Origin of the sequence: Acinetobacter sp. UBA991, assembly GCF_002292065.1 — a bacterium.
GTDB classification, from domain to species: domain Bacteria; phylum Pseudomonadota; class Gammaproteobacteria; order Pseudomonadales; family Moraxellaceae; genus Acinetobacter; species Acinetobacter higginsii.
In genome coordinates, this window is the sequence record NZ_DBBF01000009.1 from 57,672 (window position 1) to 115,342 (window position 57,671).

The 57,671-nt window shown below is 41.1% G+C and carries 60 protein-coding genes and 2 tRNA genes (2 of these 62 cut by a window edge); 36 read left to right on the forward strand and 26 right to left on the reverse strand.

Annotation, left to right across the window (positions count from 1 at the left end; all coding sequences use genetic code 11):
• The 7 genes from metF to B2727_RS02850 all read left to right on the forward strand — a co-directional run.
• Positions 1-289: the final stretch of a methylenetetrahydrofolate reductase [NAD(P)H] gene (gene metF / locus B2727_RS02820; protein WP_033133643.1), read on the forward strand. 548 nt of this gene lie to the left of the window's left edge; 289 of the gene's 837 nt are visible here — the last part of the coding sequence; the start codon falls outside the window, past its left edge; the stop codon is at positions 287-289.
• A gap of 22 nt (positions 290-311) precedes the next feature.
• Positions 312-1,025: a 16S rRNA (uracil(1498)-N(3))-methyltransferase gene (locus B2727_RS02825; protein ID WP_004805905.1), complete on the forward strand. Its 714-nt coding sequence runs from the start codon at positions 312-314 to the stop codon at positions 1,023-1,025.
• A gap of 122 nt (positions 1,026-1,147) precedes the next feature.
• Positions 1,148-4,024, forward strand: coding sequence for a bifunctional diguanylate cyclase/phosphodiesterase (locus B2727_RS02830; protein ID WP_033133642.1), 2,877 nt, complete (start codon positions 1,148-1,150; stop codon positions 4,022-4,024).
• 191 nt (positions 4,025-4,215) lie between these two features.
• Entirely contained in the window at positions 4,216-6,486 is a 2,271-nt protein-coding gene (locus B2727_RS02835; RefSeq protein ID WP_005204811.1) for an NADP-dependent malic enzyme, read from the forward strand.
• A 96-nt stretch (positions 6,487-6,582) separates the two neighbouring features.
• Positions 6,583-7,809 (forward strand): multifunctional CCA addition/repair protein, encoded by a 1,227-nt coding sequence (locus B2727_RS02840; RefSeq protein ID WP_033133641.1) that lies wholly within the window; start codon positions 6,583-6,585, stop codon positions 7,807-7,809.
• A 142-nt stretch (positions 7,810-7,951) separates the two neighbouring features.
• Positions 7,952-8,027 (forward strand) — tRNA-Asn (locus tag B2727_RS02845).
• A gap of 9 nt (positions 8,028-8,036) precedes the next feature.
• A tRNA-Asn gene (locus tag B2727_RS02850) sits at positions 8,037-8,112 on the forward strand.
• 111 nt (positions 8,113-8,223) lie between these two features.
• Here the strand turns inward: B2727_RS02850 and B2727_RS02855 are convergent.
• The 12 genes from B2727_RS02855 to B2727_RS02910 form a co-directional block, all read right to left on the reverse strand.
• Positions 8,224-8,880, reverse strand: coding sequence for a tRNA-(ms[2]io[6]A)-hydroxylase (locus B2727_RS02855; protein ID WP_033133640.1), 657 nt, complete (start codon positions 8,878-8,880; stop codon positions 8,224-8,226).
• A gap of 4 nt (positions 8,881-8,884) precedes the next feature.
• Complete coding sequence (pdxJ, locus tag B2727_RS02860; RefSeq protein ID WP_005189881.1) at positions 8,885-9,613, reverse strand: pyridoxine 5'-phosphate synthase; 729 nt, start codon at positions 9,611-9,613, stop codon at positions 8,885-8,887.
• Positions 9,614-9,667: 54 nt separating this feature from the next.
• Entirely contained in the window at positions 9,668-10,375 is a 708-nt protein-coding gene (gene recO, locus B2727_RS02865; RefSeq protein WP_005189885.1) for a DNA repair protein RecO, read from the reverse strand.
• Positions 10,376-10,384: 9 nt separating this feature from the next.
• Positions 10,385-10,582 carry an NF038104 family lipoprotein gene (locus tag B2727_RS02870; protein ID WP_005204820.1) on the reverse strand — a complete coding sequence of 66 codons (198 nt, stop codon included), beginning with the start codon at positions 10,580-10,582 and terminating at the stop codon, positions 10,385-10,387.
• Positions 10,583-10,608: 26 nt separating this feature from the next.
• Positions 10,609-11,634, reverse strand: a complete 1,026-nt coding sequence (gene era, locus B2727_RS02875; protein WP_005189893.1) for a GTPase Era — start codon at positions 11,632-11,634, stop codon at positions 10,609-10,611.
• A gap of 4 nt (positions 11,635-11,638) precedes the next feature.
• Complete coding sequence (gene rnc / locus B2727_RS02880) at positions 11,639-12,334, reverse strand: ribonuclease III (RefSeq protein WP_004805889.1); 696 nt, start codon at positions 12,332-12,334, stop codon at positions 11,639-11,641.
• Positions 12,303-12,680 carry a DUF4845 domain-containing protein gene (locus B2727_RS02885; protein WP_004654518.1) on the reverse strand — a complete coding sequence of 126 codons (378 nt, stop codon included), beginning with the start codon at positions 12,678-12,680 and terminating at the stop codon, positions 12,303-12,305. Before B2727_RS02885 ends, rnc begins: the two co-directional genes overlap by 32 nt.
• 24 nt (positions 12,681-12,704) lie before the next feature.
• Positions 12,705-13,568 carry a signal peptidase I gene (lepB, locus tag B2727_RS02890; RefSeq protein ID WP_005322098.1) on the reverse strand — a complete coding sequence of 288 codons (864 nt, stop codon included), beginning with the start codon at positions 13,566-13,568 and terminating at the stop codon, positions 12,705-12,707.
• A gap of 73 nt (positions 13,569-13,641) precedes the next feature.
• A complete protein-coding gene (gene lepA, locus B2727_RS02895) occupies positions 13,642-15,459 on the reverse strand; it encodes a translation elongation factor 4 (protein ID WP_005189899.1) in 1,818 nt (605 codons plus the stop codon).
• A 163-nt stretch (positions 15,460-15,622) separates the two neighbouring features.
• Positions 15,623-16,153, reverse strand: coding sequence for a GNAT family N-acetyltransferase (locus B2727_RS02900; RefSeq protein WP_005322095.1), 531 nt, complete (start codon positions 16,151-16,153; stop codon positions 15,623-15,625).
• Positions 16,154-16,189: 36 nt separating this feature from the next.
• Positions 16,190-16,642 carry an acyl-CoA thioesterase gene (locus B2727_RS02905; protein WP_033133639.1) on the reverse strand — a complete coding sequence of 151 codons (453 nt, stop codon included), beginning with the start codon at positions 16,640-16,642 and terminating at the stop codon, positions 16,190-16,192.
• 121 nt (positions 16,643-16,763) lie between these two features.
• A complete protein-coding gene (locus B2727_RS02910; protein ID WP_004805748.1) occupies positions 16,764-18,140 on the reverse strand; it encodes a Do family serine endopeptidase in 1,377 nt (458 codons plus the stop codon).
• A 372-nt stretch (positions 18,141-18,512) separates the two neighbouring features.
• On the opposite strand from B2727_RS02910, the gene nadB reads away from it, so the two are divergent.
• The gene (gene nadB / locus B2727_RS02915; RefSeq protein WP_171248658.1) at positions 18,513-20,150 is read left to right on the forward strand and encodes an L-aspartate oxidase; all 1,638 of its coding nucleotides are present in this window, start codon (positions 18,513-18,515) and stop codon (positions 20,148-20,150) included.
• Between the two features lie 205 nt (positions 20,151-20,355).
• On the opposite strand, the gene tmk is transcribed toward nadB, so the two are convergent.
• From tmk to pabC, 3 genes are read right to left on the reverse strand one after another with little or no spacing between them, the layout of a single operon-like run.
• Entirely contained in the window at positions 20,356-20,955 is a 600-nt protein-coding gene (gene tmk, locus B2727_RS02920; protein ID WP_033133637.1) for a dTMP kinase, read from the reverse strand.
• Positions 20,955-22,034, reverse strand: coding sequence for an endolytic transglycosylase MltG (mltG, locus tag B2727_RS02925; RefSeq protein ID WP_005322091.1), 1,080 nt, complete (start codon positions 22,032-22,034; stop codon positions 20,955-20,957). Before mltG ends, tmk begins: the two co-directional genes overlap by 1 nt.
• 1 nt (position 22,035) lies before the next feature.
• A complete protein-coding gene (gene pabC, locus B2727_RS02930; RefSeq protein ID WP_033133636.1) occupies positions 22,036-22,848 on the reverse strand; it encodes an aminodeoxychorismate lyase in 813 nt (270 codons plus the stop codon).
• Between the two features lie 251 nt (positions 22,849-23,099).
• Between pabC and B2727_RS02935 the strand changes: the two genes are divergently transcribed.
• The 6 genes from B2727_RS02935 (at position 23,100) to B2727_RS02960 (ending at position 28,709) form a co-directional block, all read left to right on the forward strand.
• Positions 23,100-24,107, forward strand: coding sequence for a sulfate ABC transporter substrate-binding protein (locus tag B2727_RS02935; protein WP_004654537.1), 1,008 nt, complete (start codon positions 23,100-23,102; stop codon positions 24,105-24,107).
• A gap of 148 nt (positions 24,108-24,255) precedes the next feature.
• Positions 24,256-24,858, forward strand: coding sequence for an RBBP9/YdeN family alpha/beta hydrolase (locus B2727_RS02940; protein WP_033133635.1), 603 nt, complete (start codon positions 24,256-24,258; stop codon positions 24,856-24,858).
• Between the two features lie 77 nt (positions 24,859-24,935).
• Positions 24,936-25,769, forward strand: coding sequence for a sulfate ABC transporter permease subunit CysT (gene cysT / locus B2727_RS02945; protein ID WP_005189928.1), 834 nt, complete (start codon positions 24,936-24,938; stop codon positions 25,767-25,769).
• Positions 25,766-26,650 (forward strand): sulfate ABC transporter permease subunit CysW, encoded by an 885-nt coding sequence (gene cysW / locus B2727_RS02950; RefSeq protein ID WP_033133634.1) that lies wholly within the window; start codon positions 25,766-25,768, stop codon positions 26,648-26,650. Before cysT ends, cysW begins: the two co-directional genes overlap by 4 nt.
• Positions 26,651-26,661: 11 nt before the next feature.
• On the forward strand, positions 26,662-27,732 hold the full coding sequence (locus tag B2727_RS02955; RefSeq protein WP_005204853.1) for a sulfate/molybdate ABC transporter ATP-binding protein: 1,071 nt from the start codon (positions 26,662-26,664) through the stop codon (positions 27,730-27,732).
• Between the two features lie 53 nt (positions 27,733-27,785).
• Positions 27,786-28,709 (forward strand): CysB family HTH-type transcriptional regulator, encoded by a 924-nt coding sequence (locus tag B2727_RS02960; protein WP_005189937.1) that lies wholly within the window; start codon positions 27,786-27,788, stop codon positions 28,707-28,709.
• Positions 28,710-28,812: 103 nt separating this feature from the next.
• On the opposite strand, the gene carO is transcribed toward B2727_RS02960, so the two are convergent.
• Entirely contained in the window at positions 28,813-29,562 is a 750-nt protein-coding gene (gene carO, locus B2727_RS02965; protein WP_033133633.1) for an ornithine uptake porin CarO, read from the reverse strand.
• 577 nt (positions 29,563-30,139) lie between these two features.
• Here carO and dapD point away from each other — a divergent pair.
• The 8 genes from dapD to B2727_RS03005 all read left to right on the forward strand — a co-directional run bounded on the left by dapD (position 30,140) and on the right by B2727_RS03005 (position 35,320).
• Positions 30,140-30,961, forward strand: coding sequence for a 2,3,4,5-tetrahydropyridine-2,6-dicarboxylate N-succinyltransferase (gene dapD, locus B2727_RS02970; RefSeq protein ID WP_005204857.1), 822 nt, complete (start codon positions 30,140-30,142; stop codon positions 30,959-30,961).
• A gap of 119 nt (positions 30,962-31,080) precedes the next feature.
• Positions 31,081-31,791, forward strand: a complete 711-nt coding sequence (queE, locus tag B2727_RS02975; protein WP_005204859.1) for a 7-carboxy-7-deazaguanine synthase QueE — start codon at positions 31,081-31,083, stop codon at positions 31,789-31,791.
• Between the two features lie 77 nt (positions 31,792-31,868).
• Positions 31,869-32,537, forward strand: coding sequence for a 7-cyano-7-deazaguanine synthase QueC (gene queC, locus B2727_RS02980; protein WP_201772399.1), 669 nt, complete (start codon positions 31,869-31,871; stop codon positions 32,535-32,537).
• A gap of 30 nt (positions 32,538-32,567) precedes the next feature.
• Positions 32,568-32,993: a hypothetical protein gene (locus tag B2727_RS02985; RefSeq protein ID WP_004805717.1), complete on the forward strand. Its 426-nt coding sequence runs from the start codon at positions 32,568-32,570 to the stop codon at positions 32,991-32,993.
• Between the two features lie 94 nt (positions 32,994-33,087).
• Positions 33,088-33,774, forward strand: a complete 687-nt coding sequence (locus tag B2727_RS02990) for a diphthine--ammonia ligase (protein WP_033133681.1) — start codon at positions 33,088-33,090, stop codon at positions 33,772-33,774.
• A 19-nt stretch (positions 33,775-33,793) separates the two neighbouring features.
• Positions 33,794-34,255: a peroxiredoxin gene (locus B2727_RS02995; RefSeq protein ID WP_033133632.1), complete on the forward strand. Its 462-nt coding sequence runs from the start codon at positions 33,794-33,796 to the stop codon at positions 34,253-34,255.
• 121 nt (positions 34,256-34,376) lie between these two features.
• Entirely contained in the window at positions 34,377-34,946 is a 570-nt protein-coding gene (locus B2727_RS03000) for a CAP domain-containing protein (RefSeq protein WP_033133631.1), read from the forward strand.
• 11 nt (positions 34,947-34,957) lie between these two features.
• A complete protein-coding gene (locus B2727_RS03005) occupies positions 34,958-35,320 on the forward strand; it encodes a glyoxalase superfamily protein (protein ID WP_033133630.1) in 363 nt (120 codons plus the stop codon).
• 48 nt (positions 35,321-35,368) lie between these two features.
• On the opposite strand, the gene B2727_RS03010 is transcribed toward B2727_RS03005, so the two are convergent.
• Genes B2727_RS03010 through gstA form a run of 3 tightly spaced genes read right to left on the reverse strand, consistent with a single transcriptional unit; the run spans position 35,369 to position 36,616 of the window.
• The gene (locus B2727_RS03010) at positions 35,369-35,743 is read right to left on the reverse strand and encodes a nuclear transport factor 2 family protein (protein ID WP_033133629.1); all 375 of its coding nucleotides are present in this window, start codon (positions 35,741-35,743) and stop codon (positions 35,369-35,371) included.
• A gap of 2 nt (positions 35,744-35,745) precedes the next feature.
• On the reverse strand, positions 35,746-35,973 hold the full coding sequence (locus B2727_RS03015; protein ID WP_005204869.1) for a tautomerase family protein: 228 nt from the start codon (positions 35,971-35,973) through the stop codon (positions 35,746-35,748).
• Between the two features lie 40 nt (positions 35,974-36,013).
• Positions 36,014-36,616 (reverse strand): glutathione transferase GstA, encoded by a 603-nt coding sequence (gstA, locus tag B2727_RS03020; protein WP_005204870.1) that lies wholly within the window; start codon positions 36,614-36,616, stop codon positions 36,014-36,016.
• 97 nt (positions 36,617-36,713) lie between these two features.
• On the opposite strand from gstA, the gene B2727_RS03025 reads away from it, so the two are divergent.
• The gene (locus B2727_RS03025; RefSeq protein ID WP_033133628.1) at positions 36,714-37,631 is read left to right on the forward strand and encodes a LysR family transcriptional regulator; all 918 of its coding nucleotides are present in this window, start codon (positions 36,714-36,716) and stop codon (positions 37,629-37,631) included.
• Position 37,632: 1 nt separating this feature from the next.
• On the opposite strand, the gene B2727_RS03030 is transcribed toward B2727_RS03025, so the two are convergent.
• Positions 37,633-38,199 (reverse strand): nicotinate-nicotinamide nucleotide adenylyltransferase, encoded by a 567-nt coding sequence (locus tag B2727_RS03030; protein WP_162180585.1) that lies wholly within the window; start codon positions 38,197-38,199, stop codon positions 37,633-37,635.
• 107 nt (positions 38,200-38,306) lie between these two features.
• Between B2727_RS03030 and B2727_RS03035 the strand changes: the two genes are divergently transcribed.
• Positions 38,307-39,107 carry an enoyl-CoA hydratase-related protein gene (locus tag B2727_RS03035; RefSeq protein ID WP_033133626.1) on the forward strand — a complete coding sequence of 267 codons (801 nt, stop codon included), beginning with the start codon at positions 38,307-38,309 and terminating at the stop codon, positions 39,105-39,107.
• 132 nt (positions 39,108-39,239) lie between these two features.
• Positions 39,240-40,385, forward strand: a complete 1,146-nt coding sequence (locus tag B2727_RS03040; RefSeq protein WP_033133625.1) for a glycerate kinase — start codon at positions 39,240-39,242, stop codon at positions 40,383-40,385.
• A 3-nt stretch (positions 40,386-40,388) separates the two neighbouring features.
• On the opposite strand, the gene B2727_RS03045 is transcribed toward B2727_RS03040, so the two are convergent.
• The gene (locus B2727_RS03045) at positions 40,389-40,703 is read right to left on the reverse strand and encodes a hypothetical protein (protein ID WP_004805695.1); all 315 of its coding nucleotides are present in this window, start codon (positions 40,701-40,703) and stop codon (positions 40,389-40,391) included.
• A 63-nt stretch (positions 40,704-40,766) separates the two neighbouring features.
• Positions 40,767-40,898, reverse strand: coding sequence for a KGW motif small protein (locus B2727_RS03050; protein ID WP_264673604.1), 132 nt, complete (start codon positions 40,896-40,898; stop codon positions 40,767-40,769).
• A gap of 162 nt (positions 40,899-41,060) precedes the next feature.
• On the opposite strand from B2727_RS03050, the gene B2727_RS03055 reads away from it, so the two are divergent.
• The gene (locus B2727_RS03055) at positions 41,061-41,654 is read left to right on the forward strand and encodes a DUF3885 domain-containing protein (protein ID WP_241345135.1); all 594 of its coding nucleotides are present in this window, start codon (positions 41,061-41,063) and stop codon (positions 41,652-41,654) included.
• Here B2727_RS03055 and B2727_RS03060 read toward each other — a convergent pair.
• Positions 41,649-42,059, reverse strand: coding sequence for an NUDIX hydrolase (locus tag B2727_RS03060; protein WP_033134583.1), 411 nt, complete (start codon positions 42,057-42,059; stop codon positions 41,649-41,651). The genes B2727_RS03055 and B2727_RS03060 overlap by 6 nt on opposite strands.
• Positions 42,060-42,121: 62 nt before the next feature.
• A complete protein-coding gene (locus B2727_RS03065) occupies positions 42,122-42,682 on the reverse strand; it encodes an SMI1/KNR4 family protein (RefSeq protein ID WP_033134582.1) in 561 nt (186 codons plus the stop codon).
• Between the two features lie 387 nt (positions 42,683-43,069).
• Here B2727_RS03065 and B2727_RS03070 point away from each other — a divergent pair, with 387 nt between their 5' ends.
• Entirely contained in the window at positions 43,070-43,618 is a 549-nt protein-coding gene (locus B2727_RS03070) for a hypothetical protein (RefSeq protein WP_033134581.1), read from the forward strand.
• A gap of 65 nt (positions 43,619-43,683) precedes the next feature.
• On the opposite strand, the gene B2727_RS03075 is transcribed toward B2727_RS03070, so the two are convergent.
• Both B2727_RS03075 and purL read right to left on the reverse strand, forming a co-directional pair.
• Positions 43,684-44,889 carry a multidrug effflux MFS transporter gene (locus B2727_RS03075; protein ID WP_033134580.1) on the reverse strand — a complete coding sequence of 402 codons (1,206 nt, stop codon included), beginning with the start codon at positions 44,887-44,889 and terminating at the stop codon, positions 43,684-43,686.
• Between the two features lie 75 nt (positions 44,890-44,964).
• Entirely contained in the window at positions 44,965-48,795 is a 3,831-nt protein-coding gene (gene purL, locus B2727_RS03080; RefSeq protein ID WP_033134579.1) for a phosphoribosylformylglycinamidine synthase, read from the reverse strand.
• Between the two features lie 464 nt (positions 48,796-49,259).
• Between purL and B2727_RS03085 the strand changes: the two genes are divergently transcribed.
• From B2727_RS03085 to tolB, 9 genes are all read left to right on the forward strand, one after another.
• Positions 49,260-50,600, forward strand: a complete 1,341-nt coding sequence (locus B2727_RS03085) for a deoxyguanosinetriphosphate triphosphohydrolase (RefSeq protein ID WP_004805678.1) — start codon at positions 49,260-49,262, stop codon at positions 50,598-50,600.
• A gap of 74 nt (positions 50,601-50,674) precedes the next feature.
• Positions 50,675-51,277, forward strand: a complete 603-nt coding sequence (gene ruvA / locus B2727_RS03090; RefSeq protein ID WP_033134578.1) for a Holliday junction branch migration protein RuvA — start codon at positions 50,675-50,677, stop codon at positions 51,275-51,277.
• A gap of 7 nt (positions 51,278-51,284) precedes the next feature.
• Complete coding sequence (gene ruvB, locus B2727_RS03095; RefSeq protein ID WP_033134577.1) at positions 51,285-52,283, forward strand: Holliday junction branch migration DNA helicase RuvB; 999 nt, start codon at positions 51,285-51,287, stop codon at positions 52,281-52,283.
• Between the two features lie 49 nt (positions 52,284-52,332).
• A complete protein-coding gene (locus B2727_RS03100) occupies positions 52,333-53,280 on the forward strand; it encodes a hypothetical protein (RefSeq protein ID WP_227505300.1) in 948 nt (315 codons plus the stop codon).
• Between the two features lie 130 nt (positions 53,281-53,410).
• Positions 53,411-53,818, forward strand: a complete 408-nt coding sequence (gene ybgC / locus B2727_RS03105) for a tol-pal system-associated acyl-CoA thioesterase (RefSeq protein WP_004805671.1) — start codon at positions 53,411-53,413, stop codon at positions 53,816-53,818.
• Between the two features lie 24 nt (positions 53,819-53,842).
• On the forward strand, positions 53,843-54,541 hold the full coding sequence (tolQ, locus tag B2727_RS03110) for a protein TolQ (protein WP_004805668.1): 699 nt from the start codon (positions 53,843-53,845) through the stop codon (positions 54,539-54,541).
• Positions 54,541-54,993: a protein TolR gene (tolR, locus tag B2727_RS03115; RefSeq protein WP_004805667.1), complete on the forward strand. Its 453-nt coding sequence runs from the start codon at positions 54,541-54,543 to the stop codon at positions 54,991-54,993. Before tolQ ends, tolR begins: the two co-directional genes overlap by 1 nt.
• Positions 54,994-54,996: 3 nt before the next feature.
• The gene (gene tolA, locus B2727_RS03120; RefSeq protein WP_291347862.1) at positions 54,997-56,418 is read left to right on the forward strand and encodes a cell envelope integrity protein TolA; all 1,422 of its coding nucleotides are present in this window, start codon (positions 54,997-54,999) and stop codon (positions 56,416-56,418) included.
• Positions 56,419-56,517: 99 nt separating this feature from the next.
• Positions 56,518-57,671, forward strand: partial view of a Tol-Pal system beta propeller repeat protein TolB gene (tolB, locus tag B2727_RS03125; RefSeq protein ID WP_005322019.1) — the 5' portion only. It continues 130 nt past the right edge of the window; 1,154 of the gene's 1,284 nt are visible here — the first part of the coding sequence; its start codon is at positions 56,518-56,520; its stop codon lies beyond the right edge, outside the window.

Consider the following 57,671-nt stretch of genomic DNA (forward strand, 5'->3'; position numbering starts at 1 on the left):
TACTAAAGCTGGCGTGAATATTCCAGTTGCACCAGGTATCATGCCAATTACCAATGCAAGCAACCTGATCCGCTTTGCTGACGGAACAGGTGCAGAAATTCCACGTTGGATCCGCAAACAACTCGCAGCTTATGGCGATGACAGTGCAAGTATCAAAGCATTCGGTCACGAAGTGATTGTGAAACTTTGTGAACGTCTGATCGCAGGTGGCGCACCAACGCTGCATTTTTATTCAATGAACCAAACTGAACCGACTCGACAACTGGTTGTCGATCTTGGTTTAAACTAATTTGTACGAGCACAACCCAAGCATGAATCGTTTTTATATCGAAACCGAATTAAATACTGGCAACACCGTTGAATTAACCGAATCGGTATTTCATCACTGGGTACGTGTGCTACGTGCAAAAGAACAAGAACAAGCCATCTTTTTCAATGGAAAAGGTGGCGAATATATCGTAACACTGACTCAAATCAATAAGAAAAATGCCTTGGTTTCTGTTGATCAATTTGATCCAGCCGATCGTACAGCACCTTTCAACGTTGTTTTAGGTCAAGTGATGAGTAAAGGTGATCGCATGGATTATGCGATTCAAAAAGCCACTGAACTTGGTGTTACAACGATTCAACTCTTGACCAGTGAACGCTGTGAAATGCGTTTAAAATACGATCGTGACCAGAAAAAATTAGACCATTGGCAATCTGTGGCAATCGCCGCCTGTGAGCAATGTGGCATGAATCGAGTTCCTCAAGTTTTGCCACCCATCAGCTTAACTGAGTGGCTAAACTCGGAGTTACCGTCATCACGCTTTGTGCTGGCTCCAAACAAAGACCAAACGAATGTCCTACTTAACAGCCTACCAGACATTGCCCTACTGATAGGTCCAGAAGGTGGCCTGAGTGAAGCAGAAATTAATACTGCCAATCAACATCAATTTAAAAATTGGTGTATCGGAGACCGTGTTCTAAGAACTGAAACAGCCCCAGTAGTTGCTTTATCTATTTTAAATTATCACTTTGCATAGAAGTAATGTCGTGACATTGCTTTCTGCTATGTTTAGCGTTAATTTAAAATAAAACGTTGCTGTGTTTACAAAAAAACAAAGACTGTGAATATAGATAAAAAATGAAAAGGATTATTCTTTGTATGTTAGGGGCTCAGGAAAAAAATTTGCCACAGTTTATCTACACAGATCAAATCGATTATCCAAATCATGTACGCTTATTTGTATTAAGTGTCTTCTGCATTTGTCTTTTAGATTACGCCCTATTTGGTATTTTTTATTCATTTGAATCAAATATTTTCACGACTTGGATGAGCATTACCCTCATCCTTTTATTTAGCTTTACCTGTATCTGTCATTTTTTACTCAAACGCTACTCTTCAGTTCGTTATAGCAACCAGACCAACATCATTTTTCAAGTGATCTGTTTTTTTACTGGTTTACTGATCGGAGTCAATACAATTGTCATTAATCATTACTTGGCTGTCGATATTCCTCATTTGATTGGGTCACATATTTTGACCCTAACTGCGTTACTACTCACTGCATCTCATATCATTGCACTGACCTTTTTAACCCAACATATTCGCTATTTCTTCTTATTTTTTATTCCAAGTATTGCACCTTTAATCGCATCTCAAATTTTACATCGAGATCATGATCACACCCTATTCTACCTTGCATATTACTCTTCATTTTTCGCAACCGTACTCTGCGCGCAAGTCACCTATAAAATTCATAAACGCTTGGCCTTAGTTTTAGATAAAAATAAACAACTGATTGATGTCGCTGAGCAGCACAACCAATGGACTGAAGAATTGTGTCAGCAATTACAGCGTGAAGTGAATAAATCCAAAGATATTGAAGCGCAACTGCAATTCAATAATCACCTATTGGAACAAAAAGTGCGTGAGCGTACATTCGACTTGACGCAAATGAATGAAAGCTTAGAAGAACATCGTCAGAACTTAAGTTTTGCCCATGAAACCGCAGGCATTCGCCCTTGGGACTGGAATCTTGAAAGCCATACCGTTGGAGTCACCAATGCACATAGTCAAGCAGTCACGCGCAATTCTGAAAACCATTACACCCTCCTGCATAAAATCATCCATCCAGATGATATCGAGCGGGTAAAAAACACCTTATATAATCATTTATGTGGCCAAACCAAGCGTTATGAAGAAACCTTCAGAATTAAACGCCATAATGGTGAATGGACCTGGATTCATGATGTTGGTCAGGTGATTTTAAGGGATCCAAAAGATGACACCCCTTTACGAATGGTCGGTATTCACCGTGATATTAATCAGGAAAAGAAAGATCAGGAACGTTTAAAGCTTGCAGCCAGCGTATTTGAGCAGGCCTCAGAAGGTATTTTCATTTTAGATGAAAACTTTAACTATGTTGAAGTGAATCCTAAATATGAACAGCTCACAGGCCTTGATAAACAAGCAATCGTGAGTAAACAGTTATTTGAAATTACCAAACAAAATAAGCAGCATCATCATAATTTTCATTTATCAATTCTTGATACACTGCGTGAAGAACAGGAATATGAGGGTGAATTTCAAGAAACTTATATTTCTGAAAAATCTTGTTTTTTGTGGATTCATATCAATGCAGTGAAAGATGAACAAGAGCGTGTCATCAACTATATCGGTATTGTTTCAGATCAGACTGAACGTAAGCATCAAGAACAACGCTTATCCTATTTGACTAATTACGATACGCTCACCGATCTCCCTAACCGCTTTTATTATCAACAGCAGTTGCATCAATATTTGATCAATGAAGCGTCGATTCAGCATCTGGCTGTCATCCGTTTAAATATCGACCGCTTCCGTGCCTTGAATGAAATCATTAGCAATCAAGCGGGTAATGAGCTCCTCAAACAAGTGGCACAACGCTTACGTATTAGTAATATTGATGCGCTACTAGTCGCCCATTTAAGTGCAGATGACTTTGCGATTATTTATGAAATTTCACCACTACATCCACCGATTCACCAATTGTGTAACAACATCGTTGAAGCCTTTAGCAAACCTTTTTATCTGGCAGAGCAAGAATACTTTGTCAGTATCTCGATCGGTGTCGCCATTTATCCAGAACATGGCCGCCAAGTCGATAATTTAAATACCCATGCAGAACAGGCATTGACCGAAGCCAAGCGCTTAGGTGGTAACACCATTCGCTACTACTCCAATGAAAGAGCCAATTTTGTAGCCAAATACACTGATCTAGAACTTGATCTCAGAAAAGCCATTCAGAATAACGAGCTGGTTGTGTACTATCAGCCAAAAATTAATGCACATAATCACCAAATTAATGGTTTTGAAGCCCTAATCCGTTGGAAGCATCCAACGAAAGGTCTAATCATGCCAAGCATTTTCATTCCTTTAGCGGAAAGTACCAGTCTGATTTCTGATATTGGACAGCTAGTTTTACATGAAGCGGCTAAGCAACTGCAAACATGGCAAAAGCTTGGTTTTAACAATATCAATATTGCAGTCAATATCGTGGCACAGCAAATTTTACGCGGCCAACTACTGCATGATATTGATGCTGTGTTAAATACGTATGAGATCTCAGGAAAAAATCTCGAACTCGAAATTACTGAATCGGCCTTTATTGAAAACACTGACAGTGTCAAAACCGTGTTGTACGCCATTAAAGAACGTCAGATTTCAATCGCACTGGATGATTTCGGTACAGGCTACTCCTCTCTTGCTTACCTCACCGAATATCCAATTGACATTTTAAAAATTGATCGAGCTTTTATCTCGAAAATTGGTAATGCCAAACAAGATGCGATCGTTAATGCCATGATCGCCATGGGCAAGACCATTGGCTTAAAAGTTGTGGCTGAAGGCGTTGAAACCGAGCAGCAGTATGGGTATTTAAAACGACAAAATTGCGACATATTACAGGGTTACTTATTTTCACAACCGCTTACTGCCGCCCATGCGACAGAATATCTGCAAAAACAAAAGCAGCTGTCAACTGCAAGATATTCCATTTAAACGTGAATTTTAACCTTTTTTGCTGTTTATTTTTCACGGAATAGCAACTGTCAATAGGTATGCAGTTCAGTGAAAATAAGCTTTTTTGACTGTGCGAAAGCATGAACTAGTGCTATATTCTTGTGCACTTATCTTAATATCGTAATTAGACAGCTATATGTCTGATTATTATCGGAACAAACGAGACTCAGATGGACGATCAATCTTTAAAACAAGCCGCTTTGTATTACCATGAATTTCCAACCCCAGGAAAAATCAGTGTGACACCTAGCAAGCAGCTCGTTAACCAACGAGATTTAGCGCTTGCCTACTCACCTGGTGTTGCTGCGCCATGTTTGGAAATCGAACGTGACCCTTCTGCCGCTGCCAAATATACAGCGCGCGGTAATCTGGTTGCCGTCGTGAGTAATGGTACAGCCGTGCTTGGTTTGGGAAATATTGGTCCGCTCGCGTCTAAACCTGTAATGGAAGGTAAAGGCGTTCTGTTCAAAAAGTTCGCTGGTGTTGATGTCTTTGATATCGAGATTGATGAAAATGATCCAGACAAGATCGTAGATATCGTTGCTGCATTAGAGCCGACTTTTGGTGGTATCAACTTAGAAGATATCAAGGCGCCAGAATGTTTCTACATCGAGAAGAAACTTCGCGAACGCATGAAAATTCCTGTATTCCATGATGACCAACATGGGACCAGTATTATTGTCGGTTCAGCATTGCTGAATGCTTTACAACTGGTAAATAAAAAAATTGACGAAATTAAAATCGTTGCATCAGGTGCCGGTGCAGCAGCACTTTCATGCTTAGACTTGCTTTGCGCTTTAGGTGTGAATAAAGCCAATATCGTTGTTGCCGATTCTCGCGGTCTGCTCACTACATCACGTGAAGGTTTAGATGAATCGAAAAAGCGTTATGTACAAGACATTCAAGCAACACAATTGCATGAAGTGATGGCTGGTGCAGACATGTTCTTGGGTCTTTCAGCAGCAGGTATCTTAACCAAAGAAATGGTTAAGGAAATGGCTGAAAATCCAATTATTTTTGCACTTGCAAACCCAGATCCTGAAATTCTACCTGAACATGCGCACGAAGTACGTCCAGATGCAATCATGGCAACGGGTCGTTCAGACTATCCTAACCAAGTGAACAACGCACTTTGCTTCCCTTATATCTTCCGTGGTGCACTCGATGTTGGTGCAACCACCATTAATGAAGAAATGAAGATTGCCTGTGTACATGCAATTGCACGCATGGCACATGTTGAAGCGGATGCTGCAACCTATGGTGAAAAATCTGCGTCATTTGGCCGCGACTATTTGATCCCTCGTCCACTCGATCAACGCTTGATTTTGGAAATCGCACCAGCTGTTGCCAAAGCAGCAATGGACTCTGGCGTTGCGACTCGTCCAATTGAAGATTTCTCTGCATACCGTCAACGTCTTTCTGAGTTTGTGTATAACTCAGCATTCTTGATGAAACCAATCTTCTCTCAAGCGAAGACTGATCCGAAGCGTATTGCGTATGCTGAAGGTGAAGATCAACGTGTATTACGTGCTGTTCAAATTGTTGTTGATGAAGGCTTAGCGAAACCAATTCTAATTGGTCGTACTGCCGTGATTGAAGACAATATTCGAAAATTAGGTTTACGCTTACAGCATGGCGTGAACATTGAGATCGTCGATCAGGAAAAGAATCCTTCGTATGATGATTTCTGGAAAGAATACCATCAAATCATGCAACGCAAAGGCGTAACAGTTGAATATGCACAACGTGAAGCACGTCGCCGCTCAACACTCATCGCAGCAATGTTGGTTAAATTTGGCAAAGCCGATGGTATGTTATGTGGTACCTACTCAAGCTATGACATTCATTTAGATTTCGTGAAAAACGTCATTGGCTTAAAAGAAGGTCGCAGCACGTTCTTTACGCTGAATGCATTGATGCTTGAAGATCGCAATTTATTTATTGCAGATACTTATGTAAATACCAATCCAACTGCGACTCAACTTGCTGAAATGACGATTTTAGCGGCCGAAGAAGTTCGTCGTTTCGGGATTACACCACGTGTTGCCCTGCTTTCTCATTCAAGCTTCGGTAGTGACCAAACCGATGCAAGCGCTCAAAAAATGCGTGAAGTCTATCGCCTACTTTCAGAGCAAGCACCTGAGTTAGAAGTTGAAGGTGAAATGCATGGTGATGCAGCATTGGATGAAAATATTCGTCATTTTGCATTCCCGAACTCACGCTTCAAAGGTTCGGCAAACTTGTTGATTATGCCTAACTTAGATTCAGCCAATATTTCATTCAACTTGTTAAAAGCAACTTCAGGTAATAATGTGACCATTGGTCCTATTTTATTAGGTGCTGCAAAACCTGTTCATATTCTGACACCTACAGCAACGACGCGTCGTTTGGTGAATATGACTGCATTAACGGTTGCCGAAATTCAGCAAAGTCAAAACTAAGTTCACTTAAGCCCTGCTTTTCTTGAAAAGCTTCGCTTAACCCTTGAGAAAACCTCTATTCTGTAGCATGATTGTGTGAAGAATAGAGGTTTTTTCATGCAAGTTTATTTAGTAGGCGGTGCTGTCCGAGATCATTTACTCGGCCATCCCTATCACGAAAAAGATTATGTGGTGGTTGGAGCAACGCCCGAGCAATTACTCGCCGAAGGCTATCAACCCGTGGGAAAAGATTTCCCGGTATTTCTACATCCAATAACAAAAGAAGAATATGCACTTGCACGTACTGAACGTAAATCTGGTGTGGGTTATCACGGGTTTCAATTTTTTACCGACACTACAGTTAAGTTAGAAGAAGATCTCATTCGTCGTGATTTAACCATTAACGCAATGGCAATGGATGATGCAGGTACCATCTATGACCCCTATGGTGGGCAGGACGATTTAGATCAAAAAATTCTACGCCATGTTTCAGATGCATTTACCGAAGATCCTCTGCGCGTACTTCGTGTAGCGCGTTTTGCTGCTCGTTATGCGAGCTATGGCTTTAAAATCGCAGATGAAACCCTAGAATTAATGCAGGAAATTGCCAAATCTGGTGAGCTTGATGCATTAACGCCTGAACGTGTCTGGAAAGAAACTTCACGTGCATTGCTGGAAGATCATGCTGATGTATATTTCCAAACACTCAAAGCGTGTGATGCCTTAAAAATCTTGTTTCCAGAGATTGATGCGTTATTTGGTGTACCACAACGTCCTGAATACCATCCTGAGATTGATTGTGGTATTCACACCCTCATGGCGCTTAAACAAGCCTGTTTAGCAAAATATGCGCTTGATGTGCGTTTTGCTGTGCTTGTGCATGATCTTGGCAAGGCACTCACCCCTGTGGACGAACTACCACGCCATATCATGCATGAAGAACGTGGTCTTCAGCCTGTAACGGATCTGTGTGATCGTTTAAGAGTACCCACCCATTTAAAAAGCTTAGCTTTAATTGTGTGTAAAGAACATTTGAAGTGCCATCAAGTCAAGAATCTGAAACCAGGCACTTTATGGCGTCTTTTACAACGCTTAGATGTATTGCGTCGACCTGAAAAAGTGGAAGCTTTTGTTCAGGCCTGTGAGTGTGATGCCAAAGGTCGTTTAGGCTTAGAGCAACGCCCGTACCCACAAGCGCAATACATGTTAGATGCGATGCAAATTGTCAGAAATATTCGTGCGCAAGATTTACCTGAACATGTGACTGGTCCAGAAATTGGTGAAATGCTGATTCAGTATCGCATTGAAGCACTAGCTAAGTTTAAAGAGTTGCACAATAACTGATTAATTTTTAAGTAAATTAAGTCTTTTTTGTACAGATTCGCTTATCTATATGCCAAAAAGATTATTAATCAAGCAAACGATTAATTTTATTTACTATTGTTGTTGACGCATCTGCTTTTCATGCCTAAAATGCGCATCAGATTCTCCAATAGCTCAGTCGGTAGAGCGACGGACTGTTAATCCGCAGGTCCCTGGTTCGAGCCCAGGTTGGAGAGCCAATCTACTAATCTCCCATAGCTCAGTCGGTAGAGCGACGGACTGTTAATCCGCAGGTCCCTGGTTCGAGCCCAGGTGGGAGAGCCAAGATTCTAAAAAGCCCTGATCATTGATCGGGGCTTTTTTTATACTATTTAAAAGAATACCCAATAAAAAAAGACCCGTGATGAACACAGGCCTTTTCACTTATAATTTAGATTAAGCGGCAACTTCTGCTGGCACACCACTATGAAAACGGAATGTATCATCTGGGCTTAAAATCAGATTTTTTTCCACTTCACGAATATGCTCGATGCGTTGCTGGATCGTCTCTTCTGGATCTTTAAGCTTCGCTGTTTTTGCAACATCCAAAGCTAAAGCCAGATAGTCCTCAAAATGACGAGATTCAGACTTAAGCAAGTAGCGGTAGTAACGCCCCAATTCATCATCCACAATCGGTGCTAGCGCATAGAAACGTTCACACGAGCGTGCTTCGACAAATGCACCAATAATCATCACATCAATTAGAGCCTCAGGCTCATAAGTACGGATTTCTTTACGTAACCCACCTGCATAGCGCCCTGCGCTTAAGCCCTTCCACTCTTGGCCACGTTTGTTCATGAATTCCAAAACCTGCTCATAATGCAGCATTTCTTCACGCACCAATTGCGCCAATTTCACTTGCAGGTCCGTAAAGAAACTATAGCGGAACATCAAGTTCATTGCTGTACTCGCTGCTTTTTTCTCACAGTTAGCATGGTCTTGCATTAAGATGTCCAGATTATTAATGGCTTCATCCAACCACGCCTGAGGAGTCGCACAACCCAAAAAAGCGATGACAGGTTGCATCAACTCATCATAATTTACACTACTCATCAACTTATCTCGCAGCAGCCTGAATCGCTGCTTTCATATCTGTTACTGCTTGAGCCAAACCAACAAATACACTATCGGCAATAATTGAATGCCCGATGTTTAATTCATGAATTTGTGGAATTGCTGCAATCGCTGCAACGTTATCCAGATTCAAACCATGCCCTGCATTCACAACCAAACCTTTTGCCGCTGCATATTCAGCACCTTTGATAATACGAGCTAATTCAGCTTGTTGTTGCTCATCCGTTTCCGCATCTGCATAAGCACCCGTATGGATCTCAATGGTTGGTGCACCACATGCGACAGCAGCATCAATTTGAGCTAAATCTGCATCAATAAACAAAGACACATCACTGCCAATAGCTTTGAGTGCTTGGGTCGCCGCTTTGACTTTTTCAAAATGACCAACCACATCCAAGCCACCTTCGGTTGTCACTTCTTGACGACGTTCAGGTACAAAGCACACATGTTGCGGCTGAATCTCTTTGGCAAATGCAACCATTTCATCAGTCACAGCCAATTCAAGATTCATACGTGTTTTTAACAATGGACGCATGCGACGTACATCATCATCTTGTATATGGCGGCGATCTTCACGCAAGTGCAAAGTAATCCCCTCAGCACCTGCCTGTTCACAGACCAAAGCCGCCTGAACTGGATCAGGGTAAGTTGTACCACGTGCTTGCCTTAATGTCGCAACATGATCAATGTTTACACCCAAGATTGCAGCCATAAAAATATCCTATCGGTTTAGCCCTGAATCATTATTTTCAATACATCAGGAATATCAATTTTGTGTACTTTGAATCCAAAGTTGCCTGCTTTTCAGCGGCCGATCACCCAGCAAAGAGCTAATCATTTGACGGTATAGTTTACCCAATAATTGCAGCTGTTCGTGAGAAAAATCCTGCCCATCTTCGTAACTTTGCATGGAGGTAATCAATGCACCATCAAGTGTTGAACGCGAAGCTTGTGAAACTGGTAAAAAGCCATCATTGAGCTGAAATTGATAGTGCTGAGTGACCTGAATGTCTTTTTGGCTCGCATCTACTGAGAAATCAATGGCATAACCAAGTTCAGGTAATAATACATGCTCAAATTGACGTAAAATTTGTCGAAGAAACAAAGCCGCTTGCTCATGTGTAGCCAATTGCTGTAACAGCGCGAGAATCAACTGATATTGTTCGAATGTTTGCGGCATCATCTCTTCTAAAGGACACAGTCGCAATAGAATTTCATTTAAATAAAAACCGGCAAAAAATGCATCACCATGAAAGAACACAGGTTGATTCAGGATTTCTAATTTTGTGAAATTTTTAAGTTCCGACTTACCAGAAGCTTGCAGACGAATAGGTTGGTATTGCGGCGGTGGGATCTGCCTAAGAATCCCATCCACCCGACCATATTCTTGTGTAAATAAATGCACAATATGGCTTTTTTCACGATATTTACGATGATGAATCAAATAGCCATGCAGGACTTCATTACGCATCATAGAACGATACTAGTCCTTCTTTTTCTCATCCTTTTCTTCATCATCGCCATCAGGAATGACTGCACCTACAACCGCAGCCGTCCCTTTAACAACACCTTTAGTGGTCTTATAGGCAACTTTCACAGGTACAGTTACAAGCTTATGAATACAGCCCTGCAACATGAATACACACGTCACGATTGCGAGTACACGGATTGTTATTTTCATACCTGTTTCCATTGTCAACAAGACAGTTAAATATCGCTATAACCTAAGCTTTTTAGTGCACGTTCATCATCAGACCAGCCACCTTTGACTTTCACCCAAAGTGTCAACATGATTTTTTGTTCAAACATCTTTTCCATGTCTGCACGTGCATCCATACCGATACTTTTCAGCTTCGCTCCTTTGTCGCCAATTACAATGGCTTTTTGGCCTTGACGTTCCACAAAGATGGTCGCATCAATATAGGTACAAGGTGGCTTTAAACGGCCTGTTTTTTCGTTTACAGCCGCTTCTTCAGTTTTAAATGATTCAATCTGAACCGTTAAATCGTACGGAAGCTCTTCACCCAACTGACGCATAATTTTCTCACGAATGATTTCACTCGCAAGGAAACGTTCAGAACGATCGGTAATCTGATCTAATGAATACAAAGGTGGTTGATACGGCAGATACTTCTCAATCGTGTCACGTAAATGATCTAGGTTCGCACCACGCAACGCTGATACTGGAACAATCTCAGCAAAGTTCATTAACTTGGCACGCTCTCGAATCAGCGGCAAAGCTTCATTTTTATTTTCGAAGGTATCTAGCTTATTGATCACAAGGATCACAGGCATATCTGCATTTTTAAGCTTTTCCAAAACCAATTCATCGTTTTGAGTCCACTTTTGTGCATCAACCACAAATAAAACCAAGTTCACATCGCGCAATGCTGAGTGAGCAGCACGGTTCATCATCTTATTGATGGCACGTACTTCTTTTTTATGCATCCCAGGAGTATCTACGAATACTGCCTGTGATTTCTCACGTGAATCAATCCCCACGATCTTATGACGTGTGGTTTGTGGCTTACGTGAGGTAATGGATAGCTTCTGACCCAAGATATGGTTCATCAAAGTTGACTTGCCCACGTTTGGACGGCCAACGATCGCAACAAAACCGCTTTTGAAATCTGAAGGAATTGTGCTTCCTTGAGAACTAAAAAATTGATCAACTACATTATTGCCATCTTGCTGTTCAGTTGCTTCTGGCTTATTTTCTTCTGAATGAGACATCAGGTTATTGCTCCAATAATTTTAAAATCTCTGCCGCTGCCGTTTGTTCGGCAAAACGACGACTTGAGCCCTCGCCTATAATTTTTGGCAATCCCGCTACATCACATTCCACTTTGAAATGTTGATTCGGGGCATCGCCCTGAATATCTACAACCTCGTAAACTGGGAGAGGTTTTTTACGTGCTTGTAAATACTCTTGCAAACGTGATTTAGGGTCTTTCAGTTGATCTGTCGGTTCGATATGATCAAGATATGGTTCATACCATTTTAACACAATGCGCTCGAGCAAGTTGAGATCATTACTGTCTAAATAAATAGCACCAATAATGGCTTCAACCGTATCAGCCAAAATCGATTCACGGTGATGTCCACCCGATTTTAACTCGCCTGTGCTTAAAATTAATGACCGACTCAATTGTAAGTCATTTGCAATTTTCCCCAATGCTTCCTGTCGAACCAAAGTCGCACGCATACGTGTTAAGCGACCTTCATTTTCTAGGGGATAGGCATTGTACAAATAATTTGCAACGATCATCCCTAATAATGCATCGCCTAGAAATTCTAGGCGTTCATAATTATGTTTATGGCTGACCGAGCGATGGGTCAAAGCCAGTTTTAACAAGTCAAACTGTTTAAACTGGTGACCTATTCGCCCTTGCAGCCGTGTATCATTGAGCTTGTTTTGCAGATTTTTGGTCAAAAGTCTTCTCAAAGGTCATCACTAAACTGATATTCAGCATGAAAGGCTTACGTATTTCATACTTCTTCATCACCACAAGATCATCTTTATAAGTCACTTGCGCAATATCTTTAAAATGTAGATCGCGAATCCCGTTCATATCAAAACGTTGATCCATCTGAGATGCAAACTTACTCGGTGTAATATTTGCAGGACTATCTTTTAATAGCCCCTCAATTTGAGTATTAATCAGTTTGTCATCCCAGTATGCTGGCCAAATCGCAATTGCTGCTTTCACAGCAACTGCAAATAAGACTACCCCAAATAAAATTGCAATATACGAAGTCCCTTGTTGAGATTTACGCATCTGTCTATTTCCTATATATTTTTATTAGTCAATCTTACCATTTCGGTTGAAACTTGGAAGATTAAAACCAGGTTCTTTATGCATCCATACATAAAAAGCACGACCTGTTAGGTTCGCTTCAGGTACAAAGCCCCAAAAACGACTATCTGCACTTTGATCGCGGTTATCACCCATTGCGAAGTATTGTCCCTTTGGCACTGTTACTTCCCAATCTTGACCGTTACTTTGGATAAATACATCATTCTCTTTTGCGACAAATGGCACCAAAGCTTCAGCACCTCTCAATTGTGCAAACTGGAATTGTTCAACAAGCGGATTGCGTCCTTCCAAGTAGCGGATTAAATGCTGATGTTCACCTAAAGTTTCTTTGAAATAAAGCGCTGTAGGCGTATCTTGCTGATCTTTCTCACGCGAGTATTGAGTCTCTACCTTTGCAACTTGCTGGCCATTAATCATTAATTGACCATTTCTAAATTGAACATGGTCACCTGGTACACCAACGACACGTTTAATATAGCTAATGGTTGGTTGTGGCGGATAACGGAATACAATCACTTCACCCCGTTTTGGCTCACCGACATCAATGATTTTAGTATTTACGATTGGTAAACGTACACCATAATCAAACTTATTCACCAAGATAAAATCACCTGTTTCTAAGGTCGGAACCATAGAATCTGATGGAATATTAAATGGTTCATATAAGAAAGAACGTAGCACCAGCACAACAGCCAACACAGGCCAAAAGTCATATGCCCAAGTAATGACAAAGTTCTCTTGATTACGCCCACGTGTTGCACGCTGTTTCAATACCAACTTATCCAGTAACCACACTAAAAAGAAAATTAGTGTTGCTGGTACCAGAATCAAGTTAAAATCAAAATCCACAAACCCTCTCTTGCAGTTTCACTGCCCGTCATTCGACTGGGTAAAGCGGCATGCTCCCCCAGCCTGATCTTTTTTATCGATCAACTTTCAATACAGCTAAGAACGCTTCTTGTGGAATCTCAACACTTCCCACTTGCTTCATACGTTTCTTACCTTCTTTTTGTTTCGAAAGAAGTTTCTTCTTACGCGAAACGTCACCACCATAACATTTTGCCAATACGTTTTTACGCATCGCTTTTACGGTAGAACGTGCAATGATTTGCGCACCAATCGCAGCTTGAATCGCAACATCATACATTTGGCGAGGAATCAGATCTTTCATCTTCTCAACCAATGCAATACCACGATGACGTGCATCTTGACGGTGACAAATCATTGCCAAGGCATCAACCTTTTCGCTATTAATTAGAACATCAACCTTAACCAGCGCTGAACTCTCGAAACGAACGAAGTTATAATCCAGTGAAGCAAAACCACGCGAACATGATTTTAATTTATCAAAGAAATCCATGACCACTTCAGCCATTGGAATTTCAAACGTGATTGATACTTGGTTACCCAAGAATTTCATATCTTTTTGAATACCACGACGTTCGATACATAAAGTCATGACATTGCCTAAATACTCTTGCGGTACAAGGATATGACATTCAGCAATCGGTTCACGTAAATCTTCAACTGTTGAGCCATCTGGCATTTTTGAAGGGCTGTCGATATAAATGATATCGCCTTTCTTGGTTAATGCTTCGTAAATAACAGTCGGTGCAGAACTGATCAAATCAAGATCATACTCACGCTCTAAACGCTCTTGCACGATTTCCATGTGCAGCATACCTAAGAAGCCACAACGGAAACCAAAGCCTAACGCATCCGAACTCTCAGGCTCAAAGAATAAAGCAGAGTCATTGATCTGTAGTTTTTGCAGCGCTTCACGGAATGGTTCAAAGTCACTTGAATCAATCGGGAACAGACCTGCATAGACCTGTGGTTTAACCTTTTTAAAACCTGGTAAAGTCGCAACATCAGGTGTGTTAGAAAGCGTAATGGTATCACCAACTGGCGCACCAAAAATGTCTTTAATCCCTGCAATAACGAAACCAACTTCACCTGCTTCGAGGATGTCAGTTTCGGTATGCTTTGGATTGAACACACCAACTGAAGTCACAGGATGTGTTTGGCCAGTTGATTTCACCAACATCTTGTCGCCCTTGCGGATACGACCTTGTTTAATACGAACAAGCGATACCACACCAAGGTAGTTATCGAACCATGAGTCGATAATCAATGCTTGTAACGGTGCATCACGATCACCTTCTGGCGCAGGAATCACATCGACCAAACGCTCTAGAACACCTTCAACACCTAAACCAGTTTTTGCTGAACAGGTTGGTGCATCTGTCGCTTCAATCCCGATAATTTCTTCAATCTCGTGAATGACACGCTCAGGCTCTGCTTGAGGTAAATCAATCTTGTTCAAGATTGGTAAAACTTCTAAGCCCTGCTCAATCGCGGTATAACAGTTTGCAACTGACTGCGCTTCTACACCTTGAGCAGCATCAACCACCAACAGCGCACCTTCACAGGCAGCTAGAGAGCGCGATACCTCATAAGAAAAGTCAACGTGCCCTGGAGTATCAATGAAGTTCAATTGATATTCTTGACCATTTGGATGTGTGTAATACAAGGTTACCGATGCAGCTTTAATGGTAATCCCACGCTCACGCTCAAGCTCCATAGAGTCTAATACTTGAGCTTGCATCTCACGATCTTGTAAACCGCCGCACATTTGAATAAAACGGTCCGCCAAAGTCGACTTACCATGGTCAATATGAGCAATGATCGAGAAATTGCGTATATTTTTGATATCTACGGATTTTTTAGCTTGCGCCATGGGTTACCTTAACAAAATAGAACGCCCTATACTTTCAAAAAGTAGTGAGCCAAATGGTTTAATAAAATTGCCCGCGATTATAACAGAAGCTCGGTATGAAGACGAAAGAAATTTATGCCTAGACGTTTTATGCGGTATAGCATTAGGCCCAAATAGCTCAATATCAAAATAACGACAATCGGAATTGTAAGAAAGTTCGCCCCATTTCGACCACAGGTTGAATTTGATGAAATTCTAATTTCTGTAACAGTCGTTGTGATTTAAGGTTTTGCTGCATGACTTGTGCATCTACATGGCGAATTTTTCGATCAAACAACAACTCGGTTCGAATCAAATTTAACATCGCTGTAATCGCCTCAAGCATATAACCATTTCCCCAATAGTTCGGATGTAAGTCATAACCAATAATCGCACGATGATCACCCTCCTCCTCAACAATACGATTAACACCACAACCACCTATCATTTCGCCGGTCTTTAAACGTATCGCATAACGAAAGCCCGATGCTGAACAATAACGATGATGCATTCGATGAATCAGCGCTTCCGCCTGTTCAATCTCAGAGAAAGCATCTAAATCATAAAATTCGAGTACTTGAGCATTTGAAAACATATCGAGAACGAATGCAGTATCATCTAAATGTAGGCTATTTAAAATCAAACGTTCTGTTGCTAAAGTCTTCAATGGTTGCATCAAATACTCTCTCATCTGGTCGAAACTTAATGCTTTCTATTCAAAATAGGTCACACTAAAGTCCATTGGATTTAAACTGGTTGCAATTGGCTGATACGCTTGGGTAAAGCTTGGTGACATTCGCTTTGGTCGCCCTGAATCAATTTCTATACACGCCCATTTGGTATTGCCAACAAATAAAATACTCTGATCTTTAGGTCGATAGAAGGCGTACTGACGGAACGAGTAAAGTGCATTAATATCATCTAGCCATGTCCGCAAAATGACTTCTTCGCCTTCCAGTGCAGCCTTACGGTATTGAACATGATGTTCAACCGCGACCATAGCGTGTTTCAGTTCTAAATATTGTGCCAAACCTAAACCCAATGCTTCGATGTGCGCTGAAGCAACGTCTTGCATCCACTGGATGTACATCACATTGTTCACATGACCCAATACATCGATATGCTTGGGCTGGACTTGTATTTTTAAATCAAAAATCGTACTCATAATTTTGTATACTTCATCAAACAATGTGCCGCTAGCTACACTAGTCTAAACACGAAAGTATTTCAAAATAAAAACCACCCTAATCTAGAGTGGTTTTAGCAACATAACCTTCATGCCATCATTAAGGTAAACGTAATCCAAGGATTGCACGTTGACCTTGGCGAATAATCGTTACACGCGCAACACTATTTTTTGGTAAGGCAGAAACAGTTTTTGCAAACTGTTGGCTATTGGTAATCGCTGTACCATTCACCTGTACTATCACATCACCCGCAACCAGATTTGATAACGACGCAGTACCACCACGCTTCACATCTTGTATCAAGATACCACCACGCACATCTAAACGCGCTTGCTCAGCTGCCGTTAGATCACGGATACTCATGCCTAAACCACTGGTTGGGTTATTTTTCTCAGCATCAGCAGCAGTGTCATCTGGTGCAGTGCCCAATGTTGCTGAAATTGTACGTGTTTTATCATCACGTAGAATTTCCAGTTGAACAGTTTGGTTCGGCGCGATACGGTTGAGTGAATAAAGCAAATCGCTAGTACGCGAAATTGGCGCACCATTGGCTTTTAAAATCACATCACCAGATTTTAGACCTGCTTTTTCAGCTGGGGACTTTGGCGCAACCTGAGTAATCAACGAGCCTTCTGGCTTCGGTAACTTATAGGCTTCTGCCAAGTTACGATCAATATCCTGCATCATAATACCAAGATAAGAACGGGTGACTTTACCAGTTGTTTTCAATTGTTGTACGACATCCATCGCCACATCAATTGGGATCGAGAATGATAAGCCCATATAACCACCCGTACCACTAAAGATACGTGAGTTGACTCCCACTACTTCACCACGCTGGTTAAACAATGGACCACCTGAGTTACCTGGGTTTAAAGCCGCATCAGTTTGAATAAATGGAACCGAAGTTTCTCCACTCATATTTCTTGATTTTGCACTGACGATCCCTGCCGAAGCCGAATAATCAAAACCAAATGGCGAACCAATTGCGAGTACAGGTTCGCCAACTCGGAGTTGGTCTACATTACCAATTCTTAATTCTGGAAAATTATTGCCATTCACTTTAAGCAATGCAATATCGGTACGCTCATCACTTCCTACAAGTGTCGCATCCAATTCACGACGATCATTTAAGGTAATACTGATACGTGAAGCATCTGCAATTACATGACGGTTCGTGAGTAAGTAGCCATCTTTCCCGATAAAGAAGGCACTACCATATGCCGTTTTTTCTTGAGGTCCCTGCTGTTGAGGGATAATCACTTGGTTACCAAAAAAACGACGTAGAATTTCTGGGACTTGTTGCTGTAATAACTCTTCCTGAGTCATTTTCTTAACAACATTGACACTCACAACCGCAGGACTGACCTGCTCAACGAGATTTGAAAAATCTACTGGCGATGCAGCATTGACTTGAGATGCTGCTATCGTAAATACCGCAGCATACATTCCTTGTTGTAAATAGCGACTTTTCATGAAGCAAGAACCTACATACTGATAATTAAAATGAAATTTAGGTCTATATTTCTAGCACACACCCATCATTCTTTTCGTAAAAATATGTTTATATTTTCAATGCATACAACGATCTAGAATGATGAAATGTGAATAAACTATGGAGAAACACACCATAATTTACCCGATAGAAATGGTTTTATCCTGAACAGCTTAACGATAGATTAAAACAATGTACTGAAACGTAATCATTTTCTCATCCATATAGATTAAGCAAAAAATAATCGGCAAATAAATCTCATTCGCTAAAAATTCACTCAATTCTAGGCAGATTGGCCCTTGCCTTTTTGATAAAAAAGCGGTGTCATTAGCAAACGTTTAAAACTGAAGCAGATTGACATGCCTGATTTAAAAACAATTCACCATTTTGATGTGATTATTGTGGGCAGTGGCGGTGCAGGTTTAAGTCTTGCACTCTCTTTACCAAGTCATTACAACATTGCAATTTTAGCTAAGGCGGCGCTGACGGAAGCCAGTACCTTCTATGCGCAAGGCGGTGTTGCTGCAGTATTAGATGAAACAGATTCTATTCAACAACATATTAATGACACTATGATTGCAGGTGGTCATCTTTGTGAATTAGATGCCGTCAAACATACCGTCGAAGGTGGCAAACCTTCCGTTGATTTCCTGCTCAAACAAGGCGTGCAATTTACGCTAGATGATGACGAACAATTGCACCTTACCCGCGAAGGTGGTCATTCACAACGTCGTATCATTCACTCTGCCGATGCAACCGGCAAAGCCATTTCAACCACCTTGGTTGAACGTGCGAAAGAACGAGAAAATATTACGATTTTTGAAAATTATATTGCGATTGATCTGATTACCCTACACAAGCTTGGGCATCAAAACCAAGCCAATCGTTCAATTGGTCTTTATGCTTTAGATGAAGCTAATGAACAGGTGCATACTTTCCTCGCGCCATTTACTGCACTGGCTTGTGGCGGTGCAATGAAAGCGTATCTATATACTTCAAACCCTGATATTGCCACAGGTGATGGTATTGCCATGGCTTATCGTGCAGGTTGTCGCGTGGCGAATATGGAATTTAACCAATTCCATCCAACCTGTTTATATCATCCGAAAGCGCGTTCGTTCTTGATCACCGAAGCGATGCGTGGTGAAGGTGCTTATTTACGCTTACCAGATGGCGAACGTTTTATGCTGCGTTTTGATGAACGCGCTGAACTTGCTCCACGTGACATTGTGGCACGTACCATCGACCACGAAATCAAACGTTTAGGTATTCGTCATGTCTGGTTAGACATCACCCATAAATCACCCGAATTTATTACTGAACACTTCCCGACACTATATGCGCGCTTACTTGAACTCGGCATTGATATCACTAAAGATATGATCCCTGTTGTTCCAGCAGCACATTACACCTGCGGCGGCGTGGTGGTAGATGAACATAGCCAAACTGATTTAGACGGTTTATATGCCATTGGTGAGACCTCTTATACAGGTCTACACGGCGCTAATCGTATGGCGAGTAACTCACTACTTGAATGTTTCGTTTATGGCATGAGTGCAGCAGAAGATATCGAACAGAAATTTGATGCTGAGTTTCAATTCCCTGATGTTCCAACATGGGATGAAACGCAAGTTACAGATGCAGATGAAGATGTGGTAATCCTGCAAAACTGGGATGAGCTTCGTTCTACCATGTGGAACTATGTGGGTATTGTCCGTACCACCAAACGCTTACAACGTGCCTTGCACCGTATTGAAATGTTGAAACGTGAAATCACTGAGTATTATCAGGATTATCGTGTCAGTAAGAATCTAATTGAATTGCGTAATCTAGTTCTAGTTTCGGAAATGATTGTACGTTGTGCAATGGAACGTAAGGAATCACGTGGTTTACATTACACGCTAGATTATCCTGAACTTTCAAATGAGATTCGTAAAACAGTGTTAACACCACCTAATTTTAAAGTGGAACAGCCGTTGGTGAATGAGTGATACTTTCAAAGAAGACTCTTAGTTAATATTTACTATCGCGGTAAGCGACAGGGATGTCGCCCGTTGAGCTGCGGTATCAAGGATGTACCGTCAGCTCAACAAAGGATTTTTGTTACTTTTCATCCCTGAAAAGTAAGGCATAAGAAATAAAGCCAAAGCATCACACAAACTTTTTAGATGATGCAGATTGAGTATATAGCTGCTTTCATTTCAAATATTGCAGCGCCTCTTCAAACACAACATCTGCATTCTGTGTTGCATCCAAACGCTTCATCCGTTCAGGTTCTGCTTGCCATAAGGTCTCATAACCTGCACGCACCTTAGCAAAGAAACTTAATTTCTCCTGCTCAAAACGATCCAATGCACCACGCTCTCGCGCACGGGTCATGCCCAATTCAATTGGGGCATCCAGCCAAAAGGTGATATTCGGCATTTTCGCCACAAAGGTTTGATTTAACAGTTGCAACTTTTCCTGACTTAAACCACGTCCAGAACACTGATAAGCAAAGCTGGCATCGGTAAAACGATCACTCAACACAATCTTACCCGCCTCTAATGCAGGTAAAATCACTTGCTGTAAATGCTGTGCACGCGCTGCATAAATTAATAACAGCTCGGTATCATGACTCATTTGCTCTTCATGATTCACCGCCAATAATAAGGAGCGAATCTGTTCCGCCAATGGTGTTCCACCTGGTTCACGGGTCAACACCACTTCTTTACCTTGCTGTTCAAAGTACTGATGAATTTTACGAATCAGCGTAGTTTTTCCTACACCTTCCGTCCCTTCAAAACTAATAAACATTATTCGCCCTGCTTTTTCTTTGAACGTAGCACAGTTAAATATTCTTGCACTGCACGATTATGGTCTTCTAAAGACGCGGTAAATTTATGCCCACCATTGCCCGTGGCAACGAAGTAAATATTTTTGGCATCATCAGGATGCATCGCTGCTTCAATTGCTTTCTTACTTGGCAAAGCAATTGGCGTTGGTGGCAAACCATTAATGGTATAGGTGTTATAAGCCGTTGGCGTACGCAGGTCATTACGGGTGATATTGCCTTTATAGTTATCGCCCATACCATAAATCACCGTTGGATCTGTTTGTAAGCGCATACCCATTTTCAAACGACGGACAAATACACCTGAAACTTGTTCTAACTCGCTATCAAGGCTAGTTTCTTTCTCAATAATCGAAGCCATGATCAACGCTTCATACTTATCTTTATACGGTAAGTTCGGTGCTTTCTTGGCCCAAGCCTCATCCAGCGATTTCATTTGACGGCGATACAAATCGGTTAAGATTTTTTTATCGGTCTCGCCTTTGGCAAAGAAGTAAGTATCAGGCGCAAATAGGCCTTCTGGATGCGTATATGAGATATTTAATTGTTTTAATAATTCACTGTGCGGAAGATCAAGCAAAGTATTGGTGACATTTGGGTCTTTTCTTAAACTCTGAATCAATTGTGAAAAAGTGGTTCCTTCAATCACTAAAATACGGTTCATCTGTGCATTGTCTGCATCAGACAACATATCCATCACCTGACGAATACTCATGCCTTCTGTAATTTCATAAACGCCCGCTTTCATGGTGTCATGAATCATAAACTTCTGATACAGCTTTAAAACTATTGGAAAATTCACCTTATTTTCTTTGGCTAAACGATCAATAAAGCGTGAATAGGTATCACCAGAAGAAATCACCAAAAGCTGTTTTTTACTGTCTACAGGGTAATTTTTAAATAAACTCGACCATACAATGCCAAAGATCGCCAATACAAAAATAACAATGGCGATCAAAAAGGCTTTAAAAAAAGAAAATCTAGATTTCGGTTTCGCTTTGGGCTTTTTCTTACTTTTGCTGGAATTTGGCGGCTTTGGCATATTAATCAATCTGGCTAAGTTTTAAAGTTTCAAATAAATCAAGATAGGGTTGCTGCGCTAAGGCCTGATCATTAAATCGAACAACCGCTTTCATTGGATGTAACGCATTGCAAAAAAATAAACTTTGGATATGGCCAATCTCATTCATATCGATACACCGCTGCTCACATTCAATCTGATATTGCTGCATTCTCGACAAGATTTTGGCTCTCATCACACCGTGGACGCCATTATAACGAAGTTCAGGCGTAATCCATCGATCATTTATACGAATAAAACAATTACTGCTTACCCCTTCAACAATATAACCTTGTACATCACTAACAAGGGCTTCTAACCAACCACGCTGATCAGCTTCTTGCTTGAGTAAGACCTGTTCTAATCTATTCAGCGTTTTTAAACCCACTAAATGCGGCATATTCAAACCCAAAGCATGATTTAACATGCCACTTTCAATCCACTCAGGCTGAAAAGCCTGTGTCACTCTTGGGTAATACCAGACATACACATCAGCCGCATGTAATGGCAAACTATAGCCACGATCGCCTTCACCACGGCTAATCACGACTTTTAATGTGCCATTGAGATTTGAATATTGCTGCTGTAATTGTACAAGAGACTTTTCTATACAAGATAAATTTGCATCCAGCTGTAAGGACTGACATGCCAATTTTAAACGTGCAAAGTGTAGTTCTTTTAGTTCAAAAATTCCGTGAAAAATACGTGCTGTGGTAAAGCAGCCATCGCCATAATGAAAAGCTCGGTCTAATAAAGGGATGGAATCAATTAATTGTCCATTTTTATAACACTGCATAATCTAGATACCTTTCCACTTTATAAGCCAGCATCACCAAAACCAATAAGCTATTGATTTTAAATAAGTATAACAATTAAAATCTAAAATTAAAAATCACTTATATATCAATAATTCAGCAAAGCTTATCTGTTTTATCTATTTCTATTTTTTTCATAACAAATTCGATTTTAATTATTTTTTTTGCAAAAAAACTGGCGTTATGCTGCGTACATATTCCAAACAGTGATTTAGATTTTAAGGGGTTTTCCATGCGTTTTTCTCAAGTTAAAGTCGGCGTCATTGCCGCATTACTCTCAGTTTCTTCATTCGCGGCACAAGAATTCTTAAACGTTTCTTATGACCCAACGCGTGAGCTGTATACAGATTTCAATAAACAATTCGGTACGTTCTGGAAACAGCGTACAGGTCAGGACATCGACTTTAAACAATCACACGGCGGTTCAGGTAAACAAGCCCGTGCCGTGATTGATGGCTTAAATGCCGATGTAGTCACACTTGCACTTGCAGCAGATATCGATGAAATCGCTGAAAATGCAAAACTTCTTCCAGCAGACTGGCAAAAGAAATTACCGAACAACTCTACGCCATATACCTCAACAATTGTATTCCTTGTTCGTAAAGGCAATCCAAAACAAATCAAAGATTGGGGTGATCTGGTTAAGCCAGGTGTAGAAATTATTACACCAAATCCAAAAACATCGGGTGGTGCACGTTGGAACTACTTAGGTGCCTGGGCTTGGGCGAAACATCAAAAAGGTGGTAACGACGCTAAAGCTCAAGAATTTGTTCGTCAAATTTATAAACAAACCAAAGTACTAGATTCAGGTGCACGTGGTGCAACCACAACATTTGCTGAACGCGGTATCGGTGATGTATTGCTGGCTTGGGAAAATGAAGCCTACCTTGCAGTCCGTGAACAACCGGGCAAATTCGAAATCGTTACCCCTTCTCTATCGATTCTCGCTGAACCACCAGTGGCTGTTGTAGAAAAGAATGCTGAGAAAAAAGGCAACTTGCAAATCGCTCGTGGTTACTTGAACTACCTGTATTCACCAGCAGGACAAGAGATTGCTGCACGTAACTTCTACCGTCCACGTAATGCCGCGGTATTAAAGAAATACAGCAACGTGTTTAAACCACTTAAATTGGTAACGATTGATCAAGAATTTGGTGGCTGGACCAAAGTACAAAAAACACACTTTGATAACGGCGGTATCTTTGACCAAATCGTCAAGATCAACAGCACAGGCAAATAAAAATCTCCCTTGCGCTGCAATAAACGCAGCTCACCTCTTTTGAAAGAGGGGAATTACACAGATTTTAGTTTAGTTACTAAATTCGTGTTACTCCTCCCTTTCTTAAAGGGAGGTTGGGAGGGATTCTAAGGGGTTAAGGAGAATAGACATGATTCATACCGTAATTGTTCCAGGTGTAGGTGGTAGCGAAGCGCAGCATTGGCAGTCTTGGTTACAACAGCAACTCGTGTCTAGCTCTCGCGTTCAACAGAAACATTGGGATCGTCCTGTGTTAAGCGAATGGGTTGCTCAATTTGTTAAAACTGTTGTTGCAGCTCCAGCGCCTGTTCAAATCGTTGCACATAGCTTTGGCTGCTTAACCAGTGTTGCTGCGCTGGCTGAACACCCAGAACTCAGAGCAAAAGTTAAAAATCTGATTTTGGTTGCACCCGCGAATCCAGCACGTTTTGGTGAAGCAGGCTTCGCTCGTCATAGCTTGACTGACTATAAACAGTATTTTCAGCAACTGAAAATTGACGTGCCGACCACGTTATTGATCAGTGAAAATGATCCGTGGTTGGGTTATGTCGATGCACTACAACTTGCTCAAGCATGGAAATTAACACCAATCAATTTAGGTCCAGTTGGTCATATCAATGTTGCTTCTGGATTTGGTCCTTTCCCTGAGATCCTGAACTACCTGCTACCTGAAAAAAAGATGCAGCCTATCGTCCGAATGAGTCAGGCAAATTTTAATTTGAAATTTGCCTAACCCCAGCTTTCCGTAATTTTAGTATTCGCATTATTTATTTGCTTGTTTTAGCAAACATTTCTCTTTGAGGAAATATCATGTCGCAGCGTTCCCGAGTGCTGCCTGGGTTTGGTCTCTCATTAGGCTTCACCCTCGCTTACGTGTCTTTGATTGTGCTTATTCCTTTATCTGCTGTCTTTATCAAATCTTTAGGGATTGGATGGGATGGCTTATGGGAAATCTTAACCTCAGAACGAATTTTAAAATCCTTACAGCTTAGCTTTAGTGCCGCACTGATTGCCGCTTTGGTTAACGTTATTTTTGGTTTGTTATTGGCTTGGTGTCTTGTGCGTTATAACTTCCCAGGCAAACGCATTGTCGATGCTTTGGTGGACTTGCCGTTTGCCCTACCGACTGCTGTTGCAGGTATTGCCTTAACCTCTTTATATGCCCCAACAGGCTGGATTGGACAATACCTTTCTCCACTCGGGATTGAAGTGGCTTATACCCCGATTGGGATCACACTTGCTTTAATCTTTATTGGTCTACCCTTCGTGGTTCGTACCGTACAACCTGTACTCAGTGATATTGAAACCGAATTGGAAGAGGCAGCTTCAGCACTAGGTGCCAATCGCTGGCAGACCATTACCAAAATCATTTTGCCGATTTTATTCCCCGCTTTGCTAACAGGTTTTGCCTTAGCATTTGCACGTGGCGTTGGTGAATATGGCTCTGTTATTTTCATTGCAGGCAACCAACCATATAAAACAGAAATTGCACCATTGATGATCATCTCTCGCTTAGAGGAATACGATTACGCAGGTGCAACGACCATTGCTGTGGTTATGCTCATCCTCTCTTTCGGCATCTTATTTTTAATTAACTTGGTGCAAGCATGGGCTAGCCGTCGCACAGGGAGAGTTGCACAATGAGCTTAAATACCAATAGCAACGCTTTAGCAATCAAATTACAAACCCGAGATGCAACCCGAGAACCAACTTGGGTTCGCTATACCTTGATTGGTGTTGCCTTAATCTTTTTTTTAAGTTGCCTACTACTTCCCCTGATCTTGGTATTTGTTGAGGCATTTAAGCAAGGTCTGAATGTTTATATTAACGCCTTAACCGATTCGGACACATTATCTGCAGTAAAGTTAACCTTACTTACAGCCGCGATTGCTGTACCCATTAATGTGGTGTTTGGTGTCGCAGCAGCATGGGCCGTTGCGAAATTCCATTTCCGCGGTAAAGCCATTCTTACCACGATTATAGATATACCATTTTCGGTCTCTCCTGTGATTGCAGGCTTGATGTTAGTCTTGATTTTTGGCGCGCAAGGCTGGATGGGTGGCTGGTTAATGGATAACGATATCAAAATTCTTTATGCCGTACCTGCGATTGTACTCGCCACCATTTTCATTACTGTTCCGTTTGTAGCCCGTGAACTCATTCCATTAATGGAAGCACAAGGCACAGAGGAAGAAGAAGCCGCAATTGTACTTGGTGCTTCAGGCTGGCAAACCTTCTGGAGAGTCACTTTACCCAATATCAAATGGGGTCTGATTTACGGCGTGATTTTGTGTAATGCCCGCGCAATGGGTGAGTTTGGTGCAGTATCCGTGGTTTCTGGTCATATTCGTGGTCAAACCAATACCTTACCGCTACACGTCGAGATTCTTTATAACGAATATACCTTTAGTGCTGCATTTGCTGTGTCATCGTTACTGGCATTTTTAGCGATTCTCACTTTGATCTTGAAAACGTGGCTCGAAGTCCGCCAAGAACAAGCAAATAAACATCAGCCCAATCACTAAGGAATAAACACATGAGTATTCAAGTTAAAAATATTGAAAAACACTTTGGTGCATTCCATGCGCTAAAAAATATCTCTTTAGATTTTCCTGAAGGTGAATTGGTTGCCCTACTTGGTCCTTCAGGCTGCGGTAAAACAACATTATTACGCATCATTGCAGGATTGGAATCTGCAGATGGTGGTCAGGTTTTACTTGAAGGTGAAGATGCAACAGACATCCACGTGCGTGAACGTCAGGTTGGTTTTGTTTTCCAACATTATGCCCTATTCCGCCACATGACTGTTTTTGACAATATTGCCTTTGGTTTACGCGTTCGCCCACGTGCAACACGCCCTTCGGAAGCTGACATCAAAAAACGTGTGACACGCTTACTTGATCTGGTGCAACTTGGTTTCTTGGCAGATCGTTACCCTGCTCAGCTTTCTGGTGGTCAACGCCAACGTATTGCTTTAGCCCGTGCACTAGCAGTTGAACCACGTGTTTTGTTACTTGATGAACCATTTGGTGCACTTGATGCCAAAGTACGTAAAGAATTACGCCGTTGGTTACGTACCTTACATGATGAGCTGCATATTACTTCGATCTTCGTGACTCACGATCAAGAAGAAGCTTTAGAAGTGGCTGACCAGATCATCGTGATGAACAAAGGTGACGTTGAACAGATTGGTTCACCACGTGAAGTGTATGAAAAACCTGCTACCCCATTTGTTTTTGATTTCCTTGGTCAAGCAAATCGTTTTGAAGGTGAGCATACTGGCGGTATTATCCGTATCGGCGATGACCGTATTCAGCTACCGACTCTATTAGATGCGCCACAAGGGAAAGTCATTGCATTTGCACGACCAAATGAATTACATATTCATACCCAACCTCAAGCCAATACCCTTGAGGCAACGTTCTTACGTGAAGTGTGGATTGCAGGTAGAGTTGTGGCGGAATTACAAGATCGTAGTGGACGTACTATCGAAATTTTATTAAGTGTAGAAGAAGCGAACTTACATCAATTCAAACCAAATCAAACCGTTTGGATCAGTGCAGCTCAACTTCATTTATTCGCAGATCAAACAACGCAAGTTGCTTAAAATAATATTGATGGGGTAAAACACGCCCCATCCTCTTATGAGGAAAAACTTTTATGAACTTCCAACAACTCAGAATTATTCGAGAAACTGTTCGCCAAAACTTTAATTTAACTGAAGCATCTGCGGCACTTTATACCTCCCAATCTGGTGTCAGTAAACACATTAAAGATTTAGAAGATGAATTAGGTGTACAACTTTTTGTACGTAAAGGTAAACGCTTATTAGGCCTCACCGAACCAGGACAATCCTTATTAAGCATTGTAGAGCGCATGTTGGTCGATGCTGACAATATTAAACGTCTAGCCGATGATTTTAATAAAGTGGATGAAGGCACACTGACCATTGCAACCACGCATACTCAGGCACGTTATGTGCTGCCACCGATTGTGAATCAGTTTAAAAAATTATTTCCAAAAGTCCATTTGGTTTTACAACAGGCCAGCCCAGTTGAAATTGCAGAAATGCTGCTACAAGGTGAAGCAGATATTGGTATTGCAACCGAATCATTAACAACAGAAGATAATTTGGCCAGCGTACCTTATTATGAATGGCACCATAGTATCATCACCCCAAAAGACCACCCTCTAGCGAAACTAGATAAAATCAGCTTGGACGTCTTAGCCGAATATCCGTTGATTACCTATCATGGCGGTTTTACAGGCCGTTCTAAAATTGACAAAGCCTTTGAAGATGCACAATTGCATGCCGACATTGTAATGTCAGCCCTCGATGCCGATGTCATCAAAACCTATGTCGAACTGAATATGGGGGTCGGGATTGTCAACGATGTCGCTTATGATGCGGAGCGTGATTATCGTTTACAACAAATTAAAACAGATATATTTGGTGTTAATACCACTTGGATTGCGGTACGAAAAGGACATCTGCTCCGTGGCTATGGTTATGAATTTATTTCGCTCTGCTCACCAGAAACAGATATTAAAGCACTGAAAAAAGTAGCTTATCCAGAAGAATAAATTATCCAAAAAAACAAAAGGCTCATATGAGCCTTTTGTTTTGCTTATTAAAACGCATAAAAAAACGAGCATTGAGCTCGTTTTTTTATGCTGAATGCATGGATTAGAACTTGAAGCTCACACCCACTTTTGCAACTGGCATCCACTCATATCTGCTCTTATTCGCGATTTTATCAGCATCACGATCAGCCGCAGCTTGACCTGACTCGGTACCACCTACTTTAATTAAACCTTCAGACTTTAAATCAACTTCAGGATTACCAGTATAGTACGCACCGACTTCACCAAATACACCAAAGTTTTTATAAACAGGACTATTTAAACCTAAGCCTACGTATGGAGCAATTTGGTTATCATAATTTAAATGGCCTTTAACCGAACCCTTTCCGCCAGGAGCGTAGTAGTTTGAACCATCAATTTTGATTGTATCGTTTGTATTAGAAACAGATTTTTTCAAATCATAACTATTATCAAGATAACCAACACCTGCCGCTACATAAAGTGCACGAGCAAATGCATTTTGGTTAGTACCCCATGGATAAATTTCAGCATTTAAATATGCTGTTTTATTGTCCATGTCCATATCATATTTCGTGCCATCAATTTTCAAACTGTCTGACCAAGAAATATCGCCACCATTATAACCAAGGCTTAAGCTCACGTATGGGTTGACTTTATATGAAATTGCACCACCGTAGCCTGTAGTACCTACCTCAGCACGAACAGAAACTGGATCTAAGTATGAAGGGAATGCATAAACTGATTCCTTCACCACTTGTTTATCCGCTGCAAATGCAGTACCTGCAATCGCTGTTAATGCACCTGCTGCTAACATAACACGCAAAGCTTTCATTGAAGTCTCCTCACAAAACGCTTTTATTTAAATAAATATATAATTGTTGCTTGTGGAATAAGCATAAAAGAATGATCGCTAACTTTTTATACAGAAACTGATTACTTTTTGTTATTTTTTGATACAAATTCGAATGAATTATGTATTTCTAAATTATAGATAAAAAACAATGGTCTCCATTTTTATTACAGTTTTGTTGCTTAAATTTAAAACAATATATTGTAACTACTTTTTTCAAAGATTCTGAGGGTCTGCTGCCACTTTATCTATGGTTGCGACATGAGCCGTATACGGCGCAAGATTTTTTAGGCGATACAAGGCATGGCTTGTGAAGTTTAGGCTTTCTAAATGAACAAGACATAACGATGTAGCGACAAAAAAACTTCTTGTCCCAAAGGGTTATAGCTAAAATTTCCTCATACTTCGTTATGAAACTTGGCAAGGGAATAGCCATTCCCTGCGTTTCATGCCTCGTCTGATAAAATTTTAGCTTATAACGCAACCTATTTATAAAATGGCAACAGACCCTACAAAATTAGTGTAAAATCTTCAAAATTTTTTTGGAAGAACGAAGATCATGTCTCAGCTTTCTACAATCATTGAGCAAGCATTTGAAGACCGTGCCAACTATAGCGCAACGGACTGCCCAACAGAAATCCGTCAAGCTGTAGAAGAAGCATTGACTGCTTTAGACAACGGTACACTTCGTGTAGCGGAAAAAATCGATGGTGAGTGGGTTGTTCACCAATGGTTAAAAAAAGCAGTTTTACTGTCATTCAAACTCAATGACAACAAGCCAATTGAAGCTTGTGATCTTCGTTTCTATGACAAAGTAGATACTAAATACGCAGGTTGGACTGAAGAACAGTTCAAAGCTGCGGGTGTACGTGTTGTACCGCCTGCTGTTGCTCGCCGTGGTAGTTTCCAAGCGAAAAATGTGATTTTGATGCCTTCATATGTCAACATCGGTGCTTATGTAGATGAAGGTACGATGGTTGATACATGGGCTACTGTAGGTTCATGTGCGCAAATCGGTAAAAATGTTCACTTATCTGGTGGCGTTGGTATCGGTGGTGTTTTAGAACCATTACAAGCAAACCCAACCATTATTGAAGACAACTGCTTCATCGGTGCACGTTCTGAAATCGTTGAAGGCGTGATTGTTGAAGAAGGTTCTGTCATCTCAATGGGCGTTTTCATTGGTCAATCAACCAAGATCTTCGATCGTGAGACTGGTGAAGTTCATTATGGCCGCGTACCAGCAGGTTCTGTGGTTGTTGCGGGAAGCCTTCCATCTAAATGCGGTACTTACAGCCTTTACGCTGCAATCATCGTGAAAAAAGTAGATGCGAAAACTCGCGCTAAAACCAGCTTGAACGATTTATTACGCGAAGACTAATTTGTAATATTTATTGCGGAACTTGATCGTTCCCCATCTCTACGATCAGTCATGGTCGTAGAGATTTTGTTTTTTATGTAGCATGCTGCTTGTGTAGCAACTGTTTGTGGTAACTGTTTATGGCTTCCTTACGTTCTTCTGCAATTCCTGTCTCCGATCCTGCGGCGGGTTTACGCATCACGGAGATCTTTTACTCTTTGCAAGGCGAAGCGAATACCTTTGGTCTACCGACCGTTTTTATTCGTTTAACAGGTTGCCCTTTACGCTGTAGTTATTGTGATACGACCTACTCCTTTGAAGGTGGTGAGCGTTTATCGCTTGAACAGATTATCGAAACTGCAAGCCAACATAAAACACCCTATATTTGCGTCACAGGAGGCGAGCCACTTGCTCAGCCGAATTGCCTGATTTTATTACAGCGCCTATGTGACCTCGGTTTTGAAGTATCTCTAGAAACCAGTGGTGCCTTAGATGTGTCTAAAGTTGATCCACGTGTTTCCAAAGTACTGGATTTAAAAACACCGACCTCTAAAGAAGATCATCGGAACCTATACAGCAATCTTGACTATTTAACGCCACATGATCAGATTAAATTTGTGATCTGTAATCGTGCGGACTATGAGTGGTCGAAACAACAACTTGAACAATTCCAGTTGCAAGATAAAGTGAGTACAGTATGGTTCTCGCCTGCTTTTGCAGTTGAAAAAGGTGCTGTTGCCCTGCCTGCTTTGGCGCGTGACTTAGCCCAATGGATTTTAGAAGACCATCTCCCTGTTCGTTTCCAATTACAGTTGCATAAGCTGTTATGGAATGATGAATCTGGTCGTTAAAATACTCACCATATCCGTTCTGCAAAATAGATCGGCTTTTCTCAAATTTATTTTTAGGTTGAATCATGGAAAATAATATGCGTTCTCGTGCCATCGTATTATTGTCTGGCGGCTTAGACTCAACAACGTGTCTTGCTTGGGCACAGGCAAATTATGAATGTATCGCCCTAAGCTTTATGTATGGTCAACGTTCGACGACTGAACTTGATGCAGCAAAAGCACTTGCACAACGTGCAGGCGTAGAACACCGTGTCATTAATATTGATTTGGGTAATTTAGGTGGCTCTGCGCTTACAGATCATAACATTGAAGTCCCAGAACAATTACAAGAAGGCATTCCTGTAACTTATGTTCCAGCACGTAACACTATTTTCTTATCTTATGCACTTGCTGCAGCCGAGGTTTTTGACGCTGCTGCCATCGTCATTGGGATCAATGCTGTTGATTATTCAGGGTATCCAGACTGTCGTCCTGAATTTATTGATGCTTTTGCCAATTTGGCTCGTCTGGCGACAAAAGCTGGTGTGGAAGGAAAACCCCTTAAAATTGAAACACCTTTGTTACATTTATCCAAAGCGAATATTATACGCTTAGGCATCGAACATGGCGTAGACTATAGTCAAACGGTATCCTGCTATCAGGCAGATGCTCAAGGACGTGCATGTGGCAAATGCGACAGCTGTCGTTTACGTCAACAAGGTTTTATCGAAGCAGGTATTGCGGATCCAACGCGTTACGCTGAATAACCGATATAGGGTAAAAATTAGGTACATTATATGAAGTTTTCTAAATCAAATCTTATTCTTTCTACAATGATGTCAGCTGCAGCATTATTTGCAACGGCAACTCACGCAGCTGATAATCCATTACAAACTGCGTATAAAAGTACCAATGTAAAAGCAGCGTTGGTCAATGTATGTAAAGACCAAACTGCGAAAGGCGGCAAATTAACAGCAGCAGAAGTAACTAAATTCTGTGGTTGTCAAATTGACGCGCAAGGTAAAGTAACTGAAGCACAAAAATGGGAAATCCAAAGCGCAATCAATGCGAAGAAAAGCCCAAGTACTTTAGGTTTTGTACAACAGCAAAATAAAGATTTACAAGCTTGCTTAGGTGCACCGCTTGTGAGCAAGTTAGAAAAGCTCACTGAAGAAGCAATGAAAGCTGCCCAGCAACAGCAGCAACAAGCGCCGAAAAAATAAGCTTGTCTTGCTCAGAACAAAGCCTGCATTTATGCGGGCTTTTTTATTAGGCTTTGTTAAAATCCCTCCTATCGTGAATAAGTTGAACAACACCATGCAAGACCAATGGAAAACCAATGCTGATCAAAGGCAGTCTATCGTCTCTTTTAGTGGTGGCAAAGACAGTTCCCTCGCCCTATATCACGCCATGCAAACAGGCACAGTGATCGGGTTAATTATGATGTTAGAAGAACAAGGGCAACGCTCTCGTTCACATGCAATGCCACTGGATATTATTCGCGCACAAGCAGAGGCCATTGGTTTGCCAGTGTATATGGCATCTTCCAGTTGGGCGGATTATGAAAGTAAATTTATTGCCCTACTCGATCAAGCCAAACAACACGGTGCCGAAGTATTGGTAACCGGTGATCTAGATATGCCTCAACATGGCTGTTGGCATGATCGTGTTACCCAACAAGTAGGGTTGCAATTGGGTATGCCGCTGTGGTTACGCCCACATAAAGAAGTGGTTGAAGAATTTATCAATCTGGGTTTTCGCAGTATTCTCGTAACGGTTAATCTTAAACTCGGCATGAAAGTCGAAGATTTAGGCAAAACGCTCACGCTGGAATACATCCAAGAATTAGAAAATCGTGGCATTGATCCATGTGGTGAAGGCGGTGAATTCCACACCACCGTGATTGATGGGCCAATTTTTAACAAAGCTATTCCTGTACGCCAAGGCGATATTGTTTATCATGAGGAATATGCTTTTTTGCCACTTGAGCTTGAACAACATTAATTTTATCGAAGGATGAACAATGTCTGAGAATATTCAATTACCGAATCACACCTTCCCAACCACACAGGGTGAAGTGAATCTTGCAGAGCTGAGTAGTGAATGGCTGGTACTTTATTTCTATCCAAAGGATTCAACCCCTGGTTGTACCACTCAAGCCGTTGGCTTTTCTTGCTTAAAAGACCAATTTGAAGCGTTAAACTGTCAAATTATTGGTGTCTCACGCGACTCAGTGAAAGCACATCAGAACTTCACAGAGAAACAAGCACTCACGATTGATTTAATCAGTGATAAAGAAGAAGTGTTATGTAAACATTTCGATGTGATCAAAGAGAAAAATATGTATGGCAAACAAGTAATGGGCATCGAACGCTCAACTTTTATTTTCCATAACCAGAAATTGGTCAAAAGCTATCGTAAGGTCAAGGCTGCTGGACATGCAGAACAAGTGCTTGAAGACTTAAAAGCGTTACAATCAGCATAATCATGTTAAGTAACAAAAAAGCGAGTTAAAGACTCGCTTTTTTTATTCAAGCAAATTGCCCTCAGCTTTGCGATTGACGTATGATAAATAGATTAAAAGAATTAAATTAAAGACATTTAAAATGACTCAGCCCAATGCTTTTTTGCCCCTATCCTTGTTATTTTTTCTAGCGGCATGTAACTCCAATGCACCTACGACTTCTCAAGATTCTGCCCCCTTAGTCGCACAAATTCAAAAACCACCGATTGAAATACGCTGCCAAGACCTACAAAACCCGGCCTATCAACAAGTGCTTCTTGATGCAATTAATGAAATTCGGCAACATCCACATCAATGTGGTGGACAGTATTTTCCCGCAGTTGCACCACTTAGATGGAACAATCAGTTATATCAAAGTGCATTGGCGCATGCCGAAGATATGGCGCAGTACAGTGTGCTTGGACATGTCAGTAGCACAGGGCAAGATTTTAGAACCCGTCTAAAACAAACACAATTTAAAGGTCGAGGCGGCGGTGAAAACGTAGCACGTGGACAAAAAAATTTAAATGATGTGATGGCTACATGGCTTGCCAGCCCTGTGCATTGTCATAATTTAATGCATCCAAAATTTACAGATTATGCGCTAGCCTGTACAGTCGACGCATCAGCCAAGCAAAAGAGTTATTGGACTCAACAGTTTGGTGTTCGCTAAGAGGAAGAACCATGCAATCTGGATTAATTACCCCGATTTTTCGTATTTTTGATATTGAACTTGCTCAAGCATTTTATCTTGAGTATCTCGGCTTCCAATTGGACTGGCAACATACGTTTGGGGATAACTTCCCTATTTATCTACAGATTTCCAAAGGCGATTGCATTATCCACTTATCGGAACATTTTGGTGATACTAGCCCGCATAGCGCCATTCGTATTTATTGGGAAAATCTCAGTTTGCTGCATGCAGAATTAGATGCAAAAGACTATAAATTTGCTAAACCTCAAGTAGAGAAAACCGACTGGGAAACATTGGAACTGAGTATCACCGATCCATTTTCAAATCGAATTATCTTTTGGGAAGATGCTTAAGCAATATAAACTCAAGCAGCTTTCCGTTTAGACTTAAAGGATTTATAGCTATAGAATTTCATATTGAAAAACTTTGCTTATAATTTTCCATTGTTGATGTTCATATATCAATGTTAATGCGTCATAAAAATATTTTGGCTGAATTGCACATTCAACATGCACAATTGCCAATCGCTCATGAATCAGGTTGATGGAAACCACTTTATCTTGTCTTAGCGCATTTTGAGAAGCGGGTGAAATACGCTTCTCCACAATAGAAAAATAGCTTGCCATATCCAGTTTTAACAAAGGATGATCCGTTGCATTGATATAAATGGCATCAGGGTGAAATACTTGTTGCAAACGGTTCACATCACAAAAATATAAAGCATCAAAATATTGATGCAGTTGCGAATGGATCGCTGAAATTACATCGTTAACCATAATTACCCCGTCGCCTCATCATTATGGACGAGTTGCTTTCGTCGCAGCATTGATACTGTCTCTCCCGCCACTCCCCAATTATCTGTATTCACCTCATCAATCACCACAAATGTGGTTGCAGGGTCCTTATCCAGTACCCGAACTACAAGCTCTGTCGCCTCCTTAATCAATTGCTGCTTTTGCTGTACTGAAACATTCTCTTTGGTAATTTGAATCAAAATATAAGGCATGATTTTTCTCTTCTAGAATAATTTTATTGAGATCAATACGCTAAGCGGCTTCGACTGCAATCGCATTTTTGACGGTCTCACGATTGGCAACTCGCTGCATAAATTTGGTCAAATGTATGCAATCTGTTAGATCCAATTCAATGAATGCTGCCCAGCGTGTCACCACAAACAGATAAATATCCGCAATCGTAAAATCCGGTCCAGTTAAGTAATGCTGCTCAGCTAATTGCTGATCTATCCATCTATAATGCTTATTTAATATTGAGCTAAATACTGCTTTACGCTGATCAGCATAGCTGTCATGAAAAAAAGGCGTATATGCCTTATGAATTTCTGAGGCAATAAAATTCATCCACGCCAGTACCTGATAACGTTGAGGTGTATTGATTTCTGGTAATAGATCTTTTCGCCCAGCCTGATCCACTAAAAACTGGCTAATCACACTGCCTTCAGATAAAAATGATTCATCATTCAACTGGAGTAAAGGAACTTGCCCTTTGGAATTAAGCTGATAAAAATCGTCGCCTAATACAGTCAAATGCTGCTGTAAATCGACTTTGATCAATTCAAATGGAATTCCAAGCTCTCTTAAAACAATATGCGGGGCTAAAGAACAAGCGTTTGGTGAATAAAATAGTTTCATACAATCACTCCATCACAAGGGATGAAGCTATCTTATTATTTACATTTATGTGCTTAAATAGCGTACAACTCAAATCATTTTTTACATGGTGTAATGAATGTCACAGCAACTTAGACGAATGATGTTTAGCAGCGTCGAACTGTTTTGTTTAGTTGCTGAATACGAAAGCTTTTCTAAAGCTGCATTACATGCAGGTGTTAGTCCTGCCGCTGTGAGTCGTTCAATCGCACGCCTTGAAAAGCATTTAACCCTTCCATTGTTTATCCGAACGACACGCCAAGTCCGTTTAACCCCACAAGGAAAAATCTATTTTGATGAATGCAAACAAGCATTAAATCAAATTCTTGAAGCAGAACAACAATTAAAGAATCAAAATCAGCAACCAACAGGTCTCATCAGACTCAGCGTTCCCACACCTTATGGGCATTATCGAATATTGCCTTTACTGGCAAAATTCTCACAACAATATCCAAAGATTGAAATTGATGTACAACTCACCAATAAAAATGTGGACTTTATAGCAGAAGGGTATGATTTAGCGATTCGTGGCCGGCAATTCGCTGATTCGAATCTGATTGCACGTCAACTTGAACAAGCTGAGTTGATCGTAGTTGCATCACCAGAATATCTAAAGCAATTTGGTACCCCACAATACCTTGAGGATTTACAGCATCATCAATGCATTCAATTTGTATTACCTAGCACAGGAAAAAATGTTCCTTGGCTATTCAATCTAAATCGCCAAATTGTAGAATATGTAACGACTGCAAAAATACGTTGTTTGGATGATATCTTAGGCACAGTTACCCTGGCCAAGCACGGTGCAGGTTTATTACAGACCTATCGTTTTATTGTTGAAAAAGAAATCGAAAATCATACGCTTGTTGAAGTATTAACTGAATTTTCTGGTGCATCCCGCCCTTTTTCTTTGGTTTATCCATCGAAAAAACACGAATCTTTTCATCTCCGTGTTTTGATTGATTTCCTGGTCAACGAGTTAACAAACGCCAATTAAATTATTCAATATTACTGCGATCATCCATTAAATATTTTTTCTGTAATTCAGCATAGATCGCTGATTTTTGAAACTCACTCAGAAACTGTATTGTCCCCTCAGGGAAAAACTCAGCTTGAATCTCCCCCCGATAATAAGCTTCACGCATTGGCGTTGCTGAAATTGAATCTTTCAAACTATCCAGTTCCACCATCTGCCACTCAGGGAATAAACGTAAATAATACGAAGATTCATCCTTGAAATGACCGATTAAGCCCACTTTCGCATTGGGTTCAATGACGGCATTGACTAAATCTTTAACTTGTTTAACCCATTTTTCATCATTATAGACATCCACGACATGCACAAAATGAATCCGCTTTTGATCTTGTTCAGAAAAGTTCGACAAAATCATCTGTTCACGTTCAGTGGCTAAAAAAGGATTTTTGATATTCCGTTCAGATTGAGCCGAACCCAGAGCCAATATCACGTTCTGACTTTGCTGTAACGCAATTTCAATGGTTTGCATATGCGCCAAATGAAAAGGCTGAAAACGTCCAATAAAAACAAGATAGTCAAATGTGTACATAGGCGTAATTTCACTTTTTGTGAACTCATCAGTTGTGTCATTCAGATAAATATGCGACATAATGAGGGCACTTAAAAATCAATCTGGATTAAAGCAAGGATAGTACGATGACACTTAGCTGTATTCAACAACCTCATCAACATTTGCAAGCAAATTTAGAAGATGGCGTACTCACCTTAGCCATTAACCGTTCAGAAGCAAAAAATGCACTCTATGGCGAACTTTATCTTTGGATCGCAAAAGCTTTGGATGAAGCAGATGCAGATAAAGACGTTCGTGTGGTGATCTTCCGTGGTGCAGAACAAGACTTTACTGCGGGTAATGACATGAAAGACTTTATGGGCTTTATCCAAAAGCCACATGAAGGTAAAGCTGGCGATCAACCTCCATTTGTATTGTTAAAAGCTGCTGCACGTTTGTCTAAGCCATTGATCATTGCGGTCAAAGGTGTAGCAATTGGTATTGGTGTAACGCTGCTATTACATGCTGACCTTGTTTTCGCAGATAAAAGCGCCCTGTTCCAAATTCCATTTGTCAGCCTTGGCCTGTCTCCTGAAGGTGCTGCAAGTCGTTTATTAGTCAAACAAGCGGGCTATCAAAAAGCTGCTGAATTGCTATTTACTGCGAAGAAGTTTGATGCAGCAACTGCGGTGAAAGCCAATCTGGTGAACGACGTGGTTGAAGATGTTTATGCAACTGCACAACAAACAGCTCAACATTTAGCTGCGTTGCCATTGGCTTCAATCAAACAAAGTAAAGCGTTGATGAAACAAGACTTGGCTGAAATCATTCAATGTGTGGATGATGAGGCAGAAATTTTTATGCAACGTGTGCGCTCTCCTGAAATGATGGAAGCAGTACAAGCCTTTATGCAAAAGCGTAAACCTGATTTTTCTCAGTTTAATTAATGCAATAGTCGTTGATTAAACCAAGCCACTGAGTTGCTACTTAGTGGCTTTTTTATTTTTGTCATTCATCTAGATATTCAACATCGGACAGACTAAGCTCAAGCTAGATTAAAATTAGATTGCAAAGAATTTATGAAAGTTGTGATTGCCCCTGATTCATTTAAGGACAGCCTATCTACACATGGTATTGCTCAGGCAATTGCTTTAGGTTGGCAACAGGTCTTTCCTGAAGCAGAAATCATTCAATGCCCTATGGCAGATGGTGGTGAAGGCTCTATCGAGGCTGTATTGGAAGTTTGTTCTGGGCAATGGCGTGAGCAAATGGTACAAGGCCCTCTTGGTGAACCTGTACTGGCAAAATGGGGCTGGTTAGATGCTAAAAAGATCGCCATCATTGAAATGGCACAAGCCAGTGGTATTCAACTGCTTCAACCATCACAACGCGATGCATGTCATAGCAGTACATACGGTACTGGACAACTGATTCTCGCAGCATTAGATGCGGGTGCTCAGGAAATCATTTTGACAATTGGCGGTAGCGCAACCAACGATGCAGGTACAGGTTTACTCAATGCATTAGGTGCTAAATTTCTAGATGCAGATCATCAAGTCTTGCCTGCTGGTGGTCTTACCTTGCAAAACTTGGCACAGATCGATCTAGAAAATTTTGATTCACGAATTCAACAGACTAAATTTTTATTGGCTGCCGATGTGACCAATCCTTTATGTGGCCCAAATGGTGCATCTCATATTTTTGGGCCACAAAAAGGCGCTTCGCCTCAACAAGTGTTGGAGTTAGATCAAGCTCTCTCCCATTTTGCCGACGTTACTGCTCAATTGCTTAGCGTCGATCAACGTAATGAAGCTGGTGCAGGAGCCGCAGGCGGACTTGGTTTTGCTGCTAAAACATTCTTAAAGGCTGAGTTTCGATCTGGAGTTGAAGTCATTGCAGAACTGAATCAACTTGCTGCCAAAATCCAAGGAGCTGATTGGGTGATTACAGGTGAAGGAAAGTTTGATGAGCAGACTTTAAACGGCAAAACACCTTTTGGCGTCGCTAAAATTGCACAAGCCGCCAATGTACCCGTGATTGTGATTGCAGGAACGCTTGGAGAGAATTACCAAGCACTTTACGCCCATGGTATTACTGCTGCTTTTTCATTAACCTCAGGCCCGATCAGCCTAGAAGAAGCTTGTACCAATGCAGCAGAACTGGTGAGCGCACGGACAACAGATATCGCTCGGTTGATTCAAAGCAGTATGCTTAGAAAAGAATAAAGCTTATTGAATCTCTAAAATCTGGATAAACTCAAAAGCAGGTTCTTCATAGGGATGACTTGCTTTTAGAGCTTTTGCCACAGCACTGGCCTTTTCTTTTGTGACAATAGTTTCAACTCGCCATTCTTCGAGCTGCTCTAATTCATCCAACTGCCCTAAAAAAGGATTTGCACCTTTTACAGGCTTAAATTGTCCAATGCCTTTGACTTGCCAAGCACAATGCTCGTAATTGCCAATACCACCTGCCCCTGCTTCGAAAATGGCAGATTTTGTAGATTCAAGGTGAGACTCTGGCACGTAATAAATCAATTTTAGCATCGTTTAAATAGCTCAAATAAGCGTAGATCAGACTTCAATCATAACGCGATAAAAGCTTAACAATCAAAGTGAAATATTCATCATCAAATAGCTCACGCTTATCAGTACGATTTGAATAACGACAGTCAAGCCAAACCAAAACCAACCTCGATCTTTTGTATGCAATGTTCTTAAATAATTTTCATGTTTTATCATGTTGTTCTCCAATTCTTATGATCATTATTGAGAATGCAAAAATTGAACCATTTTTTCAAAGTGAAAATTAATATGAACCTATTCTCCTAATTTTTTTACTTCTTAAATTAATTATTCCAAATTATATTAATAATATATTACTAAATTCTTCTATGTCAAAATATGAGCAACTCATTTCAATCCCTATGGGATCAGTTCTATGCCGACAAACTTCCAATTTCTCATCTACTTAAGCACTACTTTCCACAATTTTGGTTCAGAATTCATAGCCTTCCCAAGTCAAAAAGATATGCGGATACGACTGCCGAATATGAATTGTTATTAAATCGACATAATAAAATTATTACAGACTGCTTTGGGGATGATGCTTCTATATTCATTGTCTCAGGTCACTATTTTAGCCATTCCCGTAACAATAAAGCCTATGATCCAGCCTTTATACTCCCCTACAAATTTCATTTAGAGCAAGAAATAAACTTAAAGCAACTCAATCCTGAAGATTATGATGATGACGAAGAAGATTCTTTTTTTAGACCATATTCTCTAGAAACAACTTGGCAACCGAACACTCACAATGAATTATTAAAAAAAATTGCTGATGATGAGTTGAGGGCTTTTATGATTTCTTTCGAGAAAAATATAATTGTTGCACCTTATGATGGCGGCATTGATTTTATTATCTTTGATGAAGCGAAAAGAAATGATTTAAGAAACAAATATCAAGACTGGCTTTCACCAAGAGCAGATGGATTATAACGACGTTAAGCTATTCCTTAAAAAGCTTAACGCTTCTCTAAAGGTTTCATGCCAATGATCATCTGGTTGTTGATCTAAACAATACCAAAAGAACCTAAATTCTAAACCACCGCCATCCTGACAATGATGTTGCCACGTTTCAGCCAGCTCACCCTTCACCTCGCATACATAGAAATACCAGTTTTGCTGATTAAATTTAAGTATGAGCTTACCCAAAAACTTGGGATTAGGCTGAGCACTCAATCCCGACTCTTCAAACAACTCACGAATTGCAGCCTGTTCATATTGCTCACCCTGTTCAATTGTGCCCTTAACCAATTGAGTCCCAGCAAGTGGATGATGAAAAGCCAATATATCTATACCTGGGTTTTTATGTCTTAAAACTACAGGGACAACTTTTCTCATAGCACTGCACTTTTAGTCGCTCGAAGTTATATAAATAAAACTTTTATTTCTAAACCAATAATTTAGTCTAATAATTTCCCCGTAATATATTGTTTATCCTGTTCAAAGTTGGCCGATTTGTCTCCAAACCGTGCTTGTTTAGTCTCATATTCTACTAACCATTTTAAATATTCTAAAAGTGTAGATCCAGTACGACTAAATTCAGATTCTGGTTGTCCATCATCCCATAACCAAACATAATCATTTTTTAAAGCAGTCGCCAGATATGCAAACTGATTGCCTTCATTTTCATTTGTTAATGGGAAGAGTTTATTTTCAACGGCACTAATCCACCCATTAGGTTTATTTATTTCATCTTCATCATCTAAAACTTTTTGATAGCCTGTATATGCCTCTTTATTCCATGAATATCTGAACATAGATACAGTACCCCACAACAAACCGCCTGAGCATCTTCCCATTTGCGATAAAAACTCTCGGAACTGCCCATGAATCTCTAGATTATAAATTTCAGCAATTTGATCAATTTCTTGCTCTGTATAGCCTTGAATATGTTCTGGATAAAAAGGCAAATGCGTATCTTCATGTCGACAGCTTATCAACTCAGAAACAAAATCAACCATATATAAAAATCTCTAATTCTTTAATTTTACAATCTCTACCTTTTTTATTTTACACCCATCAAGTGCATTGTTCTCAACCATTCACTTACTACTCTTATTCGAAATTATACCAAACATACCTTTGCCATCATCAGCCACAACACCCCATCGATCTGCCTAAAAAAATGAGTGCTCATATTATCCAACATCTTATCCTTTAATTATAAACATCCTAGGACAATTTTAGCTATTGCTCATCTTATGATCTTTTAACCGATGTTAAAAAAATATATAAAAGATCAATCAGGATATATAACGCTCAGTCAAATATCCCTTGATTCGCTCAATTAGATTTTAAAGCGAATCAATAGAATTTTAAAACTAGAATCCAAAGCAAAGAGTATTTATATGCCCCATAAACCTCTAATGACCTTAATTTTCGCTTTTAGTGCTTTAACAAAATCAACATTTCTCTATGCAAATGAGCTTATTCAAGCTGACTCAAATTCACACTATCCATTAACAAGCTCTAAAAACATGAAACAAATTTATCAAGGTGAACATGGAATATGGTTTCTTTCTAAACATCGTGGCAGAAAAGGAGGATGTGCCGTCTCTTATAATTCTGGTTTGAATCAACTTACTCTGTTCGGTCCTTCAGAAAGAAGTACTGGAGCATTGGTATTTACAGGTCCTCATATACCAACAACGGCCAGTAATCAACAACTCGACATTGTGATACGGACTGATCATTCAGTCATGCCAACGGAGGCTACCCTACTTCCTAGCCCAAAGAAAGGTATGCTGCTCGTTCCTGTAAGTATGGTACAGACAGCCCCCAAACTGGATGATGTCGGTGCAATGGAAATTTTACTGCAAGGAAAAACAATCTACGCATCATCCATTAGTGGTGGATTTAGAGCTCGCGATGCATTAATGAGTTGCATCAAAAGCTAAATATAAAAAAGCCATCATCAGATGGCTTTTAAATGTATTTCAGTCCAAAAATCAAACTATAAGATTTAACTTGCTAATTTAGTTAATTGTCGTTTTTCATATAAGGTCAGCACAAAAGCCAAACCACATAAAATCACAAAACCACAGGTCATTGGAATTAAAGTTCCGTTATATAACTGACCAATAATAGAGGCGAGAATAAGCGATAATACCGAAGACGATGCACCAATAATCGCAGAAGCCATACCGGCCACATGCCCCATCGGTTCCATTGCAATCGCATTTAGATTGCCAAATAGTGTTCCAAACAATAAAAATAGAATGCAGGCATACAGCATAAACATCCAGAATGAGATGGATACGCCAGAAAGCTGAATGATGAGGAACAGCAACGAAATTAGACTTAAACCAAGAAAGCCATAAATACAGATGGGACGCATGCCAAACTTCATGACAATTCTAGAATTGGTAAAAGATGCAATCCCCATCACACCTGCCAATAAAGCAAAGTAAGCACTAAACTCCTGCCCTGTTTTGCCAAATTGTTGCATAAAAATTTGTTGTGACGTTCCAAGATAGCCAATAAACCCACCAAAGCAAAAGCCTGCACACAACAAATAGCTCATGGTAGTTTTATTACTCACCACTTCCTTAAAACCATCCTTAAATGCTTGTACCCGCATTGGCAGACGATTTTCAGGCACTAAGGTCTCTTCCAAGCGCAAAGCAACCCATGCTCCAACAGCGATAGCATAGACCATATACAACACAAAAATATCGCGCCAGCCAAAGAAATGGATGATCAACTGTCCCAAGCTCGGTGCAACTGCAGGCGCGACCATAAATACCATCATGATCAGAGACATGATGCGGGCCATTTGGGCACCGCTATATTTATCACGCACAATCGAAATCGAAGCGACATAAGGTCCAGAAACACCTACACCCTGAATAAAACGTCCGACCAAGAACCATTCAAAGCTTTGAGTGGAATAGCACAATAAGCTTCCTAAAAAGTAGATGACAATACCTGTAAATAAAATCCGTTTCCGTCCAATTGCATCGGACAATGGTCCTGCAATCAGTTGCCCGATGGTCATGCCTGAAAAAATACTGATAATGACCCATTGCGCCTGATTACTATTTTGCAAAGTAAAAACACGACCAATTTCACCGAGTGCGGGTAAAACAGCATCAATTGAGAATGAGACGATGGACATCAGTAATGCCATCAGCAGTGCAAATTCGCGGAAATGGATTTTTGATTTCATTTTTCTTGTCCATTGATGATTATTTTATACGGAATGAAATAAGCCACCTGACGGTGGCTTATTTCATGACTTTAATTAACCAATAAATTTACGTGCGTTACGGAACATACGTAACCAAGCACCATCTTCTGCCCAATCTTCAGGCTTCCAAGAATGCTGTAAAGCACGGAAGTTACGTTCTGGATGCGGCATCATCACGGTTGCACGACCATCTTTAGAGGTTAAACCTGTAATCGCCTCAGGTGAACCATTCGGGTTCAATGGATAGTGTTGAGTTGGATTACCCAAACTATCCACATAGCGTAAGATCACTTGGTTCTCAGCATTTAAAGCAGCAATTTGCTGTTCAGTTGCAACCAGACGACCTTCACCATGCGCAACAGCGATTGGTAAAATCGAACCTTGCATATCTTCAAGTAATACAGAAACTGATTTTTCTACACGAACGTTCACGGCACGCGCTTCAAATACTTCTGAAGTGTTACGGTGGAAACGGCCCCAATGCTCTGCACCTGGAATCAGTGGTGCAAGTTGCGACATCATTTGACAACCATTACATACGCCTAAGCTGAATGTATTTTGACGATGGAAGAACTGCTCAAACTGGTCACGTAATTTCGCATTGAACAAGACTGATTTCGCCCAGCCACCACCAGCACCCATCACGTCACCGTATGAGAAACCACCACACGCCACTAAACCTTCGAAGTCGCTCAAGCTGACACGACCTGCTAGTAAGTCACTCATGTGTACGTCAATGGTATTGAAGCCAACTTTGTCAAAAGCAGCGGCCATTTCAACATGACCGTTAACACCCTGCTCACGCAAGATGGCCATATTAGGACGACGTGTATTGATAAACGGCGCTTCAACAGGTTCATTCAAGTCATAAGTTGCTTGTGCAATCAAACCTTTGTGGTTTTTGTCTGCGATTAATGCAAACTCTTGATCAGCAGTCTCAACGTTATCACGTAAGCGTTGGATCTGATGCGATACTTCTGCCCATGCTTGTTGCAATTCAGCACGCTCTAAAGTTAAACCATTCACAGCCAATTGATCGGTTGTATTGACACGGCCCACAACTGCAATGGCATCTTTCAGGCTAGATGCTGCAACTTCAACTTCTAACTGAGCCCAATCCGCCGCTGTGATTTGAAGTACAGCACCAATTTCTTCAGCGAATAAACTTTCAGTTGATTGATTTTCTAAAGCAACACCTAAGCGCGAAGCAAACATCATTTCAGCAACAGTCGCCAATAAACCGCCATCACCGATATCATGGTAAGCCTTAATCACACCGCGATTGTTCCAGTCTTGAATCAAGGCAAAGAATGCTTTGAAGTCATCAAAACTATCCACATCAGGTGTCACTGAACCAATGGCTTTATACACCTGCGCAAGGATCGAACCACCTAGGCGGAACTGACCTTTAGATAGGTCAATACGTACCAGTACTGAGTCTGCTAAGTTTTTCAATTCAGGCGTTAATGTTTTACGAACATCTAACACTGGAGCAAATGCAGTGATCACACCGGTCATAGGCGAAGTCACTGCTTTGTCTTCACCATCATTCCAAGTGGTACGCATTGAAAGTGAATCTTTACCGACTGGAATTGCGATACCTAATGCAGGACACATTTCCATGCCAATCGCTTTCACACCTTCAAACAAGGCTTGGTCTTCACCTTTTTGACCTGCCGCTGCCATCCAGTTTGCAGAAAGCTTGATATCGCTGATTTGTTCGATGTTGGCACAAGCAATATTGGTGATTGCTTCTGCAACCGCTAGACGCGCAGATGCAGCTGGATTTAACAACGCTACTGGTGGACGTTCACCCATTGCCATTGCTTCACCTGTGAAGCCTTGCAAGCTAGTGGTGGTTACAGCAGCATCAGCTACAGGAACCTGCCAGCGACCCACCATCTGATCACGTGCAACCATACCCGTAATCGAACGGTCACCAATGGTGATCAAGAATGATTTAGACGCAACTGTTGGATTTTTCAATACACGGAAAATCGCATCTTTTAAATCAACTTTCGCAGCATCAAAGTCGTTACCCGTACGCTCAATCGTTTCATATGAACGTTGCATACGCGGTGTACCGCCTAAGATCACCTGCATTGGAATATCAACAGGCTTGTTCTCAAACAACGGATCTTCAACCGTTAAGTGACGCGCTTCAGTCGCCTCACCCAATACCGCAAACGGACAACGCTCACGTGCACAAATTTCTTCAAACTGTTCTAAAGACTCTGGGCGAATAGCAAGTACATAACGTTCTTGCGCTTCATTTGACCAGATCTCCATCGGGCTCATACCTGGCTCTAATGATGGAATTTTACGTAGGTTAAGCACTGCACCCAACTCATGATCATTCACAAGTTCTGGCATGGCATTAGATACACCACCTGCACCGACGTCATGTACAGACACAATTGGGTTAAAGTCTTCTAAACGCCAGCAGGTATCGATGACTTCTTGGCAACGGCGTTCCATTTCTGGGTTTTCACGTTGCACCGAAGCAAAGTCCAAGCTCTCGCCCATGGTACCGCTGTCTACAGAAGACGCTGCGCCACCGCCAAGACCGATCAACATTGCAGGGCCACCCAATACAATGAGCAAGTCACCCGGTTGAATCGCATCTTTTTCAACATGGTCAGGACGAATATTACCGTAACCACCAGCGATCATGATTGGCTTATGGAAGCCTTTCACTTCACCATTGACATTCTGTTCGAAAGTACGGAAATAACCATTTAATGCTGGGCGACCAAATTCGTTGTTAAACGCAGCACCACCCAATGGACCTTCGATCATGATTTGTAATGGCGATGCCATACGTGAAGGTTTACCGTAGTTATCTTCCCAAGGTTGTTCAAAACCAGGGATATTTAAGTTTGAAACCGTAAAGCCAGTTAAACCTGCTTTTGGTTTACCACCACGACCTGTTGCACCTTCATCACGGATTTCACCGCCCGAACCTGTTGCAGCACCTGCAAATGGAGCAATTGCAGTTGGATGGTTGTGTGTTTCAACCTTCATCAAGATATGAGCAGCTTGGCTCTTATATTTATAAACGAAGTGACCATTTTCATCCGCCTTCGGATAAAAACGCATCGTGTCATAACCCACAATGACAGAGGCGTTATCTTTATATGCTGATAACACATCGGTTGGAGATTCTTTATAAGTGTTTTTAATCATTTGGAACAATGATAATGGTTGTTTTTCACCATCAATTGTCCATTCAGAACCAAAGATTTTATGACGACAGTGTTCAGAGTTTGCCTGTGCAAACATCATCAACTCGATGTCGTTTGGATTACGACCAAGCTTGGTAAATGCTTCGGTTAAGTAATCAATTTCTTGCTCAGATAAAGCAAAGCCAAACTCATTGTTGGCTTTGACTAGTGCTTCTTTTCCTTGACCCAAGATATCAATTGAGTTCAATGGCTTCGGCGCTGTTTCTGAGAATAGAGCTTTTGCATCATCAATTTGAGCAAAAACACTCTCTGTCATCCGGTCATGTAAGGCCAATTTCACTTCGTTCGAAATCTCTTTCACACCTTTAAGTGTAAATAACAGACCACGCTCTAAACGGTGAATAGGTGTATTACAGTTTTGGAAAATATCGGTTGCTTTAGATGACCACGGCGAGATTGTCCCCACACGCGGTGTCACTAAAATCTGGATTTCATCACTTGCAGCTTGGCGAAGTTCGAAAGATTGACCATCGTTTAAAAGTTGTAATGCCGATTGATGTTGCTGCTCGTTGAGCGCTTGATCAAACAAATAAACCCACTGGCTGTCAAAAGATTGAACAGAACTCATTGACGTTAATCGGTTTAAGAGTTGAGCTTTCTTGAAAGAAGAATGTGCTGATGCACCGGCCACGATAAACATGTTGACTTTGGCTCCACGGGTGGGTCTAACGAACCTACCACAATGTGACTTATGAAAGAGCGCATATTCTACTGTGAAAGGCTCATTTCAGCTAGCTATATCCATCTTAAAAATCAGAGTTTTCTACTGCAAATGGCTTAATTTCTTGTAGCTTTATCTATTTTACTTTATTCGTAACAATTCATTTAGCCTGCTGTATAACTCATATTTCTTGTTTGCAAGTCTTCTTTTGTGGAAATACCAAACTAAATAAAGAATTGCTCATTGCTTGCAAGTGACTCTTTTACCCCACCATCAACACCTTTAAAAGCCATATATGTGAGCAAATAAATGCCTTAAATTATGATTGAATACAAAACTATAAACGACAACATACTGATCCAAGACAACTTATGTCGCCCTACTCTAGTGCTTTAATCTTTTTTTTGGCATGATGATCCTGAACTCGTAGTGAATAATGATGAATGGAACAAATGCGTTGGGTAGAATTGCTTTCTGCAATTCGTTTAGGTAGTAAAAAAAGTAGTACTGAATTGGCTCGAAGCCCATTCCACAAAGATTATGACAGAATTATATTTTCTCAAAGTTTCCGTCAATTAAATAGAAAAACACAGGTTCACCCACTGACTCAACATGATGGGATTCATACCCGTCTCACACACTCGCTAGAAGTGTCTTGTATTGGGCGTTCACTCGGCATGTTGGCCGCAGAAAAAATCAAAGATGAATTACCGATGTGGATTTCACCTGCTGATGTTGGTGCGATTATCCAAGCTGCCTGTCTAGCGCATGATATTGGTAATCCACCTTTTGGTCATGCAGGCGAATATGCGATTCGTGAGTGGTTTGATGATGCATCGCATCGTGATTTCTTGACAAAACTCACCCCAGAAGAAGCAGCCGATGTACGTCAATTTGAAGGCAATGCCCAAGGACTTCGACTACTCAGCCGTATTGACTATCACCCCGATGATGGTGGTATGCGCTTAACCTGTGCAACACTCGGTGCCTATTTAAAATATCCGTGGTTATCTAAAACCATCGAAGAACAAGGCGATATGCCGTCCCATCAACGGGCAAAGTTTGGTTGCTATCAATCTGAAAAAGAAATTTTAAAACAGTTAGCAGAGCAACTTGGTCTGATTCAGCTTGGTGACTATCACTATTGCCGCCATCCACTGACCTATTTATTAGAAGCAGCTGATGATATTTGTTATGCACTCATTGATTTAGAAGATGGCATTATTCTGAACATGTTGAACTATGCCGAAGTCGAGCCAATTTTTCTGAATCTGATTGCAGATTATGGTTATCCAGAAGAACTCCATTTACCACATACCACATGGCAGCAAAAAATTGCAGCTCTCCGTGGGCGTGTAATGAAGCGTTTAGTCGATGAGGTGACCACGGCATTTGCCAAACATCAGTATGAAATTTTAACCGGTCAGCTCAAAGGCAGCCTATTGCAATATTGCTCACCGGATATTGAAGCAGGTATCCAAACGGCGAAGAATCTTGCCCGAGACCGTATTTTTGAGCATCCTCAAAAATCTGGTTTAGAAATTATTGCACACCAAAGCCTACAAACGATTTTGGACGCCTTTATCCCATTGACCATGCCGCATAAGACATTAAGCTTTAAAGAACAGCGGTTGATGTCAATTTTGCAACATTCAGGGGTAAATCTGCAAAACAACCACTATAATAATATTATGCAAGTTCTCGATATTATTAGTAAGTTCTCGGATCATCAGGCTTATAGCTTGGCGCAAGAGCTGCAAGGCAATAAGATAGGGTTCTTTTAGCCACTAGATGAGTTGGCACCCTTTCCTTTTTATACCCAAACTAAATTGTTTTTAAAAATAGTGAAATTTAACTCATGATCGGATGTTTAATTGGCGAAGTGTTTGCCCTAGAAGCCCCAACCGTATTACTCAATGTAAATGGCGTTGGCTATGAAATTGACACACCACTTTCGACATTTTGCCAATTACAAAAGGGACAGAAAGTTACTTTATGGACCCACCTAGTCGTTCGTGAAGATGCGCAACAACTTTACGGCTTTAGAGATGCACAAGAAAAAACCATTTTCCGTACCCTACTCAAAGTGAATGGCGTTGGCCCCAAAATGGCTTTGGGCATTCTATCGACATTAAGTGTTGAACTGCTCATCCACACAATTGAACATGATGATATTAATACGCTGATTAAAGTTCCGGGTGTAGGCAAAAAAACTGCTGAACGATTAATGATTGAATTACGCGATCGTTTCAAAGCCTTAGCACATTCAACTGGCAGTACGACAAATGCTGCTGCTCAAATTCAATTTATGGCAAATTCACCAGTTGCCGAAGCTGAAGCTGCTTTGCAATCCTTAGGTTATAAACCAGCAGAAGCACAAAAAGCAGTGGCAGCAGTTAAAGCAGACTATACTGAATCTGCTGACATTATCCGTGCTGCGCTTAAATCCATGATGAAGTAATAGATATATGCAAGATCGTCTTATTAGCGGAACAGAAAAACCTGAAGATCATTTTGATCGTGCCATTCGTCCGACCTCATTGGCTGACTATATTGGTCAGCCTGTGGTTCGTGAGCAAATGGAAATCTTCATTGGTGCAGCGCGTGGTCGTGGTGAAGCCCTAGATCATACTTTGATCTTTGGCCCTCCAGGTTTAGGGAAAACCACGTTGGCGAATATTATCGCAAGAGAAATGGGCGGTAATTTAAAATCAACTTCTGGCCCTGTATTAGAACGTGCTGGTGATTTAGCTGCCATGCTGACCAATCTGGAAGAAGGTGATGTGCTATTTATTGACGAGATTCATCGTCTTTCACCCGTGATCGAAGAGATTCTCTATCCAGCCATGGAAGACTATCAACTCGATATTATGATTGGTGAAGGCCCTGCTGCTCGTTCAATCAAGCTCGATCTACCCGCCTTCACTTTAGTTGCTGCCACAACACGTGCAGGTCTACTCACCTCTCCGTTACGTGACCGTTTTGGGATTGTACAGCGTTTAGAGTTCTATTCAGTTGAAGACCTGACCCATATCGTGACGCGTTCAGCTAACTTGATGGATGTCCCGATTACCAAAGAAGGCTCAACAGAGATTGCCCGTCGTGCCCGCGGCACCCCACGTATTGCCAACCGTTTATTACGTCGTGTGCGTGATTATGCGCAAGTGAAAGGTACAGGCGAAGTGACTCAAGATATGGCACAACGTGCTTTAGACATGCTTAATGTCGATAAAGCTGGTTTAGATACACTCGATCGTCGTTATCTCAGTATGTTATTGGAACGTTTTGAAGGCAGACCAACAGGTGTGGAAGCTTTGGCCGCAGCCATGGCTGAAGATAGTGGAACGCTTGAAGATGTGATTGAACCCTATTTAATCCAGCAAGGTTATGTGATGCGTACTGCACGTGGCCGTATTGCAACCAATATGGCGTATTTACAATTTGGGATGACGCCACCTGAAACATAAAAATATTTTCAACTTAGTGCTTCTTATAATGGGATGATTAGAATAGGATATGCCTGATTTTAATCATCTCATTATTTTTAGGGTAACAATGAAAAATAAAACTTTAACTTCCGTATTTTTGAGTAGCTTATTTTTAACAGCCTGCGGGGGTGGAGGTGATAATGCAAATAATGGCAATTCATTTCAAGCTAAAGAAAAACTAGATTATAGCAAACCAGAAAATCTTGAATTGATTTATGCACCCATTATCAATTTATCAAGCATTAATGAAAATCAACTCATTGATACGATCACGCTTGCTGAATCCGTTTTTTATTTAATTCAAGGTGGAGAAAAAATGGGCTACAAAGCCTTCTGCCGAAATAAAGAAGGGAGCTTTAGCAGAAATAGCCAAACTGTTACGCTGAATAAATGTGATTTACAATATACAAAAGATGGCGTTATTCAACCTGTTTCTGAGGAACCAATGATTCTGTCTGGAAGTGTTAGCACACAAGGATACTGGTCACAGGATAACTTTAAAATCGATACGATACTGAACCAATTTAAAGTAGAAGTTGATAATGAAATAACAACCTTTAATGGAAGCAAAAGCAGTCTATCTTATTATGCTGATGCTCGCCCCTTCAAATATGACATTGCTCAAATGGAATTCACATGGGCTGATAAAAAATATACCGAAGTCTATAAACTTACAAACTATAGCTTTGAGCCTTGGTCAACTGGATCAATTACCAAAGGACGTCTAGTTGGGATATCCAATAATAAAGAATTCTCTGTAAATTTTGACAATCAAATCAAATTTGGAAGTGTCGGTGATGTATCAGTATTTTATCCAAGTTTTGCTGAAATTTTTATTGAAGATACTAACAACAATAAAAATGCAATCACCATTACTAAAACCGTTGACTATAAAGCATTAATGCGTGCATATGCCAATGGCGTTACCGTCACAGGCTTCCCTAAAGTCGTCGCTTGGGAAGAACTCAACTATTAAAAGAAAGAGCCCTATTCAAGGGCTTCTTTTTTACCTCATTCAACAATATGTTATTTATTACTATTTCCTTAACCTTATTGAGGCAATATCATTCCTGATTGCTGACAGTACGCAAAAATAGGTAATAGAAATGGCAAATCATTTTGAGTTCAACATTCGCGTTTATATCGAAGATACAGATGCAGGCGGTATCGTTTACCATGCCAATCATATCCGTTTTATGGAGCGTGCCCGTACCGAATGGCTACGTGCAGCTGGTGTTGATCACTACTGGCACCAAAAAGATTACAGCTTCGTTGTACATCAAATCGCTGTTAAATATGTACGCCCAATATTAATGGATGATTTAATTACCGTTACAGCACGTGTTATTTCGTGTAAAGCCGCATCTTTTGTGTTGCAACAAAATATTTATCGTGGTGAAATCTTGCTGGCTTCAGGTGAGGTTGTGTTGGCATGTTTAAACAAAGAGTTAATGCCACGTAGACTTCCTGATGAAATTCGTGATCTGATTCAAAAAGAATTAGCACAGGACTAAAATAAACTTTCGGCACAGCAACTTATGGCAACTAACTTAGAATCTTCCCTGCATATTTCTGACCTAATTTTACAAGCAAGTCCTGTTGTACAACTGGTCATGCTGATCCTGCTACTCTCTTCAATTTATAGCTGGTATCTGATTGCCAAATTATATATGGGCTTTAAAAAAGCAGGACAAGAGGATGAGCATTTTCAAAAAATGTTCTGGTCAGGTGCCGAATTAAACACGCTTTATAATAATGCACAATTGAACTCTAAACGTCGTGGTCTAGAAGATATTTTCTACCAAGGCCTAGGTGAGTTCTTTAAGTTGCAAAAACGTAAAGCAGACACCAATCAAACCATCGAAGGAACTGAACGTATCCTGCGTGTTGGTTTAAGCCGTGACCAAGGTGGTTTAGAAGTCGGCTTGGGTGCACTTGCTAGTATTGGTTCAGTTGCACCTTATATCGGCTTATTTGGTACGGTATGGGGGATTATGAATGCCTTTATCGGCCTTGCTGCCGTGGACCAAGTGACTTTGGCAACTGTTGCTCCTGGTATTGCCGAAGCCCTCATTGCAACTGCGATTGGTTTGTTTGCAGCAATTCCTGCTGTACTTGCGTTTAACCACTTTACCGCTAAAGGTGAATCAATCTATTCAGATCGTGCTTTATTTGCAGAAGAAATGGTTGCCCTATTACAGCGTCAAGCGATTGGAACGACACAGGAAGATGCATAATGGCGATTCAACGATCTGGACGCTTTGAGCGGATTAAAAAACCGCTCAAAAGTGATATGAATGTGGTTCCCTATATCGACGTCATGTTGGTGTTATTGGTCATTTTTATGGTGACCGCCCCCATGATTACCAGCGGTATTAAAGTAGATTTGCCACAAGCCAATAATCAACCTATCGAATCAAAAGATATGCCAGCAATGGTGACTTTAGGTAAAGATGGCAATATCTACCTTGAGTATAAAGAACATAAAAGTAGTGAACCACTTTCACTTGAACAGCTCGAAACTGTGTTAAGCGAAGCTCAAGTACAAGCTGAACAAGAAAATAAGAAGTTGATGGTATTAGTCAATGGAGAGGAATCTCGTCCATATGGTGAAGTTGTCGCTCTTATGTCTAGTTTACAAGAAGCTGGTCTTACTCAAGTCGGCTTACTCACGAAGTCTTTAAAATAAGCTATGAAAAAATTTCAAGAGCCACCTTTTAAGCAAAATGCGATTGCGCTGGGTTTTACCCTCGGTGTTCATGCAATCGCAATTGTTGGCTTGTTGTTTTTAGGCTTGAGTAAACCCCCTGAAGAACCTAAAAAACTGACCACTATTTTGGTGAAGCCAGAAGATTTACCACAGTCATTACAACAACCCGAACAACAAGTCTCTGCTGAACATCAGGCAGAAGAAGTGCAAAGCCCTATCGTGGATACAACACTTCCTGAAAATATTCCTGTAACACCTCCGCCGCCAACTGCACAACAACTTGCGGCTGAAAAGCAAAAAGCTGAACAGGCACAGCAAGCCAAACTTGCTGAGCAAAAACGCAAAGCAGATGAAGCTGCTCGTGCACAGCAAGTTGAAGAACAACGTAAACTTGCAGATGCTCAAGCACAGAAACAACGTGCGGACGCTGAAGCGAAACGCCAAGCAGAAGCAGATACGAAGCGTAGAGCTGAACAAAATGCCAAAGCCGAGGCTGAAGCCAAAGCACGCCAAAAAGCGGAACAAGATGCGAAATTAAGACAGCAAAAAGCTGCTGAAAATGCAAAACTTCAAGCGCAACAGGATGCCAAGCGCAAAGCTGAGGCAGATGCCAAGGCGCGTGCTGAAGCAGATGCCAAGGCGCGTGCTGAAGCAGATGCAAAACGTAAAGCTGAGGCTGACGCGAGAGCAAAAGCCAACGCAGATACGAAGCGTAAAGCCGAAGCTGATGCCAAGGCACGTGCTGAAGCCGATGCAAAACGTAAAGCTGAGGCCGACGCGAGAGCAAAAGCCAACGCTGATGCGAAGCGTAAAGCCGAAGCTGATGCCAAGGCTAAAGCTGAGGCCGACGCGAAACGCAAAGCAAATGCTGATGCCAAAGCAAAAGCTGACGCAGATGCGAAACGTAAAGCCGAGGCCGATGCGAAGGCAAAAGCTGACGCAGATGCGAAACGTAAAGCAAATGCAGATGCCAAGGCAAAAGCTGATGCAGACGCGAAACGTAAAGCCGAGGCCGATGCGAAGGCAAAAGCTGACGCAGATGCGAAACGTAAAGCTGAGGCTGAAGCAGATGCCAAAGCTGCAGCCGCTAAAAAAGCTGAGCAGGAAGCTGCCCAGAAAAAAGCGGATGCAAAACGTGTTGCTTCAACTGCGAAACGTGATTTCGAACAAAAAATCTATCGTGCGTGGAATATGCCATCTGGCTCATCGGGTCAGCGTGCGAGCGCTCGTGTGACTTTAAGCGATAGCGGTGCCGTACTTTCTGTCGTTGTAACAGCGAGTGACCCAGACGTTAAGGCGAGTGTCGAAGCTGCGGTAAGAGCTGCTGCTCCTTACCCGATGCCAGATGATCCAACCGCCCGTCGTGAAGCAAGAAGCTTTACTTCAAGTTTTACTGCAAAATAGTAATGAATAGTTAACGTTACATGCTTTTAATAGCACAAAGCATGTAACTATGTTAAATAATCAACAGCCACAAAAATACGAACGCAAGTAATTGTAACTATGGACAAGACTCGTAAACACCTCCTCTCTTTAGCAGTATTTGCTGCGATTAGTACAGTTGTTCCAACAGCAACTTTCGCACAATTACACCTCGAAATTGCTAAAGCACCTGAACAAGCACCTAAAATCGCGATCATCCCATTTGCAAATGACAATGCGATCTATCCAATTGTGGAAAGCGACTTGAATCGTTCAGGTCGTTTTACCAGCGCATCTCAAAATTTGCCGGCTACTGCAAGCCTTAATCAGGTTCAAGCGGGTGATTGGCAGAATGCCGGTGTGCCGTATGTTGTCGTTGGACAACTTAAGGCGGTTGATGCCAATACTTTTGAGATTCATTACCAGTTATATGATGTACAGAAACAACAATACTTACTCAATGAAGTACTGACTGTACCAAGCTCACGTGTACGCCAAGCAGGCCACCTGATCAGTGATACCATCTATCAAGCTTTAACAGGTATTGCTGGTGACTTTAGTGGTCGTATTGCTTATGTATTGCGTAATCAAGCGACACCTGCCCAACGCTATACATTACAAATCGCCGACACAGATGGTGAGCAACCTAAAACAGTATTGTCATCACGTGATCCTATCTTATCTCCAGCTTGGACACCTGATGCTAAGAAAATTGCTTATGTATCATTTGAAACCAAACGCCCTGCAATTTACTTACAAGACTTAGCCACGGGCCAACGTGAAGTTTTAGCGAGCTTCCGCGGTCTAAATGGCGCTCCAAGCTTCTCTCCAGACGGAAAATCGATGTTATTCACTGCATCAATGCATGGTAACCCAGAAGTTTATCAAATGGATTTAAGCACACGTCAAGTACAGCGCATGACCAATGACTCTGCGATTGATACTGAAGCACGTTATTCTCCAGATGGTAAATCATTTATCTTTACTTCTGATCGTGGTGGTTCACCACAGATTTATCGCTATAGCTTTGATGATAGTTCTGTAAAACGCTTGACCTTCAAAGGTGCGTTTAATGCACGCGGTACTTTGAGTGCTGATGGTAAAAAGATTGCTTTAGTACATCGTCCAAGTGGCAGTAACTACAAAGTTGCAATCCAAGATATCAATACTGGTATCACCAATATTCTGACACCGACAAGTTTAGATGAATCACCGAGCTTCTCACCAAATGGACA

Bases quoted from the DNA above. Each gene is read 5' to 3' on its own strand.
- B2727_RS02825 (WP_004805905.1), top strand. From the start codon at position 312: ATGAATCGTTTTTATATCGAAACCGAATTAAATACTGGCAACACCGTT.
- B2727_RS02830 (WP_033133642.1), top strand. From the start codon at position 1,148: ATGTTAGGGGCTCAGGAAAAAAATTTGCCACAGTTTATCTACACAGAT.
- B2727_RS02835 (WP_005204811.1), top strand. From the start codon at position 4,216: ATGGACGATCAATCTTTAAAACAAGCCGCTTTGTATTACCATGAATTT.
- B2727_RS02840 (WP_033133641.1), top strand. From the start codon at position 6,583: ATGCAAGTTTATTTAGTAGGCGGTGCTGTCCGAGATCATTTACTCGGC.
- B2727_RS02855 (WP_033133640.1), bottom strand. From the start codon at position 8,880: ATGAGTAGTGTAAATTATGATGAGTTGATGCAACCTGTCATCGCTTTT.
- pdxJ (WP_005189881.1), bottom strand. From the start codon at position 9,613: ATGGCTGCAATCTTGGGTGTAAACATTGATCATGTTGCGACATTAAGG.
- recO (WP_005189885.1), bottom strand. From the start codon at position 10,375: ATGATGCGTAATGAAGTCCTGCATGGCTATTTGATTCATCATCGTAAA.
- B2727_RS02870 (WP_005204820.1), bottom strand. From the start codon at position 10,582: ATGAAAATAACAATCCGTGTACTCGCAATCGTGACGTGTGTATTCATG.
- era (WP_005189893.1), bottom strand. From the start codon at position 11,634: ATGTCTCATTCAGAAGAAAATAAGCCAGAAGCAACTGAACAGCAAGAT.
- B2727_RS02885 (WP_004654518.1), bottom strand. From the start codon at position 12,680: ATGCGTAAATCTCAACAAGGGACTTCGTATATTGCAATTTTATTTGGG.
- lepA (WP_005189899.1), bottom strand. From the start codon at position 15,459: ATGGCGCAAGCTAAAAAATCCGTAGATATCAAAAATATACGCAATTTC.
- B2727_RS02900 (WP_005322095.1), bottom strand. From the start codon at position 16,153: ATGCAACCATTGAAGACTTTAGCAACAGAACGTTTGATTTTAAATAGC.
- B2727_RS02905 (WP_033133639.1), bottom strand. From the start codon at position 16,642: ATGAGTACGATTTTTGATTTAAAAATACAAGTCCAGCCCAAGCATATC.
- B2727_RS02910 (WP_004805748.1), bottom strand. From the start codon at position 18,140: ATGAAAAGTCGCTATTTACAACAAGGAATGTATGCTGCGGTATTTACG.
- tmk (WP_033133637.1), bottom strand. From the start codon at position 20,955: ATGTTTATTAGTTTTGAAGGGACGGAAGGTGTAGGAAAAACTACGCTG.
- mltG (WP_005322091.1), bottom strand. From the start codon at position 22,034: ATGCCAAAGCCGCCAAATTCCAGCAAAAGTAAGAAAAAGCCCAAAGCG.
- pabC (WP_033133636.1), bottom strand. From the start codon at position 22,848: ATGCAGTGTTATAAAAATGGACAATTAATTGATTCCATCCCTTTATTA.
- B2727_RS02935 (WP_004654537.1), top strand. From the start codon at position 23,100: ATGCGTTTTTCTCAAGTTAAAGTCGGCGTCATTGCCGCATTACTCTCA.
- B2727_RS02940 (WP_033133635.1), top strand. From the start codon at position 24,256: ATGATTCATACCGTAATTGTTCCAGGTGTAGGTGGTAGCGAAGCGCAG.
- cysT (WP_005189928.1), top strand. From the start codon at position 24,936: ATGTCGCAGCGTTCCCGAGTGCTGCCTGGGTTTGGTCTCTCATTAGGC.
- cysW (WP_033133634.1), top strand. From the start codon at position 25,766: ATGAGCTTAAATACCAATAGCAACGCTTTAGCAATCAAATTACAAACC.
- B2727_RS02955 (WP_005204853.1), top strand. From the start codon at position 26,662: ATGAGTATTCAAGTTAAAAATATTGAAAAACACTTTGGTGCATTCCAT.
- B2727_RS02960 (WP_005189937.1), top strand. From the start codon at position 27,786: ATGAACTTCCAACAACTCAGAATTATTCGAGAAACTGTTCGCCAAAAC.
- carO (WP_033133633.1), bottom strand. From the start codon at position 29,562: ATGAAAGCTTTGCGTGTTATGTTAGCAGCAGGTGCATTAACAGCGATT.
- dapD (WP_005204857.1), top strand. From the start codon at position 30,140: ATGTCTCAGCTTTCTACAATCATTGAGCAAGCATTTGAAGACCGTGCC.
- queE (WP_005204859.1), top strand. From the start codon at position 31,081: ATGGCTTCCTTACGTTCTTCTGCAATTCCTGTCTCCGATCCTGCGGCG.
- queC (WP_201772399.1), top strand. From the start codon at position 31,869: ATGCGTTCTCGTGCCATCGTATTATTGTCTGGCGGCTTAGACTCAACA.
- B2727_RS02985 (WP_004805717.1), top strand. From the start codon at position 32,568: ATGAAGTTTTCTAAATCAAATCTTATTCTTTCTACAATGATGTCAGCT.
- B2727_RS02990 (WP_033133681.1), top strand. From the start codon at position 33,088: ATGCAAGACCAATGGAAAACCAATGCTGATCAAAGGCAGTCTATCGTC.
- B2727_RS02995 (WP_033133632.1), top strand. From the start codon at position 33,794: ATGTCTGAGAATATTCAATTACCGAATCACACCTTCCCAACCACACAG.
- B2727_RS03000 (WP_033133631.1), top strand. From the start codon at position 34,377: ATGACTCAGCCCAATGCTTTTTTGCCCCTATCCTTGTTATTTTTTCTA.
- B2727_RS03005 (WP_033133630.1), top strand. From the start codon at position 34,958: ATGCAATCTGGATTAATTACCCCGATTTTTCGTATTTTTGATATTGAA.
- B2727_RS03010 (WP_033133629.1), bottom strand. From the start codon at position 35,743: ATGGTTAACGATGTAATTTCAGCGATCCATTCGCAACTGCATCAATAT.
- B2727_RS03015 (WP_005204869.1), bottom strand. From the start codon at position 35,973: ATGCCTTATATTTTGATTCAAATTACCAAAGAGAATGTTTCAGTACAG.
- gstA (WP_005204870.1), bottom strand. From the start codon at position 36,616: ATGAAACTATTTTATTCACCAAACGCTTGTTCTTTAGCCCCGCATATT.
- B2727_RS03025 (WP_033133628.1), top strand. From the start codon at position 36,714: ATGTCACAGCAACTTAGACGAATGATGTTTAGCAGCGTCGAACTGTTT.
- B2727_RS03030 (WP_162180585.1), bottom strand. From the start codon at position 38,199: ATGTACACATTTGACTATCTTGTTTTTATTGGACGTTTTCAGCCTTTT.
- B2727_RS03035 (WP_033133626.1), top strand. From the start codon at position 38,307: ATGACACTTAGCTGTATTCAACAACCTCATCAACATTTGCAAGCAAAT.
- B2727_RS03040 (WP_033133625.1), top strand. From the start codon at position 39,240: ATGAAAGTTGTGATTGCCCCTGATTCATTTAAGGACAGCCTATCTACA.
- B2727_RS03045 (WP_004805695.1), bottom strand. From the start codon at position 40,703: ATGCTAAAATTGATTTATTACGTGCCAGAGTCTCACCTTGAATCTACA.
- B2727_RS03050 (WP_264673604.1), bottom strand. From the start codon at position 40,898: ATGATAAAACATGAAAATTATTTAAGAACATTGCATACAAAAGATCGA.
- B2727_RS03055 (WP_241345135.1), top strand. From the start codon at position 41,061: ATGAGCAACTCATTTCAATCCCTATGGGATCAGTTCTATGCCGACAAA.
- B2727_RS03060 (WP_033134583.1), bottom strand. From the start codon at position 42,059: ATGAGAAAAGTTGTCCCTGTAGTTTTAAGACATAAAAACCCAGGTATA.
- B2727_RS03065 (WP_033134582.1), bottom strand. From the start codon at position 42,682: ATGGTTGATTTTGTTTCTGAGTTGATAAGCTGTCGACATGAAGATACG.
- B2727_RS03070 (WP_033134581.1), top strand. From the start codon at position 43,070: ATGCCCCATAAACCTCTAATGACCTTAATTTTCGCTTTTAGTGCTTTA.
- B2727_RS03075 (WP_033134580.1), bottom strand. From the start codon at position 44,889: ATGAAATCAAAAATCCATTTCCGCGAATTTGCACTGCTGATGGCATTA.
- purL (WP_033134579.1), bottom strand. From the start codon at position 48,795: ATGTTTATCGTGGCCGGTGCATCAGCACATTCTTCTTTCAAGAAAGCT.
- B2727_RS03085 (WP_004805678.1), top strand. From the start codon at position 49,260: ATGGAACAAATGCGTTGGGTAGAATTGCTTTCTGCAATTCGTTTAGGT.
- ruvA (WP_033134578.1), top strand. From the start codon at position 50,675: ATGATCGGATGTTTAATTGGCGAAGTGTTTGCCCTAGAAGCCCCAACC.
- ruvB (WP_033134577.1), top strand. From the start codon at position 51,285: ATGCAAGATCGTCTTATTAGCGGAACAGAAAAACCTGAAGATCATTTT.
- B2727_RS03100 (WP_227505300.1), top strand. From the start codon at position 52,333: ATGCCTGATTTTAATCATCTCATTATTTTTAGGGTAACAATGAAAAAT.
- ybgC (WP_004805671.1), top strand. From the start codon at position 53,411: ATGGCAAATCATTTTGAGTTCAACATTCGCGTTTATATCGAAGATACA.
- tolQ (WP_004805668.1), top strand. From the start codon at position 53,843: ATGGCAACTAACTTAGAATCTTCCCTGCATATTTCTGACCTAATTTTA.
- tolR (WP_004805667.1), top strand. From the start codon at position 54,541: ATGGCGATTCAACGATCTGGACGCTTTGAGCGGATTAAAAAACCGCTC.
- tolA (WP_291347862.1), top strand. From the start codon at position 54,997: ATGAAAAAATTTCAAGAGCCACCTTTTAAGCAAAATGCGATTGCGCTG.